Source organism: Eggerthella timonensis, from assembly GCF_900184265.1.
Lineage (GTDB): Bacteria > Actinomycetota > Coriobacteriia > Coriobacteriales > Eggerthellaceae > Eggerthella > Eggerthella timonensis.
This window is the reverse complement of sequence record NZ_FXXA01000002.1, coordinates 341,740-399,410: the sequence shown is the minus strand read 5'-3', so window position 1 is coordinate 399,410 and position 57,671 is coordinate 341,740. Positions and strand designations below refer to the sequence as shown.

General features: G+C 63.7%; 47 protein-coding genes and 1 tRNA gene (1 of these 48 running past the window's edge). 33 read left to right on the top strand and 15 right to left on the bottom strand.

Translation table 11 applies throughout. The annotated features are described in order from the left end of the window. A protein-coding gene (locus C1A15_RS01740) for a hypothetical protein (protein ID WP_146001787.1) crosses the window boundary here: on the bottom strand, window positions 1-66 show its start. It extends 189 nt beyond the left edge of the window; 66 of the gene's 255 nt are visible here — the first part of the coding sequence; the start codon lies at window positions 64-66; the stop codon falls past the left edge of the window. A 321-nt stretch (window positions 67-387) separates the two neighbouring features. On the opposite strand from C1A15_RS01740, the gene C1A15_RS01735 reads away from it, so the two are divergent. The 22 genes from C1A15_RS01735 to C1A15_RS01630 all read left to right on the top strand — a co-directional run bounded on the left by C1A15_RS01735 (window position 388) and on the right by C1A15_RS01630 (window position 20,251). Further along, window positions 388-888 carry a helix-turn-helix domain-containing protein gene (locus C1A15_RS01735; protein WP_101720981.1) on the top strand — a complete coding sequence of 167 codons (501 nt, stop codon included), beginning with the start codon at window positions 388-390 and terminating at the stop codon, window positions 886-888. A 125-nt stretch (window positions 889-1,013) separates the two neighbouring features. Then, complete coding sequence (locus C1A15_RS01730) at window positions 1,014-2,459, top strand: hypothetical protein (RefSeq protein ID WP_101720980.1); 1,446 nt, start codon at window positions 1,014-1,016, stop codon at window positions 2,457-2,459. A 142-nt stretch (window positions 2,460-2,601) separates the two neighbouring features. Continuing rightward, window positions 2,602-2,799, top strand: coding sequence for a hypothetical protein (locus C1A15_RS01725; RefSeq protein WP_101720979.1), 198 nt, complete (start codon window positions 2,602-2,604; stop codon window positions 2,797-2,799). Between the two features lie 394 nt (window positions 2,800-3,193). Next, a complete protein-coding gene (locus tag C1A15_RS01720) occupies window positions 3,194-4,027 on the top strand; it encodes a hypothetical protein (protein ID WP_146001786.1) in 834 nt (277 codons plus the stop codon). A gap of 9 nt (window positions 4,028-4,036) precedes the next feature. After that, entirely contained in the window at window positions 4,037-4,519 is a 483-nt protein-coding gene (locus C1A15_RS01715; RefSeq protein ID WP_101720977.1) for a TadE/TadG family type IV pilus assembly protein, read from the top strand. Between the two features lies 1 nt (window position 4,520). Further along, window positions 4,521-5,039, top strand: a complete 519-nt coding sequence (locus tag C1A15_RS01710) for a TadE/TadG family type IV pilus assembly protein (protein WP_101720976.1) — start codon at window positions 4,521-4,523, stop codon at window positions 5,037-5,039. A gap of 55 nt (window positions 5,040-5,094) precedes the next feature. Further along, window positions 5,095-5,685, top strand: a complete 591-nt coding sequence (locus C1A15_RS01705) for a hypothetical protein (RefSeq protein ID WP_180952960.1) — start codon at window positions 5,095-5,097, stop codon at window positions 5,683-5,685. Window positions 5,686-5,881: 196 nt separating this feature from the next. Then, window positions 5,882-6,523: a Flp pilus assembly protein CpaB gene (cpaB, locus tag C1A15_RS01700; RefSeq protein ID WP_180952959.1), complete on the top strand. Its 642-nt coding sequence runs from the start codon at window positions 5,882-5,884 to the stop codon at window positions 6,521-6,523. Beyond that, window positions 6,523-7,815 (top strand): TadA family conjugal transfer-associated ATPase, encoded by a 1,293-nt coding sequence (locus C1A15_RS01695; RefSeq protein WP_101720973.1) that lies wholly within the window; start codon window positions 6,523-6,525, stop codon window positions 7,813-7,815. Before cpaB ends, C1A15_RS01695 begins: the two co-directional genes overlap by 1 nt. Before the next feature lie 125 nt (window positions 7,816-7,940). Beyond that, on the top strand, window positions 7,941-8,687 hold the full coding sequence (locus tag C1A15_RS01690) for a type II secretion system F family protein (RefSeq protein WP_180952958.1): 747 nt from the start codon (window positions 7,941-7,943) through the stop codon (window positions 8,685-8,687). 248 nt (window positions 8,688-8,935) lie between these two features. Then, entirely contained in the window at window positions 8,936-9,661 is a 726-nt protein-coding gene (locus C1A15_RS01685; protein WP_180952957.1) for a type II secretion system F family protein, read from the top strand. Window positions 9,662-9,674: 13 nt separating this feature from the next. After that, window positions 9,675-10,052, top strand: coding sequence for a DUF192 domain-containing protein (locus C1A15_RS17400; RefSeq protein WP_425430946.1), 378 nt, complete (start codon window positions 9,675-9,677; stop codon window positions 10,050-10,052). Beyond that, the gene (locus tag C1A15_RS01675) at window positions 10,049-10,477 is read left to right on the top strand and encodes a hypothetical protein (protein ID WP_101720970.1); all 429 of its coding nucleotides are present in this window, start codon (window positions 10,049-10,051) and stop codon (window positions 10,475-10,477) included. Before C1A15_RS17400 ends, C1A15_RS01675 begins: the two co-directional genes overlap by 4 nt. Before the next feature lie 22 nt (window positions 10,478-10,499). Further along, window positions 10,500-14,045 carry a Tle-like phospholipase domain-containing protein gene (locus C1A15_RS01670; protein ID WP_101720969.1) on the top strand — a complete coding sequence of 1,182 codons (3,546 nt, stop codon included), beginning with the start codon at window positions 10,500-10,502 and terminating at the stop codon, window positions 14,043-14,045. 11 nt (window positions 14,046-14,056) lie between these two features. Then, window positions 14,057-14,560, top strand: a complete 504-nt coding sequence (locus C1A15_RS01665; RefSeq protein ID WP_101720968.1) for a hypothetical protein — start codon at window positions 14,057-14,059, stop codon at window positions 14,558-14,560. A 150-nt stretch (window positions 14,561-14,710) separates the two neighbouring features. Then, window positions 14,711-15,256 (top strand): hypothetical protein, encoded by a 546-nt coding sequence (locus C1A15_RS01660; RefSeq protein ID WP_101720967.1) that lies wholly within the window; start codon window positions 14,711-14,713, stop codon window positions 15,254-15,256. 74 nt (window positions 15,257-15,330) lie between these two features. Beyond that, on the top strand, window positions 15,331-15,819 hold the full coding sequence (locus C1A15_RS01655) for a hypothetical protein (RefSeq protein ID WP_101720966.1): 489 nt from the start codon (window positions 15,331-15,333) through the stop codon (window positions 15,817-15,819). Window positions 15,820-15,925: 106 nt separating this feature from the next. Then, complete coding sequence (locus C1A15_RS01650) at window positions 15,926-16,429, top strand: hypothetical protein (RefSeq protein ID WP_101720965.1); 504 nt, start codon at window positions 15,926-15,928, stop codon at window positions 16,427-16,429. A 60-nt stretch (window positions 16,430-16,489) separates the two neighbouring features. After that, window positions 16,490-17,017 carry a hypothetical protein gene (locus C1A15_RS01645; protein ID WP_101720964.1) on the top strand — a complete coding sequence of 176 codons (528 nt, stop codon included), beginning with the start codon at window positions 16,490-16,492 and terminating at the stop codon, window positions 17,015-17,017. Window positions 17,018-17,091: 74 nt separating this feature from the next. Further along, the gene (locus C1A15_RS01640; protein WP_101720963.1) at window positions 17,092-17,634 is read left to right on the top strand and encodes a hypothetical protein; all 543 of its coding nucleotides are present in this window, start codon (window positions 17,092-17,094) and stop codon (window positions 17,632-17,634) included. Window positions 17,635-17,943: 309 nt separating this feature from the next. Further along, on the top strand, window positions 17,944-18,795 hold the full coding sequence (locus C1A15_RS01635; RefSeq protein ID WP_101720962.1) for a hypothetical protein: 852 nt from the start codon (window positions 17,944-17,946) through the stop codon (window positions 18,793-18,795). A 22-nt stretch (window positions 18,796-18,817) separates the two neighbouring features. Continuing rightward, window positions 18,818-20,251, top strand: a complete 1,434-nt coding sequence (locus tag C1A15_RS01630; RefSeq protein WP_146001784.1) for a hypothetical protein — start codon at window positions 18,818-18,820, stop codon at window positions 20,249-20,251. Window positions 20,252-20,745: 494 nt separating this feature from the next. On the opposite strand, the gene C1A15_RS01625 is transcribed toward C1A15_RS01630, so the two are convergent. The 8 genes from C1A15_RS01625 to C1A15_RS01590 form a co-directional block, all read right to left on the bottom strand. Further along, window positions 20,746-20,821 (bottom strand) — tRNA-Arg (locus tag C1A15_RS01625). A 95-nt stretch (window positions 20,822-20,916) separates the two neighbouring features. Further along, complete coding sequence (pknB, locus tag C1A15_RS01620; protein WP_245865075.1) at window positions 20,917-22,911, bottom strand: Stk1 family PASTA domain-containing Ser/Thr kinase; 1,995 nt, start codon at window positions 22,909-22,911, stop codon at window positions 20,917-20,919. A gap of 87 nt (window positions 22,912-22,998) precedes the next feature. After that, window positions 22,999-25,773 carry an FtsW/RodA/SpoVE family cell cycle protein gene (locus tag C1A15_RS01615; RefSeq protein WP_101720959.1) on the bottom strand — a complete coding sequence of 925 codons (2,775 nt, stop codon included), beginning with the start codon at window positions 25,771-25,773 and terminating at the stop codon, window positions 22,999-23,001. Continuing rightward, window positions 25,770-26,987 (bottom strand): Stp1/IreP family PP2C-type Ser/Thr phosphatase, encoded by a 1,218-nt coding sequence (locus C1A15_RS01610; RefSeq protein ID WP_245864871.1) that lies wholly within the window; start codon window positions 26,985-26,987, stop codon window positions 25,770-25,772. Before C1A15_RS01610 ends, C1A15_RS01615 begins: the two co-directional genes overlap by 4 nt. Then, window positions 26,987-27,400: an FHA domain-containing protein gene (locus C1A15_RS01605; protein ID WP_101720958.1), complete on the bottom strand. Its 414-nt coding sequence runs from the start codon at window positions 27,398-27,400 to the stop codon at window positions 26,987-26,989. The genes C1A15_RS01610 and C1A15_RS01605 overlap by 1 nt, the downstream gene beginning before the upstream one ends. Window positions 27,401-27,421: 21 nt before the next feature. Then, entirely contained in the window at window positions 27,422-28,669 is a 1,248-nt protein-coding gene (locus tag C1A15_RS01600) for an FHA domain-containing protein (protein ID WP_101720957.1), read from the bottom strand. 751 nt (window positions 28,670-29,420) lie between these two features. Then, entirely contained in the window at window positions 29,421-31,118 is a 1,698-nt protein-coding gene (locus C1A15_RS01595; protein WP_101720956.1) for a LuxR family transcriptional regulator, read from the bottom strand. A gap of 280 nt (window positions 31,119-31,398) precedes the next feature. Then, the gene (locus tag C1A15_RS01590) at window positions 31,399-31,860 is read right to left on the bottom strand and encodes a hypothetical protein (RefSeq protein WP_101720955.1); all 462 of its coding nucleotides are present in this window, start codon (window positions 31,858-31,860) and stop codon (window positions 31,399-31,401) included. Window positions 31,861-32,061: 201 nt separating this feature from the next. Between C1A15_RS01590 and C1A15_RS01585 the strand changes: the two genes are divergently transcribed. The 3 genes from C1A15_RS01585 to C1A15_RS01575 all read left to right on the top strand — a co-directional run bounded on the left by C1A15_RS01585 (window position 32,062) and on the right by C1A15_RS01575 (window position 34,929). After that, entirely contained in the window at window positions 32,062-32,895 is an 834-nt protein-coding gene (locus C1A15_RS01585) for a hypothetical protein (RefSeq protein ID WP_101720954.1), read from the top strand. Then, window positions 32,888-33,568 carry a TorD/DmsD family molecular chaperone gene (locus C1A15_RS01580; protein WP_101720953.1) on the top strand — a complete coding sequence of 227 codons (681 nt, stop codon included), beginning with the start codon at window positions 32,888-32,890 and terminating at the stop codon, window positions 33,566-33,568. Before C1A15_RS01585 ends, C1A15_RS01580 begins: the two co-directional genes overlap by 8 nt. A 674-nt stretch (window positions 33,569-34,242) precedes the next feature. Further along, complete coding sequence (locus C1A15_RS01575; protein ID WP_245864870.1) at window positions 34,243-34,929, top strand: hypothetical protein; 687 nt, start codon at window positions 34,243-34,245, stop codon at window positions 34,927-34,929. Window positions 34,930-35,466: 537 nt separating this feature from the next. Here the strand turns inward: C1A15_RS01575 and C1A15_RS01565 are convergent. Together C1A15_RS01565 and C1A15_RS01560 are read right to left on the bottom strand one after the other, a co-directional pair. Next, complete coding sequence (locus C1A15_RS01565) at window positions 35,467-37,401, bottom strand: UvrD-helicase domain-containing protein (protein WP_146001783.1); 1,935 nt, start codon at window positions 37,399-37,401, stop codon at window positions 35,467-35,469. 18 nt (window positions 37,402-37,419) lie between these two features. Further along, window positions 37,420-38,244, bottom strand: a complete 825-nt coding sequence (locus C1A15_RS01560) for a hypothetical protein (RefSeq protein WP_101720950.1) — start codon at window positions 38,242-38,244, stop codon at window positions 37,420-37,422. A 293-nt stretch (window positions 38,245-38,537) separates the two neighbouring features. Between C1A15_RS01560 and C1A15_RS01555 the strand changes: the two genes are divergently transcribed. The 6 genes from C1A15_RS01555 to C1A15_RS01530 all read left to right on the top strand — a co-directional run bounded on the left by C1A15_RS01555 (window position 38,538) and on the right by C1A15_RS01530 (window position 46,974). Then, window positions 38,538-42,119, top strand: coding sequence for a molybdopterin dinucleotide binding domain-containing protein (locus tag C1A15_RS01555; RefSeq protein ID WP_146001782.1), 3,582 nt, complete (start codon window positions 38,538-38,540; stop codon window positions 42,117-42,119). 18 nt (window positions 42,120-42,137) lie between these two features. Then, the gene (locus tag C1A15_RS01550; protein WP_101720948.1) at window positions 42,138-42,797 is read left to right on the top strand and encodes a 4Fe-4S dicluster domain-containing protein; all 660 of its coding nucleotides are present in this window, start codon (window positions 42,138-42,140) and stop codon (window positions 42,795-42,797) included. Window positions 42,798-42,800: 3 nt separating this feature from the next. Further along, window positions 42,801-43,700 carry a dimethyl sulfoxide reductase anchor subunit family protein gene (locus C1A15_RS01545; protein WP_101720947.1) on the top strand — a complete coding sequence of 300 codons (900 nt, stop codon included), beginning with the start codon at window positions 42,801-42,803 and terminating at the stop codon, window positions 43,698-43,700. A gap of 424 nt (window positions 43,701-44,124) precedes the next feature. Further along, a complete protein-coding gene (locus tag C1A15_RS01540) occupies window positions 44,125-44,790 on the top strand; it encodes a 4Fe-4S dicluster domain-containing protein (RefSeq protein ID WP_101720946.1) in 666 nt (221 codons plus the stop codon). A 10-nt stretch (window positions 44,791-44,800) separates the two neighbouring features. Next, window positions 44,801-45,760 (top strand): 4Fe-4S binding protein, encoded by a 960-nt coding sequence (locus tag C1A15_RS01535; RefSeq protein ID WP_101720945.1) that lies wholly within the window; start codon window positions 44,801-44,803, stop codon window positions 45,758-45,760. Then, complete coding sequence (locus tag C1A15_RS01530; RefSeq protein ID WP_101720944.1) at window positions 45,757-46,974, top strand: 4Fe-4S binding protein; 1,218 nt, start codon at window positions 45,757-45,759, stop codon at window positions 46,972-46,974. The genes C1A15_RS01535 and C1A15_RS01530 overlap by 4 nt, the downstream gene beginning before the upstream one ends. A gap of 471 nt (window positions 46,975-47,445) precedes the next feature. Here C1A15_RS01530 and C1A15_RS01525 read toward each other — a convergent pair whose 3' ends face one another. The 3 genes from C1A15_RS01525 to C1A15_RS01510 form a co-directional block, all read right to left on the bottom strand. Continuing rightward, window positions 47,446-48,927: a L,D-transpeptidase family protein gene (locus C1A15_RS01525; RefSeq protein WP_101720943.1), complete on the bottom strand. Its 1,482-nt coding sequence runs from the start codon at window positions 48,925-48,927 to the stop codon at window positions 47,446-47,448. A gap of 850 nt (window positions 48,928-49,777) precedes the next feature. Next, complete coding sequence (locus C1A15_RS01515; protein WP_101720941.1) at window positions 49,778-50,734, bottom strand: DMT family transporter; 957 nt, start codon at window positions 50,732-50,734, stop codon at window positions 49,778-49,780. 51 nt (window positions 50,735-50,785) lie between these two features. Next, on the bottom strand, window positions 50,786-52,243 hold the full coding sequence (locus C1A15_RS01510; protein WP_101720940.1) for a helix-turn-helix transcriptional regulator: 1,458 nt from the start codon (window positions 52,241-52,243) through the stop codon (window positions 50,786-50,788). A gap of 188 nt (window positions 52,244-52,431) precedes the next feature. Here C1A15_RS01510 and C1A15_RS01505 point away from each other — a divergent pair, with 188 nt between their 5' ends. Together C1A15_RS01505 and C1A15_RS01500 are read left to right on the top strand one after the other, a co-directional pair. Further along, window positions 52,432-54,078 (top strand): FAD-dependent oxidoreductase, encoded by a 1,647-nt coding sequence (locus C1A15_RS01505; protein ID WP_101720939.1) that lies wholly within the window; start codon window positions 52,432-52,434, stop codon window positions 54,076-54,078. 503 nt (window positions 54,079-54,581) lie between these two features. Continuing rightward, window positions 54,582-56,306: an ABC1 kinase family protein gene (locus tag C1A15_RS01500; RefSeq protein WP_101720938.1), complete on the top strand. Its 1,725-nt coding sequence runs from the start codon at window positions 54,582-54,584 to the stop codon at window positions 56,304-56,306. 17 nt (window positions 56,307-56,323) lie between these two features. On the opposite strand, the gene C1A15_RS01495 is transcribed toward C1A15_RS01500, so the two are convergent. Next, window positions 56,324-57,535 (bottom strand): Fic family protein, encoded by a 1,212-nt coding sequence (locus tag C1A15_RS01495; RefSeq protein WP_101720937.1) that lies wholly within the window; start codon window positions 57,533-57,535, stop codon window positions 56,324-56,326. Window positions 57,536-57,671: the final 136 nt, after the last annotated feature.

The following is a 57,671-nucleotide window of genomic DNA, read 5'->3' as shown; positions in this document are numbered from 1 at the left end:
GATCATCGAGAAATCGGCTTCGCGTGGACGGCGCAATCTTCTTTTTTCGTTACGGGAACGTGCCATGAGACTGGTCCTTCGAACGAGGATGCGGTAGAGCAAAGGGCTCGGCAAAAGGCCGAAGCCTCGCTTTTTATCATGATAGTCGTTTGAAAACCTTTTTCCTTTCCTGACTCTAAAGTGCTCATATGTGGGATGCTCAAAACCAAGCCATCTGCACTATGGGGATCAAAATTTCGTTTTTGACCAGGCATTCTTTCCCTCATTACGCCATTTGTTATTATTTTTGTGACATATAGGTGGCAATGATCTATAATTGCAAATACCATACATGTATGGTATTAATTCGGAAAGCAAAGTAATTCACTTGGAGATTGAAGGGCGCATATGGTCAGACAGGTTGAAAGAGAGCTTGCTGGAATCTTGGCTCCGGCAGCGGCCCCGTTCCCTGCGATTCCGAGAAGGGCTGCGGAAGGCGGGCGTGTGGCCAATATGAATCCCTGTCTGAATAAAACCTTTCGCCATTTCTCTTCAATCGAAGAAAAGCCCGGTTCCGGGATGGTTGGAGAACCTCGGGAAGGGGCGACTCCTCCAGCTTTCGAGCAGCTCATCCCGCAGGGCTTTTCCGCGGATCAGGCGTACGGAATCGTCGGTAATTACGAGCGCTTCAATCAAGCGATAGGCCTCGTTCTCAAAAAGATGGCGCACGAGCAATCGCTATCGTGCACGAACCTTGCAAGCGCGACGGGCATACCCCGGTCTACCGTGTCTCGCTATTTGAATGCGAAAGCTCCCATTCCGCTGTATGCGTTCATCCTGCTATGCCATGCTCTGAACTGCAACATGATCCAAGTTGTCGGTCGGGCACTGATCTTGCTTTCGAACTGATTGTCCGAGACGATGATTCCGCGCATTCGCTTCGCCGGGTTTAGCATACAGTGAATAAAGCTCCTTCTCGGGTTCGGTGGCTTTCTTGCAAGAGTCTTGCCGTCCTGTTCGTTTTTTTCTTGGGGATGCAAGGTTTTTACAACAACGACCTGTGGTTTCTCATCGCAACGGGCAGGGAGATACTCGAGAACGGCATTCCGTTCGAGAACCCGTTCGCTCTCCATGACGGAATGCGCATGGTCGTTCAGCAATGGTTGCTGGCATCGGAGTTGTACGTTGTGAAGGACGCGTTCGGCATGCAAGGGCTGGCTGTGCAAACGGGCGCGCTGGGCTGTATATTCTATGCGCTGCTCTCGCATGCGGCGCGCTTGCTCGCATCGAAGGAGGGGGGTTGGGCGGTAGATGCACTCTCGTTCTCCATCGCATGTGCTGCTATCGTCGCCTGGTTCACCGTCAGGCCCAGCATGGTATCGGCTATCATCCTCCTTGTCGAATTGCTGGCGCTCGAGCAGTATAAGCGGGGCGGTCGGCCCGGAATCTTGGTCGTGTTGCCGCTTTGCTCGCTGCTGCATGTGAACGTCCATGCGTCGTTCTGGTGGCTCGGCCCTGTTTTGGCTTTGCTGTACCTCGCGTCTCCTCCTCGGTGCGCGGGAAGCGTGTTCCTTCGCTACGGGTACCCGAAGCTCCCCATTCTTGTCGCCGCGCTGTGCATGTTTCTGACATCGGTCGCGAACCCGTACGGCATGCAAGGGGCGCTGTACTTGGCCTACTCCTTCGGACCGGCGTCTGATATGCCCATCATCGAGCTTCAACCAACGGAACTGCTGTCCCTGTCGGGAACCCTCGTTCTCCTCCTTGCAGCGCTGGGCGTGGCCTTGGCGTTGCTTCGGGGCAGGGGAAGGATCGATCTTCAAGCATTGGTTCTTTTTGCGGGAACGTTGGTCCTGGCTTTTGCGAATCAGCGCAACGGGTGGCTCTTCCTCGTGGCAGCTGCTTTATTCGTCTCGCCGCTGCTCGCCGGTAGTTGCACAGACCTGCCGAAGTTCGGGAAAGGCGGAAACGTCCACGCACTTGCTCGAAGGGCGCAAGCCGCGATGCCCGCTGCCATGTTCTCGGCATGCGCGCTCTGCATGACGATGAGCGTCGCGCTCCTTTCCGATAGCAAACGGTGGGAGATCGATGACGCGCCTTCCACGCCCCTTGTCGCCGTGGATGCGCTCAATGAACGAATCGCTCCAGAGCGCAGGGAGGATGTTTCGATTTTCAACTCGTTCAATGACGGGGGTTTCCTCGAATGGTTCGGGTACCCGGTGTTCATGGATCCTCGCCCCGAGCTGTGGTCGTCGACGGTTACCGGTTGCGAAAAGGACTATGCGGCCGAATACGCCCAATACCTGCGGAGCGAGGTATCGCCTGAAAAGCTGGTGTACGAGTACAAGTTCGACTATCTGATAACAAAAGACGATACAGCGATGGATGCCTGGTGCCAAGAGGATGATGCCTGCGTCGTCCTGGCAGAGGGAGAGGGCTACCGTTTGTGGAATAGACCCTGGTCTGAACAGGCTTTCTGAAAGCCAGACGAGAGTACGCGGGCGTCTCGATCATGGGATGCTCATTATTGGGATTCATGTTGTTGCGAAATTGTTGAAGTTGGATACTGATGGCGTTGAATCCTTTGGTTTCACGAAATGCAAGCTAGAAAAGGAGATTCTCATGTTCAAGATCGTTCAAGGCGCGATGAGTCGCGAGCGTCTTTCTCAGCCGGCCCTTTCCGGCCAGGGATCCATCGAATGGATCATCATTGTCGCAGTCATCGGCATTGCGCTTATCGCGGGGCTGACGGCGCTGTCCGGCATCATGAACCAAAAGCTCAACGATGTAACCACCACCCTGAACGGCGTGAACCCGTAAGCGCTGTGCTGTTTGAGGCTCGGGGAGAGAATATGACTCGATTTCTAATGAAAACGATGGCGCGCGCTCGTATTGCCGACGCGAAGCTTCCCGGGCAAGGCTCTATCGAATGGACGCTCATCGTTGCGCTCATCGGGATATTGCTTGTTGCGGGACTTGTCTCCCTCCAGGGCGTCGTGGGAGAAAAGATAACCGATTTGGGCAATTTCTTGCAGAGCATATAGCGCTGATAAAGCGTTCGTGAAAGAGGATCGGCTTGATTCGCCTTCGAACGGATTGAGCCGATCTCTTTTCATTGCCGAGATACAACGATTCGACCGGAAGGGAGCGGGGATCTGCGCCTTGAAGCCGCTTTCGAACGGTGCGATTCGAGACTGAGGAAAAGAGGGTTCTCGTGATACCTTTGATCGTAGGAGCATGTGGCGCGGCGATCGTTGCATGGCTGGGCGCCTACGGTTACCAGAGGCTGCGTTTCGCGGTGCTCGACCGCGAAGACGCCGCGGAGATCGAAGCACTTCGGGAGGGCCAGTGCGAGAGCAACTGGCTTGCGACGGTTGCTTCTCAAGCCGCTCTCGGTCTTGTAGCGCCGAAGACGCTTAAGACGTTGAACGGCATGGGGCGAATCGATGCCGACACGGTAGAGCGCGCGTCGTACGGTCGAGGTGGTTACAACCCTCCGCTTTCATGCGCTTTGCCTTGGCTCATGTTGTTTGCATTTGTCCCTGCGGCATCGATTGCGCGAGGAGTATTCTCGTTCGATGCTCTGTCGCTTGACCCTCTCACTCTCGTCTTCGGCCTTGCTCTTGCCGCTATTGCGATGGCGGATGCCCGTTTTCGCATCGTCCCTGTGCCGCATCTCGTGCTCCTGTTTGTAAGCGGGCTGCTCGCATTCGGGATGGGCGATCCCTTGGCCTATGTCGTGGTGTCATGCGGGGCGGCGGCGTTTATGTGGGCTGCCTCGCGTATGTTCGAGCTGGTCAGCCGACAGGCGGCGGTTTGCGGGTTAGGCGATGTGCTGCTCGTAGCGGTGATTGCGGCAGCTCTCGCGAGCGCGCAGACGCTTACGTCGTTGGGTGTGTTCTTCGCCGTGCTGGTGCTCGCCAGCATCGCATCCGTCCTGTGGGGCTTACGAGGTCGCGCGAAGAACCGTGTAACTGTTACGTCGTTGCGCCTTCCGCTCGCGCCGGCGGTGGCCGTAGCCGGCGTTGCCGCAACGGCGTTCATATAGGGAGGATCCATGGGTCGCTCGCATCGTATCAAGGGGCAGGCTGCGGTCGAGTTTCTGTGCGTCGTGCCGTTTCTTTTCGTGCTGATGTTCATCGCCGTTGACGTGTCGCGCGTCGTTACCGCGTCGAGCCAGGCGCAAGCCGTCGCGTCCGACACTGCGCGCTGGTGCGCAACCCAGAGAGGCGCCTTGCAGGAAGTGGACGAGGCGAGCGCGCTTGCCCATGCACAGTTATCCGGTCAATTAGCAAACGGCTCGACCGTGAGCTTGCTTAAGGAGCGGGAGCCTGATGCGGCCTATACGATGCGCCTGCTGTCCGACGATGGGGCGGTGGACAAGGCGCAAGCGATCAAAGAGAAGCGCGAGAAGATTACCGTGGAGGTGAAGATGCCCATCGAGCCGCTGTTCCCGGTTTTTTACGGCGTCGGTTGGGGCGGAACGTACAAGGTGACAGGCAAGTATATGGCCTTTGCGACGATCGGCAGGGAGCTCTGACATGGTGTTCATGGAAAAAGTCCGGCACCTTTTCTGTCGTTCGGCGAGGGGCGTCCAAACGTTTTGCGGGCAGGCTTCGGTCGAATTCATCGTGGTCTTGCCGCTGTTCTTGCTCGTGGTGTTTTCGATATTCGCGGCTAGCTTCAGTTTTTTCGAGCGATCGTTCGCAACCCAGCGTCTCACGTCGCTGGGCAGCGAGCTGCCTTCCAACTGGGAGACGCTGTCGAACGAGGAGCTGGTCAAGAATCTGCTCTGCGACGATGGGATATTGGATCCTTCGAATGTTCGCGTAACGTCGGCTTCGGTGACGGTTCCGCCAGCTACGCGCGAGGACGTTGATCCCGATAGCGTGGCCCAGGCGTTTGGCAAGACGCGTTCGACCGTGGAGATGAGGACCCTCGAGGTGCAAGCCGATGTGTCGTACACCTATCGAGACCTGCTCTCGCTTGGTGCTTCGACCAGCATGTCGGGCCACGTGGAGAGAACCTATCTGATTGGGCAGAAATATGAGATCACGTAACAAGCGTTTATCACCCGTGCGTCCTTGCGCCCGTCGTTCCGCGCTGGGCGGGCAGGTGGCGGTGCTGTTCTTGTGCCTGCTCTTTGTTTTGGTGACGTTCGCCGGCCTTGCCGTTGATTTTGCCGGAGCGAACCGCGGGAAGACAATGCAGGAGCAGCATCTCGAAGTCGTCAAAGATGCGGTGTTCTCCGAAGGCGAGAGAATCAAGTTCGCCGACCGGCCGGATCAGGTGGTGTTCGACTCCGTCGAGCGAGCCCTTGCGGCAAACGGTTACGTCGGACAAGCCGAGTGTTTGTTTTACGAGGTTGAAAAGGGTTATCGCACTCCGGACGGAGTTCAGCTGGCCGACGGAAGGCGTGTCTTGGGGATCAGCCTAGTGCTTTCGGGTTCGTATAAGCCCTTGTTCCTCTCCATGATAGGTATACGGAGTATACCTATTGCCGGCAATTTGGCCTGGACGACGGATCTGTACTCCTCGTCTGACGTGGTGTGGCGTCCAAGCGATGTCGCTATCGGTAAAAAGGCCGTCTGGACGTTCGACGGGGGAGCTACTTCGGGTGCCGGAATATCGAATATATCGTTGAGCGATGGCGGGTTCCCGCGAGGCCTGAGGGCTGCCATCGACGGTGTCGTCAGGGACGTCTGAGGGCGTCGGTCGCACGGCTTGGTAAGTGAAGAAAGGGTTGACTATGCGCGATGATAACGATTGGCTCGAGGGCGAAGGGTTCGCCATGCCTGGAAAGGGCGACAAAGCGGAACCCGATGAGCCCGCCGTGCCCCAGGATCGTTCTAAGAAGAAGAGGAAAGGTCGCCGTCGCAACGCAGGCGAATCGTACGACAGCATGCGGCGATCGCTGGTGATCGTGGCCTGCTTCTCCATTGCCGTTGCGGTGGGCGCGATGCTGTTCTCGTCATATCGCACGATGCAGGCGCAAGAACTGATCGATTCCGAGAAAGCCAATCAACGGGCGGTCTTGGTCGCGACGCGCGAGATTGCTCCCGGCGAGGCTATCGGCGCTTCGGATCTTGCGGAGGCTGCGATTCCGATGACCCTCATCCCCGTCGACGCCGTGACGATCGATGAGGCGGGTACGCTGGTGGGGAAGCGCGTGACCGTGCGCTTGAGCCCGGGGATTCCCGTTTCCGCGTCGGCTGTGCGGGAGTCGGCGTCGCCGGCGACTCTGGCCTCCGCGATTGGTGACGGCCATGTGGCCCTGTCGCTGTCGCTTGACGAGGCGTCAGGGGTATCGCCGCTCTTGCGCGTAGGAGACATGGTGGACGTCATATCGCAGTCGAACGATGCGTGGTCGACCCTCGTCTCGAGCGTGCGGGTGCTCGCGCTCGATGAAAAGCTCGGCTCTGAAAAGACCGAGGGATACAGCCGCGTTACGTTGGAGCTCACGCTCGAAGACGCCGTATTCGTTTCCGCCGCTGAGCGCGTGCGCCTCGCGCTGCATCCCGCTGAGATTCCTGGGGAGGCGTGATGCTTCCGCGCGAGTTCGACGAGATGGTGCGTGAGGCGATGGCAACCGCGCGCATCGAGCTCAACAATCTGCGCCTAACGGGAGAATCCGACCGCGTGGACGAGGAGCGCGCAAACGTCATCGTGAGCGGCGTCGTCAACAGGCATCCTCTGTTTTCGACGCGCCCCGAGGGGGTGCGGCGCCAGGCTGCCGAGGATGTGTCGGACAACCTCTTTCGCCTGGGACCCCTTGAAGCGCTGCTCAACGACGAAGCCGTTACCGAGATCATGGTCAACGGCCCCGACGACATCTGGATCGAGCATTCTGGCAAAATCAAGCGCAGCGATCAGCATTTTTTCGATGACGAGCATATACGGAGCATCATCGTGCGCATCGCCGAAGCTGACAACCGTCGTTGCGACGAAGGGGCGCCGCTCTGCGACTGCATCTTGCATCGTCCCGGCGCGTCGTTCGACGGCTCGCGCGTCAACGCCGTCGTGCCCATCATCGCGGTTGACCATCCGTTGCTCAGCATCAGAAAGTTCCACAACGACGTGCTCAAGCCGCGCAACCTGATCGACATCGGGGCCTTCGACAATCGCATGGGACTGTTCATGAAGTGCATGGTGCGCGGGCGCATGAACATCATCATATCGGGAGGCACGGGCACGGGCAAAACGACGCTGCTCAATGCGTTGTCCCTGTTCATCCCCGACGGGCAGCGCATCGTCACCATCGAGGACACCCCGGAGCTTTATATCAACAAGCCGCAAGTCGTTCGTCTGCAATCACGCCCTCCCAACGCCGAGGGCAAAGGAACCATCACCATCATGGATCTCGTTATCAACGCATTGCGCATGCGGCCCGACCGCATCGTCGTGGGCGAGTGTCGTGGCGCGGAAGCGTTCGATATGCTGCAGGCCATGAGCACGGGCCACGATGGGTCGCTCACCACCATCCATGCGAACAACCCTCGCGAGTGCGTCGATCGTCTGCAGTCGATGATCCAGCTGGCAGGGCATGACATGCCGGTGCGCTCCATTCGCGAGTTCATCGCGAACGCTATCGACTTCATCGTTGCCGTCCGTCGCTTTCCCGACGGATCGCGACGCGTCGTGGAAATCGCAGAGGTATGCGGGATGCAAGGTGACATGGTGACGATGGCTCCGATCATGCGGTTCGAGCAGGATCCCTTTACAGGCGGGAAAGTAACGGGCCGCTTTGTCCCTACGGGCGACCGCCCCACAGACAGCCATATCGACCGCATGACGTTTCAGGGGGTCGATCTTGACGGAAGGTTGTTCGTGCGATGAGTATTTTCGAAGTGGTGCTCATATCCGCGCTCGTGGCTCTTGGCGTGGTTCTGCTCCTTATATCGCGCGGCATGCGTATCAGGTTCCGAGCGCGGGAAGAGGCGGCGCGCCATCGGGGCCTGTCTTTGGACGGCCTGGTTTCCCGCGTCAAAGAGATCACTGATCAGGCGGGCATCGATCTTCTTCCTCGGGAGGTTGTTCTGATAGGGGCCCTGACCGCAGTGATTCCATTCTTCGCATGCCAGGCGATGGGGCTGGCCCTCAGCGAGTCGCTCATGGCGGCGCTTTTCGGCGTTATGGTCGTTCCTCTATGGATCATGATGCAGCGTCGTCGCAATATCGCCCGCTTTGAGGACCACCTGGGAAACGCCATGCCCCTTATCGCTGCGAACCTCCGCGCGGGTCTGACGCTACGCCAGGCGCTCATCCCGGTGGCCGAGAACATGGGAGAGCCGCTCAAGAGCGAGTTCTTTCGGCTTGTCGAGGAGGTGTCGTCCGGCGCTTCCATGCCGAAGGCGCTTGACGATCTTGCCAAGCGCGTCAAATCGGACGACTTGCGTCTGTTCGCCACGGCGGTGTCCATCCAGTCCGTGCAAGGCGGGTCTATCGCCGACATCACCGAGCAAGTGGGCGCCACCGTTCGCACGCGCAGCGAGATGCGCCAGTTCGTGAAGTCGAAAACTTCGATGGCGAAGACGTCTACCACTATCATGACGATCATCCCCATCGTCATCTTCTTCGCGTTGATGGGCATATCCCAGGTCCATCGTGATTTCTATATGTCCGCAGACGGTTTGCCCGTCATCATCCTCTGCCTCTTCATGGATGGGGCTGGCTTGTTCGTTCTGAGCAAGATGGGCAAGATCGTCTAAGGCCTGCAAGGTCGTCGAACGAAGGACGTGCCATGATCGCACTTATCGTTATAATCGGAGTGTCCCTCTCAGCGGCGCTGGTATTCGGAGGCGTGCTCTCCAAAGCCTTTCCCTCAGCTCGATCGGAGAGGAAGGGCCCTGTTTCCCATGAGCCTGCGTCGCGCGGCGGGCTGCTCGCGCGCATGCGGGGCGAAGGCCCCTCCGCAAGCAAGAAGGGCGCGGGAGCTTCTTCGGGGCAGAATCAGTCTATGCTCTCCCATATCGCCGACGCGGTGTCGCGCTTCGTTCCCATGGCGGAAGGGGCGGGAGAGGAAGACCGAAACTGGCTCGTGTACTCCGGCGTGAAGATGACGGCGTCCTCATTCTGGGCGTTCAGGGTTATCAGTTTGACGGGTGGCGTCGTAGCGGGCCTTTTTGCCGCCGCTTCGCTCGCCGACCCCTTGCGAAGCGTGTCGGTGTTCATCCTGTGCGTCATTTTGGGAAGCCAAATACCCATGTTCTATATCGCCGCCCGCCGCGCGGAATGGCGCCGTCAACTCGACGAGGATCTTCCCGACGCGCTCGACCTGATGGCGGTTGCCGTTTCGGCGGGGTCGACGTTCGAGTCGGCTTTGCGTGTCGTGGCCGAGCGCATGGATGGGAAACTTGCCGAGTCGTTCGAGGACGTGGTGGAAGAGTCCCGGTACAGCTCTCGCAACCGCGCCCTTGCCAACTTTGCCGCCAGGTCCGGGGTGGAGTCGCTGCAGATATTCGCAGCCTCGCTCGCCCAGGCCGAGGCCTCGGGAGCTCCGCTGCTCGATATCCTGCAAGAACAGGCGAGCTCCGCGCGTACCATGCGTCGACTGCATATCGAGGAGAAGGCGAACGCGCTACAGGTGAAGATGCTCATGCCCATGCTCATGTTCGTGTTTCCCGTGCTCGTCATCATCCTATGCGCTCCGCTCATCGGTCAAGTTCTGACCATGCTGGGCTGATGGGAGGGTTCGGATGAACGATTCGTATCCTTTGACGGCGGAGGCTCTCATGCCCAGCGGAGAGCGCATCGCGCTGCGCTGCGCTTGGGCGACGAGCTTTGCTCAGCGGTTTTTCGGGCTGATGGGGAAGCGGTCGGTTCCCGCACGGTGCGGGTTGGCGTTCGATCGCTGCCGCTCCATCCATATGATGTTCATGCGGGTCCCGCTTGACGTTCTCTGGCTGGTTTCGGGCGATGGGCCTCGGTACGAGGTGGCGGGGTTGTCGAAGGGGGTCATGCCGTGGCGCGTGGCTATGGCGCCTCGCGGGGGCACCATAGCGGTTGAATTCGAAAGCGGCACGTTCAGCGAAGCGCCTTCGAGCATGTTTATCGGCGACGAGGGGATGGTATGAGGATCGAGATAACGGACGACGACCGATCCTTTCAGGTGGATCTGCTTGAGGCTCCTCGCGGGAGGCACGCGCGGAAGAAGAAGGATCGCGTACTCATTCCGCGAGGCGATTCGGAGGTGGAAGACGGGTTCCTGTACGGCGAGGGATTCGTTCCCGGTGGCTCGTTCACCGATTGGATAGAGTCAGGGATATTCGATGAGGAGACGAACGGGGGTAGCCCCCCATCCCTCGATGACGAGAAGGCTGACGAGGATGATTCTTCGGAGGAATTGGGGTTGTCCGAGGTGTTCGCAAATCGGTCTGAAAGGCGAGGGAGGGAGCGTGAGCGCATGCGCGTGCCCAAAGGCCTCATCGTTGCCGTGGCCGGTCTTGTCGTTTTGGCGATTGCAGGCGCGGCCGTCTTTCTGCTCGGGAACATGAACTGAGATGGCTGAGGAGGGCGAAGGTATGAAACGAGCTTGGATTTCGACGCTTCTCGCAACGTGCGCGCTCGCACTCGCCTTGTTCGCGGGTGCCCCGATGGCCATGGCCTCGGAAGGCACGGGCGGCGACGGCGCGCTGGGCGTGGTCGTGCGCACGGACCGCGACGCGTACGCCGAGGGCGACCGCGTAGGCTTGAGTGTTGTGCTCGAGAACTTCTCGGGCGCGGATCTGGTCGGCGTGGAAGCGTCTCTCCTTGTGCCGCAGGGCATCGTATTGGACGACCCGTCGGCTGCGAACATGGCCGTGGGGATGCTTGCGCCCGGGGAGGTGCGTGAGCTTGCGCTTGCGGGCAGCGTTCAGGCAAGCGCGCTCCCGCCCGCAGGGGGCGCTGCCGGCGGCACGGGCGACGCCGGCCGGCCTGCTCAGGGGCCCGGTGCTCCGGACGCTGGGCCGGGATCCGCGCCGCGCGGCATGGCGAGCTTGGGGGACGGCGTTCTCGTCGGCGCCACCCTGCTCGCGGCGGTCGTCGCTGCCGCGATCGTTCTGCTCGCGATACGTCGCATGCGCAATGCCTGGCGAGCGCAACACTGCCTGCTCGTCGTGCTCGTTGCGGCGTTGGCCGGCTCCCTTGGCCTGCCCGCGTTCGCCTCCGCCTCGCCGGACGAGGGCGAAGGCTCGCTGGTCGAGCGGACGGTGGAGGCGTCCTGCTCCGTCGTCGTGGGAGGGAAGGCGGCGGACGTCTCGGCGAGGGCTTCGTACGAAGGCGCGCCCGCTGTTGTCTCGATCGACCGATCAGCGCTTCTCCAGGCAGACGACGCGGACTTCTTCGAGTTGCCCTCGGAAAGCGTGCTCGAAGGCTCGCTCGATACGGGCGGGCTCGCTGTGGAGTCCCTCTCGTTCACGGTTCTCGACGATCGCGGCAACGAGATAGACTCCGGCAGCATCGAGGCTGCCGAACGGTGGAGCGCCCAGGGCATGGGCCTGCTCAAGGGCCTGCATACGGTGGAGGTCTCCTGCGTCTTCGCGAACGGCGAGACCGTTACGGATGCGTTGCAACTGCTGTACGCCGGAACCGACCGCATGGACGACCTGTCCATCGATCGCGAGGACAGCGACGGCGACGGGCTGATGAACTACCTGGAAACCTACTACGGCACCGATCCGAGCAAAGTCGACACCGACGGCGACGGACTGTCGGACTTCCTCGAGATCACGAGGCTGGGCTACGATCCTCTGTCGAACGATACCGACGGGGACGGCGTGCCCGACGGCGATGAGGATGCGGACGTCGACGGTTTGACGAACCTCGAGGAGGTGCGCCTCGGCACCGACCCGATGTCTGCCGATACCGATCTCGACGGCTTGCCCGACGGAGACGAGGTGCGTCTCGGCACCGATCCGCTTGTCCCCGACACCGACGGCGACGGGGCATTGGACGGTTGGGAGATCGAACGGGGGTACGACCCGCTTGTGATGCAGGAGACTTTCGCAGCTGGCGAGAGCCGTGCGTCGGAGCAAGCGTCCGTAACGCTTGAGGTGGAATCGCCCGGCGCTTCGGTGGAGCAGGCGTTCATCCTGCCGATCTCCGGCACGCCCACCGGGTTGAACCTCGAAGAGACGCCGGGCTTCGTGTGCGGTTGGAACTTCGAGGCCCCCGACGATCGGACGGGTGCCTCGATAACGTTCGACCTCGACGCGACCCTGTTCGAAGACCCCTCCTTCGACCCGCAGGTGTACTGGTATGACGAGGAGTCCCAGCAGCTGGTGGAGCAAGCCTCGTCGCGCGACGGCACCCGCATGGCGTTCGAACCCGAACACTTCTCCATCTATTTGGTGGTGGACTCCAAAGACTTCGAGCCTTTCTGGGAGGCGGATACTTGCTTCGAGGTGGTCGATGGGAACATTTCCTGGACCGAAGCAGAAACGGCAGCCAAGGACAAAGGCGGCCATTTGGCCATCATCGACACGCCCGAGAAGCAGGAGGAGATTTACCAGGTTGTCCAGAGGGGGCGAAGCCGTTTCTACTGGATCGGGCTTCGAGACGTGGGGCCCGCAGGGAGCGGGGTCGATTCCGCCGAAGCGGTTGCGAGTGAGGAATCGGTAGGGATCGAGCCCGTCGGCAAGACTTCCGCAAACACGGTGGAGGAAGCGACTTCGAGCGAGTTTGCAACGTCATCGAACAGGGATCGCTACTTCGAGTGGCTCGATGGGCGTCCCCTCGAATATACCCACTGGTCGGAGGGCGAGCCCAATGACAAGCCCTGGTCCTACGGTCCGGAGAACTACGTCGGCATGTGGCGCAACAGGGGCGGTGGCTGGAACGACTTCATCGACCAGGGCTATCGCACCGACGGCTCGTGCGGCTACATCGTCGAGTACGACTGGGGGACCGACTCCAACGGCGACGGCATCTCCGACTACCACTCCCGCCTCATCTTCGACGGCGCGATCGGCCTCGCGAACGGCACGACGCCCTACAAGGGAATCGACTTCAACCAGAGCCCCGATTGGGATGGCGATGGCCTTTTGAACGGCGAGGAGATCGAGGTCGTGGACTTCTTCACCCCCGAAGGGGAGCGGCGCGCCTACATTCGCATCCTGAGCGACCCGACTTCCCCCGAGGGGGACTCGGCGGTGGACTCGCGCACGCTCGGCATTCTGGCCGCGCTCTGCTACGAGGACGGCTCCGCGGCCGCGGCCGAAGGACGGTTCTACCGGATGGGGGAGATCAAGGGAAAGTCGTGGATCACCGACAAGGACAACGAGAAGTACTTTCAGGAGCACAGCGAGCAGTACTACTTCCTCAACGGCGCGAGCGTGAATCCCGAGGGAGGTCAGGACAAGCGCGTCTCCCACGAGTGGAAGGTGGCCGAGACCTACCACTCTCCCATCAACGTCATCGGCACCTCCTACGACGCCACCGTCTACGTGCGCGGCCACGAGGCGGTGCTCGCCTACCGGGGCACCGACGAGGACCCCGAATGGCTGAACGACTTCGTCGGGGGCGTCTGGAACGTCAACGGCGAGGAGGGGCCCGCCCGCGAGACCGCGCGCCGCGTGGCCGACAAGTACGCCGCCCGAGGCTACAACGTCTACATCACCGGGCACTCCCTCGGCGGCTACCTGGCGCAGGTCGGCGCGGCCGAGTTCCTCGGGACCCCCTGGGCGGACAGGCTGCGGGCGGTCGAGTACTTCAACGGCATGGGGCTCGACTACGCCTTCTGGGCCGGCTCCTCGCCCGACTACGCCTCCGAGCGCACGACGCTCAGGGGCTTTTCCGAGCGCACGGGCGCCCTCGTCGGCCATCGCATCTTCGGCGATCCCGTCTCCTTGCTCGGCATCCACTCGGGCGCCGTGAAGGCGTACTGGGCCGCGCGGGAGTGCATCGACAACCACAAGGACATCGACAAGTCCCACGACCTCAACAATGTCCCCGTGAGCGCCCTCTCCTTGGTGACCTCGTCTTTGGAGCCCGTGGACGCGATGCGCGCCTACGGGCTGCCGTCGGGGCTTTGGATGTACACGTGGTCCGTCCGCGAGACCGACGGCTTCTTCTGCGCGATGGGATAAGGGGGCGCATAATGAGCCGGCAAGAGCCTGGAACCGCAGGACCCAAGAGGATGCCCGGCCGCAAGGCGGCCGTGGCGATCGCGATCGCGCTCGTGGCCGTCCTCATCCTGGCGGCCCTCTACTTCGCCCCGCTCGTCTCCCAGCGCGCCGAGGGGCCCTCGGCAGAGACGGCCATCGCGTGGGCGGACAGGGGGGACGGATACGATTTCTCCTTCAGCCTCGAGCGCGAGTACGCAGACGGGAAGGGCCGGACGGTCTACCGGCTCGTGTCGGACTCCCAGCCTGCGGTCGTGGTCGAGCTGCGCTACGGGTTCAGATGGCTGCCTGAGCTCCGCTGGTCGCAGTCCGTCGTCCCCGGCCCCCTGGTCGACGACCCCGGCCCCTACTATGAGATCGTGAACGAGGACGAGTGGCGAAAATCCTTTATCGAGTGGGACTCGGAGCAGATGCGCCGCGAGGCCGAGAGCGGCGGGAACCTGCGCACCGGTCCCCCGCAAGGCGGCGCCGATGGGTAGGCTGCGACCCCGGGCCGCGGCCTACAGGAGGCCGCAGGCCGCGCGCAAGACGGCCGCCTCCGCCGTGCGCCGCTGCAGGGACCTCGGCCTCGCGCGGTCCGTCCGCGAGACCGACGGCTTCTTCTACTCGATACGCCGAGGAGGCAAGGCATGCTGAGGAAGTGCGACATGCGGCAAGAGGGCGCAGAGGCTGCGTCCGCGAGCTCGGTGGGCCCTGTAATCGTCGCGATCCGCATCGCGGCCGTCGCGGGCCTGGTCGGGTTCTACTTCGTCCTCCCTCTCGTCCAGTTCGCGATGGGCCCGTCTGCCGAGGCCGCCATCGCGGACGCGAACGAGACCAACAGGCGCGAGCTGAGCTACTCCCTCGTGTCCGAGCGGACGGAGCCCGACGGGTCGGTTGTCTACCGCCTCGTCTCCGACTCCGAGCCGCTCGTGTACTACGAGCAGCGCTACAGGTTCAGATGGTTCCCGGAGCTGAGCATCTCGCCAGGCATGCCGATACCCTCTCTAGACATGCCCGGCCCGTACTACGAGATGGTCAACGAGGAGGAGTTCATGGAGGCTTACGTCGAATGGGACTCGGAGCAGAGGCGCCGGGAGGGCCGGGACTGGCTGAGCCTCCACCCCCAGAAGCAACCGGAAACGGAGGCGGCCGAGGGCGAGAACGCCTCGGCGGACGAGGAGGAGCGGGGGTGAGCCCTGTGGGAAGTCCTGGCACGCCAACATGCGCGGTGCGCGGGGCATCGCAAGAAGAGAGAGGAGTCCGATCCATGGACCGTTCAGGAACGGGTTGGCAGGACCCGGAGCCCCCGAAGGGCCCCGACAGGCTCTTCGCCTTCGCGGGCAGGCACCGCGGCGCGTCGATCGCCGCGGCCGTCGCGCTCGCGGTGCTCGCGGGGACCGCGCTGCAGCTCGCCTCCCTCGCGGCCCGGTTCGCCGAGGGCCCCTCGGCCGAGGCAGCCATAGCCGACGCCGACAGAGGCGCGCATGGCGAGTACGCGCACATTCTCGAATGCGAATACGCCGACGAAGAAGGGTGCACGGTCTACCGCCTCGTCTCGGACTCTCGGCCGACCGTAGCGATAGAGCTGCGCTACAGGTTCAGGTGGTTCCCTGAGCTGAGCATCTCGCCCGGCATGCCGATACCCTCTCTAGACATGCCGGGCCCGTACTACGAGCTCGCCAACGGTCAGGAGTGGCGCACGTCCGTCGTCGAATGGGATAGGGAGCAGAGGCGGCAGGAGGCCGAGAGCGGGTGAAGCTTGCGTGCCAAGCCCTGGCAGGGAACGGGGCCGTCCGAGTGAGGTGCGGGCCCTTCCGCGAGACCGACGGCTTCTTCTACTCGATACGCCGAGGAGGCAAGGCATGCTGAGGAAGTGCGATCCGCTTCAAGAGGACGCCGAGTCTGCGAGGCGCAAGAGGATAGGGGGCCGCAAGGCCGCCGTGATCGCTTTCGGCCTCCTCGCGCTCTACTTCGTTCCCCTCTGCGTCCGCTACGTCGAGGGCCCGTTGGCCGAGGAGGCTATCGAGTGGGCGGACAAGGGGACTGGGGGCGAATACTCCTACGCCCTCGCGCGCGAGTACGTCGACGAGGAGGGCCGGACGGTGTACCGGGTCATGTCGGATTCCCAGCCCGCAGTAGTGATGGAGTTGCGCCGCGAATTCAGGTGGCTCCCGAAATTGAGCACTTCTGCGGCGGTCGTGCCTTCGGTGTACGTTTCCGATCCCGGGCCTTACTACGAGATACTCAACGAGGACGAGTGGCGCCGGTCCTGGCTAGAGTGGGACTCGGAGCAGCTGCGGCAGGAGGCCGAGAGCGGGGGGAGCTTGCGTGCCAAGCCCCGGCAGGAAACGGGCCCGTCCGAGTGAAGGCGGGCCCGTCCACGAGACCGACAGCTTCTTCTACTCGATCGGATGAAGGAGGTTTGCATGGGGCAGGTTGAGAACGAGGGCGCGAGGCGCAGGAGGGCGCGGATCCTCAAGACGGCGTTCGTGACGGCGATCGCAGCGCTTGCGATCGCCGCGGCCCTCCTCGCGCTCTACTTCGCCCCCCTCTGCGCCCGCTATGCCGAAGGCCCGTCGGCGGAGGAGGCCGTCGAGTGGGCGGATAGGGGGGCAGGGGGCGAGTACGCCTTCTCTCTCGAGCGCGAGTACGTCGACGGGGAGGGTCGGACGGTCTACCGGCTCGTGTCGGGCTCCGAGCCCGTTGTCGTAATGGAGGCGCGCTACGGGTTCAGGTGGCTTCCGGATCTCTGGTGGTCGCCGTCCGTCGTCCCCGGCTGCATCGTCCTCGACCCCGGTCCCTACTACGAGCTCGCCAACGAGGACGAGTGGCGCCGGTCCTACATCGAGTGGGACTCGGAGCAGACGCGCCGGGAGGGTCGGGACTGGCTGAGCCTCCACCCCCAGAAGCAACCGGAAACGGAGGCGGCCGAGGGTGAGGAGGAGCGGGGGTGAGCCCTGCGGGAAGTCCTGGCACGCCAACGTGCGCGGTGCGCGGAGCATCGCAAGGAGGGAGAGGAGTCCGATCCATGGACCGTTCAGGAACGGGTTGGCAGGACCCGGAGCCCCCGAAGGGCCCCGACAGGCTCTTCGCCTTCGCGGGCAGGCACCGCGGCGCGTCGATCGCCGCGGCCGTCGCGCTCGCGGTGCTCGCGGCTATCGCGCTGCAGCTCGCCTCCCTCGCGGTCCGCTACGCCGAGGGCCCCTCGGCCGAGGCCGCCATCGCGGACGCCGACAAGACCAACAGGCGCGAGCTGAGCTACTCCCTCGTGTCCGAGCGGACGGAGCCCGACGGGTCGGTTGTCTACCGGCTCGTCTCGGACTCCGAGCCGCCCGTGTACTACGAGCAGCGCTACAGGTTCAGGTGGTTCCCGGAGCTGAGCGTCTCGCCAGGCATGCCGATACCCTCTCTAGACATGTCGGGCCCGTACTACGAGATGGTCAACGAGGAAGAGTTCATGCAGGCTTACGTCGAGTGGGACTCGGAGCAGACGCGCCGGGAGGCCGAGAGCGATGAAGCCTCCACACCCGCCCCGGCAAAAACGAGGCCGGATGAAGGCGAAGAAAAGTAGCGGGCTAGTTTCAGGATTTGCCATCCTCACGCGATACCAGCGCTAACGCTCCTATCGGAAAACCGACGAAAGCTCCAAACCCTTCCGCGCGGCCGGAAGGTCGGTCGCCGCATGCCCCATATCTCCCATGATTATGGTTTTGTTTCCTCGACCGTCCCATTATTGGGAATCCGATTGCCAAGGCGTGCTCGACTGCCTTTAATAATACTTGTTTCAATAGCGTTTCCTTGCCGTTACCGAGTTGCCCCCGAAGGCGGTACTGCGGTGCGGGCGAGTCAAGCGGAAAACGGGCAAGCGAAAGGAGTGACGATGGATATGGAAAGCAGAATGGCCGACGTCGTCGCTCGTCGCTCGCAGGCCAACCGGTCCAAAACCGGTCCGCTCGCCTTTGTGCTCGTCGGTCTGGTTTGCGTCGTTGCCGGCTGCTTGTTGGGATCGGTGCTTTTCGGAGGAAGCGCCACGGCTTCCGCGCCCCGATCCGACGGAGCGGTCGCGTCTTTCTCCCGCGGGGGAGAGACGTTCGAGGTCACGCAGAAGGATGTTCAAAAGCTCGGCATCGGTCATTCGCTGCAAGAGGGCGAGAACTCCGACTACACCGACGTTCTGCATGCTGTAAGGATGGAGGTTCTTTCGCAAGAAGCTCGCAAGCAGGGAATATCGGTGACGGAAGAGGACGTATCCTCGTATGCCAAGTCGCAGTACAGAACGGATGACTACGGGACTTTGGGAGCGGGAGTGCTTGACGGCGCGGCCGTCAAGGAGGCCCTCGAACAGAAGCTTCTAGTCGAGCGTCTGCGCGGCGAGCGTGTTTCGGACGGCTCGATCCAGCAGCCTCCTGTGACGCCCGCGCCCCTCGCAGGAGGTCCCGCGGCCGAAAGCGTTCCCTCTGCCGAGTACGGGACTTACCTCGTCGACTTGTTCGGAGAGGCCTACGACTCCCAAGCTGATGCATGGGTGCAGTTGGACGGCCCGTTCTACGAAGCTTTCAAAGACGAGTCGTTTTCGGCAAGCGAGGCAACGTTCGAACAGGCGATGAAAGCCTACCACGTCGCTTATTCGCTGTACGATGACGCCGTCTCCGACTCCGAGGATTCATGGACGGGCTACGTGAACGAGGTCATGGCGGATGTTGAAGTTGTATTACATGGCATTACGATGTGAGAAAAGAAAGGAGCGTGCCGGTATGAATGATGGATTTGCGGTTCGTGGAGCGGTATGCAGCGCCTCCCCGCCACGTCAATCGATGGTGTCGAGGGCGGTACTTGCAGTGGGAATCGTCCTCGCTTTGTCGTTGGCTCTACTGTTCGGTTCTGCACCGAAGGCCTGGGCCGACCTGGGAGAGCCGAGTCCTGAGCTCGTGTACTCGAGCTCGCAGAGAGCGAATGTTTCCTGGACGCTCGATGTCTACAAAAGCCAGGATAATGGTGGCGTGTACTCCGTCGACCAAACGAAGGACGGCGTGAGCAGCAAATGGCAGTACAGGCAAGGTCAGACCGGGAACATGGATCTCCAATCGGGCTATGTAGATGCCAGCGGGAATATGGTTCCCTCTCTCTACACCTGGTCCACGTATTACAAGCCGTTCTCCCTCTATGTTGATGGGATCAAAGTTGCCTGGAGCGACTTCGGTGGCGAGATCGGAAGCATATCCGTTCGCTGGGACGGCATGATGGACTTCCTGGAAAATCCCGAGAATGCCGATTCGTCCTTTGTGTACGGCAATCTTGACCTGCGTATCTCCGGTCAGGGCAAAGGCTCGGTCAGCACTCAAGACTATTACCGCCCCATGGGGTCTTCGAAGTGGTTGGGCGATAGCTGGAACCTTCACCCTGGCGCTCTCGAACAGAACACCACGGGTGTATACGACGGAGGCAGCCACAATATCCAGCTCGTGCTATATAATCGTATCGAGACGCCCACCCTGCCCGATATAGTTGTCCCCAATGAAGACAAGATGAAACCTCCCGCGATCTCCCTCAAGCACGATGACGGCACGGAGTATGAGGAAGGCACGTGGACCAACAAGAACGTCGCTGTCGAAGCAATTACGGTTCCCGGAGATTACCTCGAAAAATTTTACGTCGTCTTGTTTCAGAATGACTCATGTATAGAGGTCGCACGCAGTGGCTGGGCGACGTTGCCGTTCAAGGGCGATTTGAGAGCGCGCTATGTCGTGAGTAGAAGCACTTCGGCGGAAGGCGATATGTACTTCGGCGGCTTGTTCGGAGGAGACTTCTGGCCTACCTCAGGCAAGGGTTTCCCGAAGAACGTGAAGGTCGATAAAGAGAATCCTGTCATTTCGGGTATCTCGATGTCGGGCAGCACGCCGGTGGTGTCGGCCTCTGACGCTCTGAGCGGGGTAGCTTCCATCGAGGGGCGTAAGTCGGCATCGGACGAATGGGTTTCCATCAACGAGATTTCCCTGTCCTCCGAGACGACGTCTCTGTACGTTAAAGTGACCGACAACGCCGGCAATTCGGAAACGCGCATGCTGGCCATTCCGAGCAACCCCGACCCGGTCGATCCTCCTACTCCGCCTGATCCGGGCACTCCGCCTGACAGCGGCGACGACACTCCGGGACGTGGCGACGGCTTTAAGACGCAGCGCGCTGCATAACTAGGTTCGCACCGAAGCTGCGATATGGTACCGCCCGAGGCTCTCGTAGGCCTCGGGCGGCGCATTTATGTACGGGATCGACAATGGCGTTCCGTGCAGTGAGCAAAGACAGAGGTAGTCTGATGTGCTGAATCCCTGATCGCGCTCTGGGGGCATAGCGTGTTTAGGGGCGCATGCGGCGGTCGGGCCGGTGCGCTCGGACGTCGTGTGAGATCCTTCCGCGCGCTTCGGCTCGGTAGAACCCCCACCTGTGAGCTCCAATGGAGGCGTTGCTTCGTCGCTCGGATACGCGCTGTAACGCCGTTTTCGCGCCCTCGGTGCACTTGCCACTAAACGTAGGCGTTGCAAGCAAGCCCGAGCGAATGCTCCGATTATCAAGGTGAAGAGACGTGGCGACGCGCCATCATGTCTTAGTTGCGTCCCAGAACTGTTCTCAGCCACGTAGCAAAACAGGCCACCGGCTGCGAAAGCAGCCGATGACCTGCAAGTTCTAATGGTGCCCCCGGCGCGATTCGAACGCGCGGCACCCGCTTTAGGAGAGCGGTGCTCTGTCCCCTGAGCTACGGAGGCGCGTTGAATATTGTAGCATTAATCGCCCGATGAGCGCGGAACTTGGCGCGCGCACAAAAAAGCGATGCGCCCGAAGGCGCATCGCGGGTGGCTTGCTAGCTCTTCTTGTTCGGGTCGCCGGTTGTCGTGCCCGGATCCGGCGTCGGCGTCGGCGTCGGGGCGACCTCTTGGAACGTGACGTTGACGTTCACGTTGCTCGTGATGTTGGACAGCGTGAACGTGCCGCCCGACTTCGGCACATCGTCCAAGCCTCTGACTGCGGCCACCTCATAACCGCTGTTCGGCGTGATGGTGATGGTGACGCTGTCGCCCTCGGTAACCGAGTTGGAGCTGGCCGTCACCGACCCGCCGCCATTGGAGTTCACGGCAACCGTGAACGTGGACTTCTCCTTGCCGGTGCTGACCACGATGTTCACCGCCTCGCCCTCCTTGAGCTTGCCGCTCGAGGGATCCTGGCTGATGACGACGCCCGATTCCACCGTGTCGCTGGGAACGTAGTCGGCGTTCACGTAGAAGCCGGCGTTGTTGAGCGCTGTGGTGGCGGCGCCCTCGCGTTGACCGACGACGTTCGGGACGGAGGTGCCCTCGGAACCGAGCGACAGGTAGTAGGTGACGACGGTGTCTTTGGGCACGTTCTGGCCCGCGGCGACGTCTTGGCGCGCCACGTGGTCTTTCTCAACCGTGTCGGAATACTCCGCAGGGCCCTTCGCGTACTTCAGGCCGCTCACGGTGAGCGCTTTCTGGGCTTCATCGGCGGTCATGTTCGAGAGGTCGGGCACGGTGATCTCCTGCGCGCCCTTCGACACGGTGAGGTTGATCTTGGTGCCCTTGGCCTGCTTGCTGTCGCCCTTCGGATCCTGGCCGATCACCTTGCCGGCTTCGACCTTGTCGTCGAACGACTCGTCCACCTTGCCCAGCTCGAAACCGGCTCCCTCGATGGCGGCCGTTGCCTCGTCCACCGTCTGGCCCACCACGCTGGGAACCGCGACCTTGTCTTTGTCGTCGCCGCCGCCCGACATGAGGGCGAACGCGATGCCGCCCACCACGGCAAGCGCCGCGATGATGCCGATGACGATGGCAATGGTCTTCTTGTTGTTCTTCTTGCCGCTCGTGTTGTTCGCGTTGTAAGAACGCTGCGCAGCGGTGGGAGCTGCCGGATTGACGCCGCCCATCGCGGGCATCACGGCCGTGCCGTCGGCCACGCCGACGGGAGGCAACACGCCGCCCATGACGACGGTCTCGGCGCTGGTGAAGCCCTCGCCCAGGTTGACGGGACGGCCCGCAAGGTAGTCGTTCAGCGCGAGGCGCATGTCCTTCGCGGTGGCGAAGCGGTCGTCCGGGTTCTTGGCAATGGCCTTCATGATGATGGCCTCGAGCGCCGGATCGATGTCGGGGTTGATCTCGCGGGGCGGCACGGGCAGGTCGTTGACCTGCTTCATGGCCACGCTCACGGCGTCGGGTCCGTCGAACGGCAGGCGTCCGGTGGCGGATTCGTACAGCACGATGCCCAGCGAGTAGATGTCGCTCGTGGCCGTGAGGTCCTTGCCCTGCGCCTGCTCGGGGGAGATGTAGTGAGCCGTGCCCAGCACCGAGGAGGTTTGGGTCATGACGGAGTTCTTCGCGCGTGCGATGCCGAAGTCCATGACCTTCACGTTGCCGTCGGGCTGCACCATGATGTTCTGCGGCTTGATGTCGCGGTGGATGATGTCGAGGCCGTGGGCCACGGAAAGCGCCTGACACACCTGCGCGCCGATTTCGGCGACCTTGCGCTGGTTGATGGCGCCGCGCTCGATGATGGCGGTTTTGAGGTCGGAGCCGCGCACGAATTCCATGACGATGTAATAGGTACCCTCGTCCTGGCCCCAGTCGTACACGTTCACGATGTAGGGGCTCTGCAGGTTGGCCGCGGCGGCGGCTTCCTGCTTGAAGCGCTGGGTGAAGTTGGGGTCGGCGGCGTATTGCGGCAGCATGACCTTCACGGCGACCAGGCGGCCGAGCACGTTGTCCTGCGCGCGGTACACCTCCGCCATACCGCCGATACCGATGCGCTCGGTGATCTGGTAGCGGTTGTTGAACACCCTGCCTATCATGTTTCCGGTCACGTTTTAGCTCCTTTAGGTTACATGCTGGGCTGCATACTGCTTCTGGACAGTATACGAGCCATCAGCATACCTTATCTATAAAAGTCCCTGCACTTCCAAGGCCGTTTTCAACACATTCTGCGCTTTTGCCGTGCCCACGCCCTCTTCGCCGTCTTCGATGACGATGGCCACCACCACGCGCGGATCGTCGGCCGGGGCCATGCCCACGAACCAGCTGTCGTTGCTGTCCTGCTTCTCGGCGGTGCCGGTTTTGCCGGCGACGTCGATGCCGTCGATCTTGGCCGCCGTGCCGGTGCCGTTCTCCACGACGCCCAGCAGCACGTCGCGCACGCGTCCGGCCGTGGTCTTGCTGATGGCCTGCATGAGCTTCGATGGGGAAGCCGAGAAGCTGCGCTCGCCGTTGGCGTTGTTGATGCTGTCGACGAGGTAGGGCTGCATGATGACGCCGTCGTTGGCGATGGCAGAACCCACCATGGCCATCTCGAGCACGGTGGCCTGGGGGCCGGCCGGGCTCTCGCGATCGGGGCGCGTGGGATCGCCCACCGGCTCTCCCGCAGCCGCCCACGCCAGCTCCCACTCGTTCTTCTGCAGGTCCTCCGCCGAGGGCATGAGCGACTCGGGCGTGTACAGCGGGAAGTCGATGTCCTTGTTGAAGCCGAAGTCCTCCGCGCCCGCCACGAGCTTCTCGGCGCCCATCTCGACGCCCAGCTGGCCGAACACGGTGTTCGACGAGAGCTCGGTAGCCTGGGCCAGGGTGAGGTTGCCGTAGTCGGCCTTGTTGAAGTTCGACACGTCGGCGTTGCCGATCTTCATGGTGCCGGGCGAGGAGAACACCGTGTCCTCGCTTGCCACGTCGTCCTCGAGCGCGGTTGCCAGCGTGACCATCTTGAACGTGGAGCCCGGCGCGTACAGCGAGCCCACCGCGCGATCTACGAGGGTGCTGTCGTCGGGGTTCGCGTTCGCCTGCTCGATGACCGCGGCGAAATCGGCCGCGTTGTACGTGGGGGCCGAGGCCATGGCCAGGATGGCACCCGTGTCGGGGTCCATGACCACGCACGCGCCCTTGCGCCCGGCCAGCGCATCCTGCGCGGCCTGCTGGATCTTCGAGTTGATGGTGAGGGTCACGTCGTTGCCCGGGGTGCCGATGCCGGCGAACGAGTTCAGCACGTCGGTCCACGAGGCGAAGTTCTCGGTGCCTTTGAGCGTGTCGTTGTACGCGCTTTCGATGCCGGCGTTGCCGAACTGCGATGACGAGTAGCCCACCACGTGGCTGGCCAAATCGCCGGCCGGGTACTCGCGCTCGTAGGTGCCGTCCTCCTGCTTGATGCTGCGCGCCAGCACGGTACCGTCGTACGTGGCGATGGTGCCGCGCTCGGTGCGCGCCTCCTTAGCCAGCGTGTGGTTGTTGCCGGGCATGCTCTGGTAGTAGTCGGCTTGCACCACCATGATGAGCGTGAGGTTGGCTACGAGCAGCGCGAACAGGGTGGAGCACAAGAGCATGCTGTGGTTGAGGCGCTTGCCCAGCGACACGCGTCCGAGCACGCTGTTCGCATGCAGCGACGTGGTGGCGCTGGCCATCTCCTGCCCGACGCCGGTTCCCTCGTCGCCGCAGCGCAGGAGGAAGCCCACGATGATGAAGCTGGCCAGAAGCGACGAGCCGCCCTGGCTGATGAAGGGCAGCGTGAGGCCGGTGAGGGGGATGAGCCTGGTCACGCCGCCGACGATGATGAACGCCTGCAGCACGATCATGGACGTGAGGCCCACGGCCACGAACGAGCTGACGTCGCTCTTCGCACGCGCCGCCGTGACGAAGCCGCGCACCGCGAAGCACAGGAACAGCAGCAGCACGCCGGCCGCGCCCAGAAGGCCGATCTCCTCGGCGATGGCCGCGAAGATGAAGTCGCTTTCCACGACGGGGATCTGGTCGGCAAGGCCGCGTCCGATGCCCACGCCGAACAGATCGCCGTCCGCGATGGAATAGATGGCCTGCGTCAGCTGGTAGCCCGTGTCCTGCGCATCGGCGAAGGGGTCGAGCCAGGTGTTCACGCGCACCTGCACGTGGCCGAACGCCATAAACGCGCCCACGCCGCCGATGGCGATGAGGCCCAGGCCGATGACGAGGTACACCTTCTTGCCCGTCGCCACGTACAGCATGACGAGGAACACGAAGAAGAACACGAGCGCGCTGCCGAGGTCCTTCTCGAACACGACGATGACGAGCGCGATGCCCCACATCAGCAGCAGGGGCAGCAGCGTGCGGATGTCGGGCAGGCGGAAGGGCCCCACGCGCCAGGTGAACACGGACAGCATCTCGCGGTTCTGCGCGAGGTAGCCCGCCAGGAACAGCACGATCGCGATTTTGGCGATCTCACCCGGTTGGAAGGAGTAGCTGCCGATGGACAGCCAAATGCGGCTGCCGTAAATCTCCTGGCCGAGGCCGGGAACGAGCGGAGAGAGCAGCAGCAGGAAGCCGACGATCATGAGCGTGTACTTGTAGTTCGCCACCTTGTCGAGGTTGCGTACGAACACGAGCACGAGCACCATGCAGGCCACGCCCACGAACAGCCACATCACCTGGCCGACGGCCAGATCGGGTGCCAGGCTGGTGACGAATGCGATGCCGATGCCCGACAGCGCGAACGAGATGGGCAGCAGGGCAGGGTCGGCGTTCGTCGCGAATTTGCGCACGGCGAGGTGCGCGATGACGAACGCCACGAAGATGGCCGCAGGAACGCCCAAGGTGGTCAGGTTCAGCGCTTGCCCTTGGTTGATGGCGATCATCGCGAACAGCAGCGCCACCACGGGCGCCGCCACCAACAGCAGGATCAGCTCTACGTTGCGACGCGTCATGCAGCACCGCCGTCAGACTGGTTCGCAGGCGCGGGCGGGTTGGCGTTGTCGGCGCCGCCGTCGGTTTGGCCGGCGGCACTGTCTTGCTCGGCATCCTCGTCCTGCTTGTCGGCTTTCGCGCGTTCCGCCAGCTCGTCCTCGTACTCTTTCACCAGCGCCTCGGCCGCTTCCACGTCGTCCACGCGGATGCCCTCGTTCAGGCGGTTCGCGACGCCCGGTTGCAGGTCGTCGACGGGCACGTCGGTGGTGCGTTCGAGTTGCGAGAACGACAGGCCCAAAAGCGTTCCGGGAAGACCCCGGTAAATGGCCACCTTGCCGTTGTCGTTGGCCAGGTAGGCGGTGGTGTTCAGGTAGGTTTGCGTGCCCCAGGCTGCCCCGGCGATGATGGCCGCGAACAGCACGAGCACGAGTGCGATAGACAGCTTCGTCTTGCGAGCGAGTTTCTTGCGGCGCACTTCGGCGTACCCGGTCACGTCGGCCACGATGACGGTGACGTTGTCGTGGCCGCCGGCGGCGATGGCCTCGTTCACCAGCTGCGAGGCGCAGCGCTGCGGGTCCTGCACGCGGCGCAGGGTGTTCTCGATCTCGTCGTCGAACACCATGCCCGACAGGCCGTCCGAGCAGATGAGCAGGCGGTCGCCGGTTTCGACGTTGATCTCGTAGATATCGGGTTGCAGGTGGGCGTCGCTGCCGAGCGCGCGGGTGATCACCGAGCGCTGCGGATGCGTGCGCGCCTCTTCGGGCGTGAGCTGGCCCGCCTCGATCATGTCGGCCATCAGGCTGTGGTCGCGCGTGAGCTGCTGGAGCTTTCCCTGATGCAGCAAGTACGCGCGCGAGTCGCCCACCTGGGCGATGACCAGGCGCTCGCCTTCCAGCATGGCGGCGGTCATGGTGGTTCCCATGCCCTGGCGTCCGCGCCCCTCGTGGGCGGCTTGGATGACGGCGCGGTTCGCTTCCTCGACGGCGCGTCCGAGTGCGGGGCCGTCGGGATGCTCGGGAGCCTGCTCCGACAGCACGCGCACGGCGATTTCCGACGCGACCTCGCCCGCGGCGTGGCCTCCCATGCCGTCGGCGACGGCGAACAGGGGCGGCGTGACCACGAGGCTGTCCTCGTTGTGATCGCGCAGGCAGCCGATGTCGGTGCGGCTGCCGAACGAGGTGAGCGCTCCCTTGCGGGTGCGCGGGGTGGATTTGTACGACCGATCCGCAGCCATTAGGCGAACCTCACGCGAATGGCCACGTCGCCGACGTTCACGACGTCGTTGTTGCGCAGGGCGGTGGGCTCGGTGATGGGCTGGCCGTTCACGCCGGTGCCGTTCGTGGACCCGAGGTCCTCAACGAACAGGTTCTGCCCCATCAGCTGGAAGCGCGCATGGCGACCCGACACGTATCCCGCGCCCACGACGATGTCGGCGCCGGGGCTGCGGCCCACGATGACGGGCCCGCGAACGACGATGGACACGCCGCGTAGCTCCTTCGGCCCCCGTTCCACCGAAAGGTTCCAGGTGCGCTCTTTCTTGCGCTGCCCGCGAACGAGTCCGATGCCCGTCTTCATGATGGCGAACAGGAACAGGTACAGCAGCGCGACGAACAGGAGGCGTACGATGAGAAGTACGACGTCGATCACGGGTTATCCTTCCGTTTCCGCTCAGGCTTGGGTGAACGTGAAGTTCGTCATGCCGATGGTGATGCGGTCGCCCTCGGAGAGCGGCTGGGTGGCTATCTCGCGGCCGTTGACCAGAGTGCCGTTCGTCGATCCGAGGTCGGTAATGGTCCAGATGCCCTGCGGTTCGAAGCGCAGTTCGGCATGCGTGCGCGAGGCGTTCACGTCGTGCACGGCGATGTCGTTCTTCGACTCGCGGCCGATGAGCAGGCGCGCCGACGCGAGGTCGTAGGCGCGGTTGTTCGTGGTGTCGATGAGGCGCGCGCGCACCGCGGCTTGCGCGGGCATGGGGGTGGCTGCCTGCGGGCCGCCGGCGAACACGACGGTTTCGGCCGCCATGCGCGGCTGTGTCTGAGGCTGAGGCTGCGCTTGAGGCTGGGGGTGGGGAGCTTGGCGGGGCTGCTGCATCGCGGCGCCCATGCCCGCACCGGCGACGGCGCCTCCGACGACGCCCGCGCCCGCCGCGGCAGCGCCGAGGGCGAACGGATCCACGGCTTCGGGACGGTCGAGCGGCTGGATGCCGTCGCGCTGCTCGTCGAAGTCGCGGCTGTCGAACGTGTACTCACCGTAGTCGATGGAGCGGTCGATCTCGTCTTCCGGCACGTAGGGGAGCTGCTGAGGCTGGTCGTATGCGTCCACGCCCATGGGCTCGTACTGATCGTACTGGTTGTACTGGTCGTAGCCGCCGTACGGGTCGGGCGCAGGGGCCATGGGAGCCGGGGCGCCGTAACCCTGGTCGTAGCCGCCGTATTGCTGCTGCGGCAGGGGGGCCTGCGGACGCGGTGCGGCGTAGGGGTGCGGTGCAGGAGCAGCGGCCAGGCCGTAGCGATGCATCTCCTCGGCGCGCAGTTGCGCGATGATGGGCGCGGCCACGGCTTCGGCGATGATGTCGAACTTGCCGTGCTTGAGATCCTCGTCCACGATGAAGCGCACGAGCGGCTGGCCGTCCATGACGAGTCCCTGCTCGGACGCTTTCGCGGCCAGGTACGTTTCCGTCTCGCCCGCCAGCGTGGGGTAGTAGCCCATGAGGCGGCGATCGTCGTCGGGGTTGACCAGCACGGTGTACAGCGTGGGGGCGTACTGCTTTCCCGCGCCAACCATCTTCTCGCGGCGCATCTGCTTCTCGGCCTTTTTCGCTATCTGAACCGGCGAGATGGGAGCGTCGAACATCTTGTCGGCAGCGCCCTCGAACGTGTCTTCCATCCTGCCTTCGAATTTCGAAAGAAAGCCCATTGCATCTCCTTTAATGGTGCGTGGCGCCATCGCCGGCCTCGGCCGATCCTCGCGCGCGGTGCAGCGGTGCCGCGCGCGGTCGCGCGCCCAAACGCAACCAGCTTAGTTCGTGTGTCCCTGCATATGACTATGCAATGTTCCATCTTGCCATAAACCCCCTGCCCGCGCCCCATCCTTTACGCAATCGTCATTATTGGCAGCAGCGCGGCTGCGGGCGCGCGCTTTCCCGGTCGACGCGCTGCGACGGGGCTTTTCCGGTCGCGATGCGCTGCCATGGGGACGCTTTCCCGATCGATGCGCTGCAATGGGGAGCGCTTTCCCGATCGATGCGCTGCAATGGGGGCGCTCGGGTTCCGATCCACGGGCGCATGCGGCCGATTGCCGCTCGAAGCTGGTTTTCGGGCCGATGCTGCAACTTTTTCGACTTTGTGGCAAAGAGCGAAGAAGTTTCCCCAGGTCAGAAAACTCGCTCGTTCGTCCTGTCGATGCACGTTCCTGCGGGTCGCGCTATCGGGCCTGGTCGGGGGCTTCCGCCGCGGCGAGGTCGTTGCCACAAGGTCGAAAAAGATGCAGAAAAGGCTTCGAAACCTGTTTTCGCAGGCACGTGACGGGGAGGGGCGGGAGGTGCGTCGCGCTGCACCCGCTGCGCCCGCGCAGGTGCCCCGCTCTGCACGCCCTGCGCCCGCTGGACGCGCGATGCGTCGCGACGCGCCCGCTCGTGCGGCCCGGCACGCACGGGCGCCTCAGCCTGTTATTCGGCGGGGTCGGCGAGTTCGACGAGGCGCATGAGCTCCTGCTGGCTGTGGACGTTCGTCTTCTTGTAGACGTGGCGGATGTGGGTTTTCGCGGTGCCTTCCGAGATGTAGAGCTTTTCCTGGAGATATGCGGCGTTGTGACCCTTCGCCAGGAAGAACATGATCTCGGTCTCTCGGCGGGACAGCAGGTAGGTGTTGGCCACCGTCTCGCATTTCGCGCGAAAGCGGCCTCCTCCCCTGCGCTCTTCGCTTTCCTCGGCTCGGGGCGCGCTGCTGAGCTCGAGCAACGAGGGGGTGCGCGTCGGCGTCGCTGGCCCCGTCGGGGTCTTGATGGAGGGGGCGGGGGCGGTTGCCGGTGCGTTTTCGGGTTCGGTAGACGAGGTGCCGTCGTCGGCGCTCGTATTCGAAGCTCCCAGCGGGCGCACACGGTCGTTCAGCTCGAGCGACACGGCTTTCACGAGCGGGCACGGGGCGACGATGGCCTCGATCTCGCGTTCGCGGGGCAGCAGCGCGTACGCCACTACCATAATAAGCAGCACGACGACGATCACGCCCTGCTCGCCGAAGGGCAGCAGATGCACCCAGTTTGCCGCCACGATGGGGAACAGCGAGCCAGCCAACCCCGCCAGTGCCAGCATGCCGCGCCCCAAGCCGAACACGTAGATGGGCGACAAGCGGAAGCGTTGCGCCAGCTCGCCGAAGAAGATCCACATGAGCGCCTCGAAGCACAGGTAGCCCATCATGAGAAACATGGTGGCGAATGTGCCATCGCTCATTTCCGAAAGCGGCAGGAAGAACAGCGTGATGGCGATGAAGGGGATGAGCGGACGGAAGTAGCGGCTCCATTTGTCGCCTCCCCCGAGCGCGACGATGGTGACGAGGATGACCACGGAGGCGAAACCGGCCGCCAGCAACATGGCGATTTGGTCGCCCACGTTCGAGGCGGGCACGATGTACTGGATGGACGTTTGCCGCAGCGTGCCGAGCGCCACGCCGAACACGAACACCGGGATGCCGAAGCGCAGGAAGAACTTGGCGTGATTGACGGGCAGCGGCTTGAAGATGGGCACCTCGTTGCGCTCGGAGTACGGTGCCGGCGTTTTGTTCCACAGGATGGCAAGCTCGAGCAACGGGATGATGCCCGTGAGAATTCCCGCAAGGGGGAACGGTCCGTAATGCAAGCCGATCGCGTACACCCCGATGCCGATGGAAATGGCTATGGACGAGTTCAGCACGATGGACGCGCTGTCGCATCGCGCGAACGCGACGCCCCAAAACAGGATCAGGATGGCGGAGCCGATGCCCGTCGAAATGCCCGATATCGCTTCCAGCACCGGCCCGTTGATCGCGGGAGGCGAGAGCAGCAGCAAGGTGCCGGCGGACATGAGCAGCGAGCCCGCCACGAGCGTTTTCTTCGAAATGTAGGTTCGCAGGAGCCGTTGGTCGGTGATTCCCGCGAACAACAGGCACAGCCCGAACACGACGATGGAGATGAGGAACGGCAACGATGCGTGGCTTCCGTACATGCCGGTGATGTAGGTTTGCGTGCCGAAGATGGAGGACGTTCCGAACATGGCGGCGTATACCCATGCCTGGTGAAGCCCGTAGCCGACCGACAGCAGGCTCAGATCGCCGAACGCGGCATCGTCGCCGAAATCGGCGTTGATGGTGATGCGAGGAACGCGAATCCCCATGAAGCCCCCTCCTTGAATCCCTGCGCATCATCATACCGTGGGAGCCGTGCTTTTTCTAGCGAGGTGAGCGATGAGATCATGGTTTCGTCGTGTGATCGCGTGCTTCTGAACTGGGATAACGAAAAAATAATCCTCTGCGGATGATGTTTGAGCGGCGTGGTCGAAGCTTCTGATGGGCCTTGGCCGACGAGTCGAGGAGCTTAGGCCTGCGGTTCGCGGAGAATCGGTCCGGACGCCTTGCAGGGGGCCCGGCTGGTCGTTCGGGTCCCCTGCGCGGCGCTTACGCCACCGTGAACACCACGCTGTCGAAGCGCTCGAGCGGCGTGTTCTCGCCCTCGGTGCCGCTTCCGTCGAACGCGGTGTGCGTGCCCGGTTTCTGGCTGCCTGCCTTGTACACCGTGCACGTGTACTGCTTGCCGGACAGCTCGTCCGCCAAGCTGGAGACGCTGTAGTCGTGAATGGCCACAAGGCCGTTCTGACTGTTGCTGGAAACCACGCTCTCATCCAGGCAAGCAGCAGCGGTACTGTCTGCGGGAACGATAATGAGCGAGGTTTTCACGCCTCCGCCCTGCGCGGTCTCGTCTACCGTGCACGTGACCTCGATGACGCCCTTGCTGGTCGCAGCCACGTTCTCTTCGCCATGGACGTAGTAGAACGCGTAGGCGGGAACCGCGATCAAAGCGCACAGGCAGCTCGAAACCGCAACGGCAAGAATCCTCTTGCCCCAAGCTACGTTGGCCATAGAGCTTCCTTTCCCAAGAAGCCCCGCTTCTCGCAACGCGCCCCGATTATAGGGAGGCGCCGAAACGAGCGTCAAGGTGATTTCTGCGGATCAGCGTATGATGCGCGCGCAAATCCACCGTGCATTTACGCCTTGCAGGATGATGGGCGGTCGCGCGCAGCGCCTATACTCGAACGCAGCGAAGAGAGAAGGAGGAACCGGATGCCCACCCTATCGTTCGACGACGTTCTGGGCTTGGACGACGAGTTCGATCCCCTGATGGCCGACGACTTGGAGATCGACCAGGAGGATATGGACGACGACAACCCGCTTGACACCGTCGATTACCCCACCATGCGCAACATGCCTCAAAGCATGCAGCGCGAAGCCGTGTACACGCCGAAGCGTCAAGGCAGCGCGAAGGCCGCCGTGCTGGAGCTGCTCGACCACAACCCGGCGCGCCGTCCCGTGCTGCTGGACATCATGGGCCTGTGCCGCGGCGGGTGCGCGGCGAGCCGTGTTGCCCAGCGCGTGGAAGAGGCGCAGGCGCATAACCGCTCGGTGTACGCGCCGATGACGCTGTGCCGCATGCTGGAGCGCGCCGGCGCGCTGACGCTCGAGTTGCCCGCTGTTGCCGATGCGCTTGAAGATGCGGAAGCGGGCGTAGCGTACCTGGAGATCAAGGATCGCGTCGATCCCGTATGGCGCACCACGGACGAGGGGAGCACGCTGTACGAGGAGCTCACCCAAGGATCCTCGTTTCGCGATATCGTGCTCGACCGCGATAGCCGCTACATCGAAGTGTACCGCGCGGTGATGCGCGCCGTCGACGAACATCCGCGCACGAAGCCCGAGATCGAGGAGTTGGTGGACACGTTCGACGAGGTGAGGAGTCCGCGGCGTTTTGGCGGCCACTTCATCGACATGCTGGAGCGAACCGATGCGCTCGAATGGGGCGAGCACGCTTGGCGCCTGACCGATCTGGGGCGCTCCATGCTTCCCGCACTTGACGCGGCCGCCAACATGAAGACGAAGAAGGGAGAGGGCCATGTCTGAGGAATCGGTCGATCTGGTAGCGCTCATGCGCATGCGCGCTCAAACGTACGGGCTGCTCGCGCGCCTGTTTCGCGAAGAGGTGGATCGGGAGGCGCTGGAGGAGCTGCAGTCGATGCGCTTTCCCACCGCCACCGGCAACGCGAAGGTGGACGAGGGGTATCACCTGCTGTACGACTATCTGAAAACCGCATGGGACGACAGCGTCACCGAGCTGGCCATCGACTTCGTGCGCACGTTCATCGGCCACGGCGTGAACGCGTACTCGGCGGCGTATCCCTATGAGAGCGTGTATACCTCCGAACGCCGTTTGATGATGCAGGAGGCGCGCGCCGAGGTGCTGCAAACGCTGCGCGAGAACAACCTCAAGCGAGGCGCGTGGAACGAGGGCGAAGACCATGTGGCGCTGGAGTTCGAGTTCATGCAGCGTATGAGCCTGCGCGTCGCCGCTTCGTTGGTCGCGGGAAGCGAGGACGAGGCCGTCGAGCAGCTGAGGACGCAGCGCGCCTTCCTTCACGATCATCTGCTGAACTGGCTGCCGTTGCTGACCAACGACATGCGTCTGTTCTCGCGGACGCTGTTCTACCAAGGCTTGGCCCAGCTTGCCATGGGCTTCGTCGAAGAGGACGCCTCGCTCCTCGCGGAGCTCTTGGACAGCGTTGAGGCAGCCGCCTGACGTTTTCGGTTTGCGTACCTCCCCCTGCCGGACCCGTGGATCATCCGCGGGTCCGATTGCTTTCCGGGCGGTCGGGCCTGCGAATTCCTCGCGGCCCCGGTGCTTTCTGTGCCACCGAACCTGCGAAATCGCGTTTTTCGCCGGGTTGTGCAACTTTTTCGACTTTGTGGCAAGTTCGGATCGAGCGCGAGTCGTTGCCCATCAGGGGTTTCGCGATTTCCGTCGGTGCTCGGATGGAGTCGCGGTGAGCTTCTTCGTGAAAAACGCCTGGTCGGCGATCGTTCGAGCTGCCATAAAGTCGAAAAACGTGCACATGCGGCTTCAAATTCTGCATTCGGCTTTTTCGAAAACGGTGCGTCTCCGGCAAACGCGCCCTAGCCAAGAGGGCTTGCGCTCGGTATGCTGCAAGTATGAGCACCTTCATCGGATATTCCTCTGCCTACGAGTATTGGCGCGTCGGCGACGCGCCGTCAGGTTCTGCGCCCTCGCGGGCCCATCCGGCATGCGGCGTTCGCGCGACCGGCATGTGCGACGGCTTGGAGATGTTCGGAACGCCGCTGCATGTCGTGGTCGCCCAGGCGAACGACCGCGTGCGGTCGGGGAACCCCGTATGCCACGTGTGGAGCACAGGATTTCCCGTCGGCTCCTTCGTCAAGGTGCGCGAAGGCGTGTTCATGAGCTCGCCCGAGCGATCCTTTGTCGAGATGGCGACGGAGCTGTCGCTGGTCGAGCTTGTCCGGTACGGTTATCTGCTTTGCTCGAGGTATGCGTACGACGATAGCGACCAGGGCTTTCGAAAACGCTCTCCCTTGACGAGCGCCCGTGCGTTGAAACGGTTCGTCGAAAAGTCGCGCGGCAGCGCCGGGGCGAGTGCGGCGCTGCGCGCATTGCGGTTCGTTGCGGACTCGTCGGCTTCCCCCATGGAGACGAATCTGGCTATGGCGTTGTGCCTGTCTCGGATGATCGGCGGGTACGGCTTGGGCCTCCCGGAGCTCAATCCTCGTATCGAGGTGAGAGTGAAGGGTTTGGTCCAGCGCGATCACTTCGAATGCGATCTATATTGGAGGAGGCACCGCGTGGCCGTCGAGTACGACAGCGAAGCGCATCACAGCGGGAGCGCCGCCGAAGCGCGCGATTCGGCCCGGCGCAGTGCCTTGCTTTCGCAGGGGATCACGGTGGTGTCGATCACGCCCGACCAGTTCTTCGACGCGAGGCAGTTCGATGAAGCGGCTCGCGCGGTGGCCAAGCTGATTGGGAAGCGCCTTCCTGCGAACGAGGCCGCTTGGATGATGAGGCGCTACCGGTTGCGCAAGGAGCTGCTGCGGGATGTGCGGCGCGTCGGTGCGGAAGCGGAGCGGTAGGCGACGCGCCTCGACCCCCCCCAAATCGGCGCGGGCCCGTGCAGGTTTTGAGCGTGCTTCTGCAAATTTTTCGACTTTGTGGCAAGGCGCGAAGGCGGTTTCCTGGGGTTTTGCTTCGAGCTGAAGAGCGCTGCGGCCTGACCGATGGCGTGGGGTTTGGAAAAGGCCAGGTGGGCGAAGGCGCGTGCTTGCTCGTGGTTGCCACAAAGTCGAAAAATTTGCAGAACGAGGTCGAAATCGCGCTTCGGCCTGTTGTGCAGCCGGCGACTGCGGCCGTGGCGCGGCAGGCGACTGCGGCCGTTGTGCAGTCGGCGGGTGCGGCCATGATGCCGGGGGCGGCTTCTGCAGCGCGCTGCGACGGCGGCTGCTGCGGCTGTGCGCGCTGCGACGGCGGGTGACGCGGTGGCGTGCGCTGCGACGGCTGCTGCTGCGGCGTGCGCTGCGGCGCGTGCGCCGCGACGGTGGGTGACGCAGCCGAGGGCGGAACGCTCGTTGACGTGCGGGCGGGGCCCCTCGTGAAGCCCCGCCCGCCGCTTGCTAGTTCAGGCCATGCTGTGCGAGCAGGGTTTGGCCGCCGGTGGTGGAGGGGGCGTCGTTTCCGGCCTCGGCGAGAAACGAAGTGGGGCGCACGGCGGCGACGCGATCGCTGCCTTCGGCCCGCACGCGCACCACCTGCATCTTGGAGCGCTCGGCCAGCTCGAGCGGCGCTTTGCTGAAATAGGAGACGACGAGGCGCTTGTTCGCCTTCGAGACGCTGTTGCAAAACGAACGGCGCTCCTCGTTCATGATGCGCTCACGCTCCTCTTCGGTGCTGATCAGCTCGAACGCGTCGCGTTGCGGCATGAGCCCGTCGACCGCGGCGATGGCGAACACGTTGTCGTACTCGAGGCCGGTCAGCGAGCCGTAGGGGGACACGTGCAGAACGTGCGGATCGTCGGGCAATGCGGGATCGGCGACGTTGCGGCGTTGCAGGGCGAAGACCGCGGCCGCGTCCTCGTCTCCGACGAGGGTGCGCGCCGTCTGCTCGAACTCCGGCAGCCCGTCTGCCTCGATGGCGCGCAGCAAGTCGAAGCCCTTGCGGGCGCCGTGCGCCGCGATGAGCGCCTGACCTTCCCGCCAGCGCTCGGCCAGTGCGCCCGCTCGTGCGAACGGCTCCTCGTCGAGTTCCGCCGTCAGGGCAAGCGCATCGTGCAGGGTGAGGCCGCGCTTGTCGGCGAACGTCAGCAAGCCGTTCCATGCGTCGCTGTTCGTTAGGTAGTTGCCGAAGCCGCACCAGCTGCGCCAGGCGGTCATGTCGAAGGGATCGGCCAGCAGGTTGAGCTTCGTGTACGCTACGAGCGCGCGGGACCGTGCGATTTCGCGCGGGTCGCCGCCCAGGTTGCAGAACGCGCCCGTCAACGCCACGTCGAAACCGCGCTGCTTGAGCACGCGCTGTGCCATAAGCGCCCAGCACTTGGTGGGGGCGAGCACGCAGGTGCGGCCCTCGTGGAGGTCTTCTTCGCCGTCGAGCATGACGCGCAGAAACTTCGTGATGCCGTCGAGCTCGTCTTCCGGCGTGGACCACTTGACGGCCATGACGTCGCTCATCGCTCCCTCGCCGGAAGCGCTTCCAGCTTTGAAGGAGGGGTCCATGTCGCCGTGGTCGCACAGGCTGTCGACGAGCGCGGTGATGGAGGGGTTGCCGAACGCGCCTGTCAGCGCGAACGCCTCCACGCCACGCCGCCGCTCGTCGAACTGCACGAAGCCTTCGACGCAGGGGAACGCGTCGTTTGTCGCGTGCTGCTGGTTGGGGTTGCCGCATACGACCAGCTGCCGGTCGGCCAGCAGGCAGAGGCAGGTCTGTTCGGCGCGGCTCATGTTCTGGAAGTCGTCGCACAGCACGAAGGCGTAGCCGCCGCGCGCACCCTCGCCGGCGTCGCTTTGCAAAAACGACGCGCACCGATAGGGCGCCTCCTGCGCCAGCATGGCCCCGCGCGAGGCCAGCACGCGCTCAAGGTGGGCCAACACCGCTTCTTCCTCGCCGCCCATCAGCCAGGAATCGCGCGGCGCGAGGTCGCTCATCTGGCGATAGAAGAACTCGAGCATCTTGCGCAGCCGGCGGATGGGCTGGCCGAGCGTTTTCATATCTTCCAGGAAGAAGTTGTACTCCGCGCCGTTCAGCAGGCGCGGCACGCGGCCGGTGGCGGCACGGCCGGCGGGCGCGTCGAGCACCGCGACGCACGTCTCCAGCGGCGTGCGCACGTGCATCTCGTCGGCGGCGTGCCGCTCGTCGGGGCCGAGCGCCCCGCGCAGACGGGCACGTAAGGCCTGGGTGGCCGCCGCGCTCGAAACCTCCACGAGGATGGATGCGGGAGCGACCCCGCTGCCGACGAGGCGCGCGCATCGCCTGACGAGCGCTTCGGTCTTGCCGCTGCGCGCAGGGCCCTGCACCTTGGCGATGCGGCCCTCGAAGGACGCGATGGTGTCGATCATGATGAGGCTCCTTCCCGGTTACGCGAGGGTTCCGGCGTGCGAATCGAACGCGCGCGTGCTGCCGTCGGCGTATTCCACCAGCCACATGCGGTAGTCGGGCGTGAAGTCGGGCTCGTCGAGCGCAAACGGCTCGACGTCGCCAGGGGCCTCGGCGGGCGTTTCCGCTGCCGCCTCGCCGGCGAGCTGCGGCGACTCCAAAAACGCCTCCTCCGCCGCAGCTTCGGCCGCCGCTGCCGCCGCGCGCGCCGCTTCCTCGGCCGCTTCCTGCGCGGCCGCTCGCTCGGCATCGCGCGCTGCGCGGGCGGCAAGCCCGACGGCCTTCTGCTGTTCGTACGATTCGGGGGCGGGCAGGTACGCGCGCACCACGCCTTCGCCCAGCGCTCCGTCGTTGTAAAGCGCGCGCAGCTGCGTCAGCAGCGCGCTCGTTTCGGCTTGGATGCCGCTCGCGTTGTCGCAGTGCAGCAGCGCGTGCAGCTCGCCGTTCTGTAGCTCCACGTCGATCCAATCGAACACGAGCTCGGGGTTGCCCTCTTCGCGCTGGCGGCGGTTGTAGATGAGCATGTTGTTGCTCACCTTGTACAGCTCGTTGTAGAACCAGCGCTCCATCACGTCGGTCCACAGCTCGTCGGCTCCTTCGTCGTCGGAGCGCAGGTAGCGCCGCGCTCCCAGCTTCACGAGGAAGCGCATGATGTTCTCGGGCGCTTCCTCGCGGGCGGGATGGGTGCGCACGAGGGTCGGCCCGACATGAGCGTAGCAGCGGCTGATTTCCAGGCGCACGTCCTCGCTGTCGAGGCGCTCGTCGAGGTCTAGGATCAACGTCAATGACGGACGCGGTTGTGCCATGGTTCTCTCCTTCGATCACAGGTCTCTTCGCTGCCATTCAGTATAGGTTGCGCCCGAAAAGCAAAATAATCCTTTGGGGATGATATCGACGCGTTTCATCCATCCACCCCTTATGATTTGGGCTTTTGTCCCTTTCCTACAATCTTTTGCAGCGGATGAGCGGTGCGGTGCAGCGCGTTTTCGCAGCGGGAAAAGCGGCGGGGAGCCGCGCATCCTGCGGCGGGCGGAACGCTTCCGCGCCGCATGTTCCGCGCAAGACGAACGAAGCGAGAAAAGGAAGAGAGGAGGGGCACATGGCGAACCTATCACTGACTCGTCGGAGCTTTTTGAAGGCCTCTGCCATGGCTGCCGCGGCAACCACGGTGGGCTTTGCGGCAACGCCTTCGACGGCGTTGGCCGAAGGCGAAGACGCCTCAGCGGGCGAGATCAAGCGCATCCGCTCCTGCTGCCGCGCGTGCGGCAAGGTGGAGTGCGGCGTGTGGGTCACGGTTCAGGACAACAAGGTCATCAAGGTCGAGGGCGACGAATCCAACGCTCACAGCCGCGGTCACTGCTGCGCGAAGTCGCAGTCGTCCATGCTGGCTCTGTACCACCCCGACCGGCTGCGCTACTGCATGAAGCGCACGAACCCCAAGGGAGAGGACGATCCCGGCTGGGTGCGCATCACGCTTGCCGAGGCCTTCGACGAGGCAGGTGCCAAGTTCAAGGAGATCGTCGAGAAGTACGGCGGGGAGGCGAACTTCGCCATGGGCGGCACCTCGCGCGTGTGGGCGCAGCCGCCGTACGGCACGCTGAAGTCCATCTTCCCCACGCCCAACGCGCATCTGGCCTACGAGATCTGCAAGGGCCCGCGTCACTTCGGCGGCATCCTGACCGACGAGATCGGTTCGCCGTGGATGGAAGTCGAGCAAGGCCCGCTCGTGTACGTGCAGTGGGGCACGGCGTCGGAGTACTCCAACTACGACTCCACGAACCGCACGGTGGTCGATTGCAGCCAGCGCGCCTACAAGCATATCCTCGTGGACCCGCGCATGACGCCGCTGGGGAAGGAAGCCGACGTATGGCTCCCGTTGCGCGTGGGCACCGACCTGTGCCTGTCGCTGGGCTGGCTCAAGTGGATCCTCGACAACGAGGCCTATGACGACGCGTTCGTGCGCCGCTGGACGAACGCCCCGTTCCTGTGGAACGCCGAGGAGGGCGGCCGCACCGAAAAAGGTTGGTTCATGGAGATGAACGGCGGCGTCGACATGGAGAGCCGCATCCTGACCGAGGCCGATTGCGACCCGGAGTGGATCAACCAGTATTGGGATTACGAAGGCCGCTACCAGCGCTTCATCTGCTGGGACGAGAACAACGGCAAGCCCACGTACTGGGATTCCGAGGCATGCCAGTGGGAAGGCGAGAAGCATAAGATCCCGACGACGGGCACGTGGATCGAGCATCCGTACAAGCCCATCATCGCCGACGCGTGGCTGCCCGACCCGTCCAAGTTCGCCGATCCGGCCGATGCGCAGTACGACGCGTACTGGGACGAGGGAAACGAGGGCGGGAAGCGCTCGAACCCGGCCGGCCTGCCCAAGAACCCGGCGCTGTTCCCCGGCGGCGTCGAGGTCAAGCTGAAGGACGGCTCCACCATTTCGGCCGGAACGGTGTGGGAGGCGTTCTCCGACAGCCTCGAGCAGTACACGCTGGAGTACGTGTCCGAGGTCACCGAGGTGCCCGTCGACAAGATCGAGGAGGGCGTGCGCATCTACACGACGCGCCTGAACCCCCTGCACGGCAACGGCGGCATCCACTACCAGCTGGCTCCCGACCAGACGGGCCACGCGGTGCAGAACACCCGCGCCTTGCAGCTGATCGCGTGCATCACCGGCAACTCGGACGAGCCCGCCGGCAACCGCGGCTCGTCGAAGGCCCAGGTGGACGGTTGCTGCGGTCGCGCCAACATGCTGGTCACCGACCATGAGCCGAAGGACTGGGGCCTGGACGTGGGCACCATGGAGCTGGGCAACACGCCGCGCGACCTGTCGATCGAGGACCAGATACCGCTGATCCAGAACTTCGTGCAGTACCTCATCGACGAGAAATCTCCCCTGGCCGAGCGCTACGGCAACAAGGTGCCCACCGCCGAGGAGGCCCGTTGGATCGCCGAGCGCAAGGGCGGCGCCTACAAGCCGAGCCGCTCGTGGCCTGCGCTCAAGACGTCGTTCGACAGCAACGAGAAGCAGATCTCGGCCGAGCGCTTCCCGCTTTTGCGCTACTGGAACCGCTGGGCCGACTCCGCAGCCATCTGGGACTCCATCAACGGCATCGACACGCCGTACCAGATCCACGGCGGGGTGTGCATGTCGGGCGACTTCATGAACGAATCCAACCTGCTGGAGGCGTGGGAGGCGCTTACCCGTTTGGACTTCTGGCTGGACTTCAACTTGTGGTCGTGCCCGAACAACGGGTGCGCCGACATCGTCATTCCCGTGCTGCATTGGCTCGAGGTGAACACGGGCCGCGTGTCGCAGGGAGCAGGAGGCATCTTCGGCGCCGGACAGCGTTGCGTCGAGCCGATGGGCGATTGCATCTACGATCCGGTTGCCGTGATCTGCCTGTACAAGGCCATGGGCGTGGTGTGGAACAACCGCGACCCGGAATACGACGAGTGGAACAACCTGGACTACCGCGACTTCGTGCAGATGGGCGGCAACGTGACGTACGAGGAGCAGGAGTACCGCGTGCTCAAAGACGCTACCGACTGGTGGAAGACCGAGGAATTCCCCGACGGCCCCGACTTCCCGCAGTACGCGGCGAAATTCCAGGAAGAAGGCTGGTTCGACTGCCGCAAGTGGCACCCCGAGCGCTGGGGCACGTACCGTCGCTGGGAGATGGGCTACCGTCGCCAGCAGGGCGGCTACAACCTGTACGCGGCCATCGACGAGAAGTGCGGCTTCATGACTCCCACCGCCAAGGTGGAGGTGTGGTCCACCATCGCCGAAACGTACATTCCCGATGGTGCCGCAACCTTCGCCAGCACAAACGTGGTGGATCCGAACATCCCCGACATCGACAAGTTCCCCCACTGGGTGGAGCCGAAGAACTCGCGCGTGTCGAACCCCGAGTACTTCGACGCTGCGCTGGTCGACCAGATCAAGACGACGGACGCCTACATCAACGACAACTACCAGGGCGATCATCTCGTCGAGGAGTACAAGGAAGCCCTCACGGCGCATCCCGACAGCGCGTTCATCATGACGACGGGCTCACGCCAGCCGGTGTACTTCCACTCCGAGCATCGCCAGCTGCCGTGGTGCCGCGAGCTGTGGCCCAGCCCTCGTTTGGAGATGAATCCCAACGATGCGGCGCGCCTCGGCTTGGAGCAGGGGCAGTGGATTTGGATTCGCAGCCCGTGGGGCGCCATCCGCGAGGTCGTGGACTTGTACTACGGCATCAAGGAGGGCACGGTCAACGCGAACCATGCTTGGTGGTATCCCGAGATCGACACCGCTTCGCACGGCTTCGAGCTGGTGAACATCAACTGCACGATGGACAAGTACGCGCAGTGCTGGATTTGCGGCGCGTCCCAGCTGCGCGGCGTGCCGGTGCTCGTGTACCCCGCGACGGCCGAGAACTCGCCGCACGGCAACCCGGTTCCGTGCGACCCGCAGGGCAATCCGGTCATCACGAACGCCAACGACCCGCGCCTCAAGGAATGGCTGTCGAACGACCCGCGCCTCGAGGATTCCAAGGTGGAGCTCACGTTCGCCAACATGGCGGCGGTCGGCTGCCAGCCGAGCGTCCAAAGCCCCGACCTGCTCTCCGGCGGCAAGCTTGCCGTGGGCAGCGTGGGCGGCGACGCGCTGGGCGCTTATTCGAAATCGAAGTAAAGGAAGGAGGTTCACCACATGGCAAACTACGCGATCATTACCGACTTGAACCGTTGCACCGGCTGCCTTGCGTGCACGGTTGCGTGCAAGGCCATCAACGGCGTCGACGTGGGATCGTTCTGGATCAAGACGCTGCGCGTCGGCCCGCATCCCATCGAGGGCGGCTCGGGCACGTTCCCGGACGTCGAGATGTACTTCCTTCCCGTCCAGTGCCAGCACTGCGAGAACCCCGAATGCGTGAAGGTGTGCCCCACGGAAGCGTCCCACATCCGCGACGACGGCACGGTGCAAATCGACAAGTCGAAGTGCATCGGCTGCCAGTTCTGCGCGATGGCGTGCCCGTACGGCGTGCGCTACCTCAACCAGGAGGAGCGCGTCGTGGAGAAGTGCACGCTGTGCGAGCAGCGCATCTCGCAGGGCGAGCTTCCCCAGTGCGTGGCCCAGTGCGGCGCCCGCGCGCGGTTCTTCGGCGACCTCGATCAGGGCGTCGACAACTTCGAGGGACCGGCGCACCCCGACAGCCCCGGCTGCCAGTACGAGGAGATGACCCAGACGCGCGTGAAGCTGAAGGATTACGTCGAGCCGTACACCGAAAACGATATCCATCATCTTGCGGATGCGGGCAACGAGCCGAAGCTCATGTACCTCATGCGCGAGGGCCGAAAGTGGAGGGAGTAGACTATGCATCCTGAATGGCCCCTCATTCTCTTCACCTTCTTCCTGTGCGTCGCCGGCGGAGCGCTGGGCGCGCAAGGCCTGCTGAACGTCATGGGCAAGGGCAAGAAGATGCAGTTGGCATCGCTGATCACCGCGCTTGTGGCGCTTGTGGTGGGCGGACTGTCGGTGTTCATGCACCTCCAGCATTGGGAGCGCATCTTCAACGGCTTCGGTCACATCACGTCGGGCATCACGTTGGAGTTCATCGGTTGCATCGTGTTCGCGGTGGTGCTGGTGCTGTACTTCCTCATGATGCGCCGCGCCGAGGACGGCATGGCGCCGAAGTGGTGCGGCGTCCTGGCCATCGTCGTGGGCCTGGCGTTGCCGGTGGTGACGGGCATGAGCTACCTCATGGCGTCGCTGCCGTCGTGGAACACGCCGTTGCTTCCCCTGTACTACCTGGCGAATACCGTGTTCATGGGCGGCTTGACGGCGCTCGTGATCGCCGGCCTGACGAACGACGACAGCGCGAAGGACCTCGGCGTGAAGATGGCGCTGGTGGGCGGTGCGCTGCAGCTGATCGCCGTGTTCGCGTACGCGTTCGTCATCAACGGCTCGGCCGGGCTGTACTCGGCCGACATCCAGTACTACTTCGATCCGACGTTGCCCGACGTGGCCATGGTGGACCGTGCGTCCATCGTGGGCGGCATCTTCGCCGGCAGCCAGGCGCTGACGTTCTGGCTGGGCGTGGTGGCGGTCGGCCTTGTGGTGCCGCTCGTGCTGACGTGGCTGGCGAAGAAGGTCGAAACCGGCAAGAAGCTGGCCGCGTACGCGGGCGCCGCCTTGGCGTGCGTCGTGGTGGGCGGATTGTGCTGGCGCGTGATCCTGTACGTGGTGGCCATCAGCATCTTCGCTCTGTATTAGGAACGGCGGAAGGGCGCGCTCGGGCCGAGGTTCTGGTCGACTTTGGTCCGAGCGTTCCGCTCGGTTGCGTCTTCCAACGCGGCCGATGCTTTTGAACGGGCGTGATGGACGGGGCTTCTCGAATGGCACAGCCCCGCTTCTCGCAAGGCAGGGAAGCCCCGTCTCGGCGATCCGCCGTTCTGACGAACGGCGGGCGCCGCCGACGCTGCGGTTTGTTGTGGCGCCCCATCTCGGCGCTTCGCTCTGCGCGATGAATGCGCAGAACGTGCCCGCTCGGGCGCATGGTCGGACACTGAATAAGCAACAGGCTTGTTCGCCACGTGCGAAGCGCGCCCGGCCGTGCGACGCCTCGATATGAGGCGCCACAGCAAACCTCGCTGACTGATAAGGACCGGTTCCAGGACTGGTGGTTCGAGGAGGAGACATGAGCGAAGAGGACGAGGGTTCGAGGAAACGGGCAAAGGGCCCGATGAGCGTCTCGCGGCGCACGTTGTTCATCGGCGCGGGCAGCACGGCGGCGTTGTTGGGTTTGGGCGCGCTGCGCTATGCGGGGCACAACCCGCTGTGTCGTCCGCCGGGAGGGCAGGACGAGGCGCGCCTCGTATCGGCGTGCATCCGCTGCGAGAAATGCTATGAAGCGTGCCCGCGCGGCGTGATCGTGCCCGCGCACATCGAGGACGGGCTCTTGGGCATGCGCTCGCCCGCCTTGGACTTCGATGCGAGCTTCTGCGATTACTGCGCCGACGAAAACGGCGGCGAGCCTTTGTGCGTGAAGGTGTGCCCCACCGAGGCCTTGCGGTTGCCGGCGGGGGCGACGGCGGAGAACACGCTGCTGGGCTTGGCCGTGATCGACGAGTCGCAGTGCCTTGCGTTTCGCGATACGGGTTGCCGCTACTGCTACGATGCGTGCCCGTACGAGGCCATCGAGCTGACGGGGGCCGGTGCCAATCCGCACGTGTCCGTACTGGCCGACAAGTGCAACGGGTGCGGCGCGTGCGAGAGCGTGTGCGTGTCGCTGAAAGCCGGATCGATCGTGTCGGGTGCGCAAGAGCGCGCCATCGTCGTCAAGCCGATCGAGTCGGCGGAATAGGGGGCGTGCCATGAACTCGAAGAAGCTTCGCACCATCGTGGCGGCTGCGGTATTCGCCGTGCTGTCGATAGGCCTGATCGCCGGCGTGAGCATGGGTACGCTTTCGGGCTTCGGCTGGGAGACGTTCTCGGCGCTGTGCCCACTGGGGGCGCTGGCCACCATGATCGCCACGAAGACGGTCGTGCCGCGCGCGGTGGTGTCGATCGTCATCATGGCCGCGCTCGTGTTGGTGGCGGGACGTGCATTCTGCGGGTGGATATGTCCCGTGCCGCTGCTCGACCGGGTGCGCGGGTTCTTCCGCTCGCCGAAGAAGCGCAAGGCGATCGAGCAGGAGAAACGCTCGGAGATGCTGGGCATCGCGAAGAGCGAGCTGGGTTGTTCGAGCGGGCACGACTGTGCCAGTTGCCCGTCGTGCAAGGAGAAGCGCACGAAGCTGGACTCGCGCCACTGCGTGCTGGGCGGCGCGCTGCTGTCCACCGCCGTCTTCGGCTTCCCGGTGTTCTGCCTCGTGTGTCCCATCGGGTTGACGTTCGCCACCGTGCTGGTGGTGTGGCGCCTGTTCGCTGCGGGCGACATGACGTGGTCGGTGGTGCTCATCCCGCTGCTGCTGGTGGTGGAGATCGTGTTTTTGCGCAAGTGGTGCACGCGGTTCTGCCCTATGGCGGGCCTCATGAACCTCGCGTCGCGTTTCAGCAAGACGTGGCGACCGGTGATCGACGAGTCGAAATGCCTGGAGACGGCGAGCGGCGTCGCGTGCAGCGCGTGCGCCATGGCGTGCGAGGCCGACATCAACCTGCGGCATCCCGATTTCGGCGAGCGCACGTTGGCTGACTGCACCCGATGCCGCGCCTGCGTGGACGCATGTCCGGCGAAGGCGGTCAGCATGCCGTTCGTGGTGAAGCGAAGCGAGGGGGCGGCGGTTGGCACGGTGACGTTGGCGGAAGTCGATGAGGAACGGGTGGAGCCGTGAGCGAGAGCGGGCGCTCCCGGGGAGCGCGGAGCGTCGTCGGCGTGTTCGACGGCGTTGCGAGCGAGGCGATCATCGTGCATCAGGAGCGGTGCGCGAAGGTGCGCAATCGCAACGTCGCGTGTTTGAAGTGCGCCGACGCCTGCACGTCGGGCTGCTTCGCGCTGGTTGACGGGGAGTTGGCGGTCGACGCGTCGAAGTGCGTGGGCTGCGGCACGTGCGCGACCGTGTGTCCCACGTGCGCACTGGAGGCGCGCAATCCCAGCGACGCGCAGCTGATGCAGGCGTGCCTGAGCGCTCGGGTTGGCGATGAGGCGGTGGTGGCGTGCGTGCAGCTGTGCCGGGCGGCCGGCGCCTTGCTCGACGAAGGACGCGCTGCGCAGGTGGTGTGCTTGGGGCGTGTGGAGGAGTCGCTGGTCACCGGGCTGGCGGCTGCCGGCGTGCAGCGCGTGCGGTTGGCGTGCGGCGACTGCTCGCGCTGCGAGCAGCGGCATGGCGCGGCGACGGCGCGCCTGGTGGCGGATACGTCGAACTCCCTGCTTGAAGCTTGGGGCAGCGACGCGCAGGTCGAGGTGGTGGAGGGCGTGCCCGCAAGCGCGTGCGCCGAGGGGGTCGCAGCCGACGAGGCGGCGGCCGCGGTCGCAGCGTACTTCGCCGAACGTCGGGGCAGCGAGCGCGTGGGGGCGGTGCCGGTCGATCCTGCGGCTGCGGCTGCGCCCGGTCCTGCGGCTGCGGTCGATCCTGCGGCTGCGGGCTCCGTTGCGCTTCCGCGCGTCATGAAGGACGGCACGCTGCCCCATTTCGTTCCCGACCGCCGCGAGGCGCTGCTTGGGAATCTGGCGCAGCTTGGAGCCCCCGTGCGGCCGAGCGTCGCGACCCGGTTGTGGGGCTGCGTGGTGATCGACGGGCGCGCGTGCTCGTCGTGCCGCATGTGCGCGACGTTCTGTCCGACGGGGGCCATCCGCAAGTTCGACTGCGATGACGGCACTATGGGCGTCGACCACGTACCGAGCGACTGCGTGAAGTGCGGAAGCTGTCGCGACGTGTGTCCCGAAGATGCCATTCAGCTGCTCGACGACGTTCGCGCGGAGTACCTGCTGGACGGGCGCGTGCACCACTACGTCATGACGCCGCGGCCGGTGGAGTTGGGCACCGCCCAGCAGATGGTGGACACCATGCGCCTTCGCATGCAAGGATCAGACATTTTCGAAAGGTAAGCGCTCCGTCATCCTCTTCGCTCAGGAGCGCTGTGCCCCGGCCCCAGCCTACCGGAACCCCCTCCTCCGGTAGGCTGGGGCTGTGTTTTTGTTCCGGGGCGATCGGCCGCGCCGGTTTTCGGGCCGGTTCTGCAAGTTTTTCGACTTTGTGGCAAGCCGGTTCATCGGGTCGATGGTTCTCATCAGGTGTTTTGGGGGTACGGCAACAGGGGGTAACGAAATATGTCGAAGCGGCAAAAGGAAAACCCCTGGTCAAGCTTCGCCGGGCGTGCCACAAAGTCGAAAAACTTGCAGAAGTGCCGTCGTTTCCGACATTCAGCGCGCGAGAGAGCTTTCCGGATCGCGGGCGGCGACGGCCGTGGTAGTACTGTGGCGCTTTCGATCGCCACCGAGTTGGGCCCTTTGATTCCGACTTCCATCCAGTCAGAACGACGAGGGAGCATCCCTCCCTCGTCGGCTGGCCGGGGCTTTCTACCAGTGGCAGACTACGACGTCGCCGGACTGGATGATGTTGAAGAGGTCGGCCGCCGAGCCGACGGGGAGGTTCACGCAGCCGTGGCTGCCGCGACCCTGCTGGTACAGCGTGCCGCCGAACGCGGCCTGCCAGTCGGCATCGTGCAGGCCGATGACGTTGCCGACGAAAGGCATCCAGTAGCGTACCGTGGACTCGTACTTCGAGCCGTCGAGGTTCGTGCCCTTGAGCACCGAGGGGCTGGCCTTCTGATTGAGCCAGAAGACGCCCGTCGGGGTGTTGTGCGCACCGTTCGGCGTGCCGCTGACGCACGGTGCTTCCCAGATGAGCGCGCCGGTTTCGTCGTAGAAGCGCACGTACTGCTCCGACAGGTCGATGTCGCAGTAGCGCGCCGACCAATCCTGCGCGCCTGCGCCGTTGTAAGCCGTGCCGGTAGTTTGGCAGGGGATGTCGACGGCGCCCACGGTGCCGTTCGCCACGCCTTCCTTCACAAGGCTGACGAGCGCGTCGCCGTCGGTCAGCCAGCCGTACGGGCCGCCGGCGACCGTGATCACTTTGCCGTCGGGGCGCGTGTAGGTGCGCTCGGTTCCCACGGTGTCGCAGGCTGCTTCCAGCTCCTTCGCCCAAGCGACGAGCGCTTCCTCGTCGAGCGAGGGCGCGAGGTTCTCGTCGAAGCTGATCCACGTAGAGACGAGGGCGGGGTTGACCTCGGCGGCCACGTCGCCTCCCATCATGAGCTGCATGTTGGCTTTGATCAGCTGGTTCGCCGCTTCGGCAGCCGCTTGCAACTTGGGATCCGTGGCGGGCACGGCCGGCTGCTGGAGTTCGTCCGCCGTCAGCTTCACGGTGGGCTGCACCGAGGCGATGGCCCCGCCGATGGCTTTGGTCACCGCGTCCGCGTCGAGCGCGGTGCCGGTCGACTCGGGTTGCACGGCGAAGGCGTCCTTCTGCTCGTCGAAGGCGACGACGGCGTCGGTCGGCGGCGTGGCCGTGGCGTTGAACTCGTCGACGGCAGCGCGTACGACAGCTCCGAGACTGCCGCCTTTGGAAGATGCCGTGAGGCTGTCGGTCTCGTCGTGCGAGCGCGCGACCTCGAGCGGCCACAGCCAGGGGTTCGTGTTGCCGAGCGCGGCTGCCGTGATGGCTTCGCTGTCGAACGAGACGCCGGCGTCTTGCGCGGAGAGCTTCAGCGAGAAGCCCTGCCCCGTCACCGTCACGGCGTAGTCGCTCAGGGCGTCGTCGAGCGTAGCTTGCACCTCGGCGGCCGTTTGCAGCGACACGTCGTGCTTGCCCAGCGTGGTGTTGGGCATGAAGCGCCCGGAGAAGTAGATGCCGCCGGCAACGTAGGCGATCAGCAGCAAGCCGACGAGGGAGCCGATCGCGATGCCGATGATTTTCGGTGCGGAAAGGCGTCGACGGGCGGGTTGGTCGGGAAGGTTGGCGTGCCCGGGCGTCGGGTCAGTGGGTGCAGCGTGTTTCATGTGGCGTCCTGGCTGGATGTGGTGAGCTTGCATCGTTCCTGTTGAGCGCATTGCCCATTCTAAAGGAAACCAGCGTGAGACGATAGGGTGAGTTGTTTCATCACGGTAATCGGTTGAAGCCGGTTGGTGCAGCGTATATAATACAGGCGAGCCGCAGGGAGGTGGTGCTCCCCACGGCTCTCGGACTCGCTTCGGCGGTTCGGATGTTATTGTGGTCCCGGTTCGTCCTCTTGGGACGACCGGGGCGTATCTTTCGACAGCGCTTGAAGCGCGAGCGCAGCCGCCCCGACCATCAGGCTGCCGAAAGCCACCATCAAGCCGAGAACCTGCAAGACTACCCCGATAAGATCCAGCAATATACCATTCATAGAGGACACCCCCTTCCGTTGTCTAGAATCGGAAATGGATGTAAAGAGGGTGCGATCCTCCCCGCCTGGCGGGTTCGTGCTTCCCAGTATAACGACCCCGTCTTATGCGCAGATGGCGCACATCCAGCGCAGAGCTTTCTCGATCTTACGCGCATCCAACGGGTTTCCCACGCGGATTCCACGCGGGTTGCCTCCGGATCCAGCGCGGTTTATACGTGCTTTGCCGCGAAATCCAGCGGGTTTTCACCGTCGTTTGACGGCGGCATCGCGCAACGTCGGATGTTTCACGTGAAACATCCGAGGGAGGAGGGTTGGCGGGGAGGGCTACGTGAAACATCCGAGGGAGGAGGGTTGGCGGGGAGGGCTCGGCGAAGGGGGCACTGCGAAGGGGGCTCTACGAGAAGGGCTCGGCGAAGGGGGGTACCGCGAAGGGGGCGCCGTGGCGCGCCCGGCAGCCGGATCGGCCGCAGCGACGGGGAGGGCTACGTTTCTCGTTCGGGATCGTCTTCGATCAGGAGGCCTTCCGCTCCCTGGCGCTTCTTCTCGGCGCGCAAGGGAAGGTATTCGCTGATCACGATACCGACGAAGATGAGGGCGAAGCCGGCGAACAGCGGGCCGGTGAGGATCTCGCCTAAAAACAGCACCGAGAACGTCACGCCGAACACCGACTCGGTGGCCAGGAACAGGGACGCAGGCGCGGGGTCGACGTGGGCGACCGCGAAGTTCTGCAAAAGCAGCGCGATGCATGAGGCGAACACGGCCAGGTACCCCAGGCTCATCCAGGTATCGAGTCCCAGGCTGGCGAACGCGGGCATCGGCTCGAACGCGAGCCCGGCTGCGAATCCCAGCACGCCGGCCACGAGGAACTGCACGACGGTGAGCAGCGTCATGTCGCGCCCGCGCGCGTACTTCGCGGTGTACAGCACGTGCAGGCTGAGGAAGAGCGCCGACAGCAGCGTGATGAAGTCGCCGAAGCGCAGCGAGAATCCCGACATCCCCGCGAACGACACGCAGCCCACGCCGGCCACGCATACAAGCGCGGCGGCGATGTTGAAGCGCGTCGGGCGCGGCCCGCGCAGCGCCCACCCCAAGAACGGGATGATCACGCAGTACAGTGACGTGAGGAACGAGCTGTTCGAGGCGGTGGTGTCGGTGAGGCCCGTCGAGTTCGCCCAGTACGACAGGAACAGGAACACGCCCAGGACGGCGCCCTTCTTCAGGTGATCGAGGTCGAGAACGCGACGAAACCGTGGGAGCATGATGATGCCCAAGAGGATGCCGGCCGCGGTGAAGCGCACGCCTACGAGCCATGCAGGTGGGAACTCGTCGACGGTCGACTTGATGACGACGGTTCCCAGACCCCAGATGGCGGCTGCCACCAGGAGGAACGCTTTGTACATCCAGAGCGGGTGCGAGGTATGTTTCACGATGTGAGCCATAGCGCAGCATCATAGCATGCGCGCGTCCGCTCCGCCTCTGCGAAAGCCCGCTTACTCCTCGAACAGCGCGATGACGTCGGCTTTGGAGTGCGCGCCCAGCTTCGCGTACAGGTGTCGCACGTGCGTCTTCACCGTGTTCTGCGACAAAAACAGTTCCTGCTCGATCTCGGCCCGGCTCTTCCGCTGCGCTATCAGGCCCATGATTTCGGCCTCGCGCGCGGTCAGCTCGTAGCGCACGGCCAGGTCGTCGCAGCGCGTCATGAACCGCTCGCGCGGCCCCGGCACGTGCAGCCGGTCGGCCAGCGACAGCCCCGACGCTCCCCAGTCGCCGTTCACGGACTTCTCGCTCATCCAGATGACCACGCATACCAGCACCAACACGATGCCGGCGAGCGCAAACCCCACGAGCGTCATCGGATCGGTCAGCAGATCAGTCTGCCACAGAGCGCGGCGCACCATGATGCCCGCGAATAACGCGGTCTCGCTCGACGCGCGTGCGATGGCGAACAGCCGTAGGCTGGGAACCTCGAAGCGATAGCAGATGTTCGCCAGCATAAGCAGCACAAAGAACGTGAACCACACGTAGGCGAATCGCATGAGCACGGACACGACGTATCCTTGCATGGGTGCGACGAAGGGGACGATGGCGAACGCGACGATGGAAACCGGCAGCCCTACCTTCGCCAGAAAACGCGCGTCGAAACGATCGCGCTTGGCGATGGCCATTACGAGGATGACGATGCCGACAATGCCGGTAGCCGCAACGCGGTGGATGGCTCCGACGTACTCCGTTGCCGAGAGGAAAGCTCCCGAGAAGCTGGACAGCAGGCCGGCAATGGCCATGATGACGATGAGCTTCCAGGGGATAGGGTATCGCACGCCTTTCGGTACGGAGCGCTCGGCGGGCAGCAGGCGGAAGCTCAGCTGCGCGCACGCGAGCGACGCGAGGGGTAGGGCCGCGGTTGCGATGACGCCGAACGGCGCCTCCATCGTGCCGATCACAAACGACGCTGCGGCGGCTGCAATACAGGACAGCGCGCCGTACATGAGCGTACGCGTGGCTCCCATCTGGCTGTACGCTTCGGCCCACAGGCAGAATAACACTGCTCCGCCTACGGCGGTGACGATGCTCACGGGGATGATGAACGCTTCGCCGGCCTGACCGGGGATGAGCACGAGGCCCACGGCAGCGGTGCCGATCGCCGTGAGCGCGACTGCCGTCCACGAGAATGCTTTGCGTCGGCTCAGCCGGCCGATACGAGGCGCGAGTAAGGCGAACACGAGGAATGTGCCGATGTCGCCGATGCGCATACCGGTATCGAACGCCGTACGCAGCGCAGGGTCGAACACGCCACCCGGAAAGATGGTCGCAACGTGCGTGCAGCACAGCCAGGCGATGAGCAAACCCATCCCCAAGAACCGCAGCGGATACATCAGCGCGGACAACGGTTCGTCGTCACCGGCTTGGTCTGCGGGTGCCAACGCGCGCACCACATCGCTTGACTTCATCGAAACCTCCTGTTCGTCGTGCCATTGTACCAGGGGTGAACGCAGGGGTGAACGCGGATTCACCCCTGCGCTGCGCAGTTCACCCGCGACAAACCGCCTGATGCAGGGCATGCTTGCTCCAGCGCCTCGGGAGGGCGCGGCACCGGGCCTCCGGGCAGGTGCATCGTAGATCTCTAGGAGGGATTCACATGAACGCAATGAAGAGCGGCCTTTCTCGTCGAAGCTTCCTGACGCTGGGCGGCGTAGCGGCCCTTGGCGGCGCGGCTGCGCTTGCCGGGTGCGCCCCGCAAGCGGCGAGCAGCGCGAACGCCGATGCGAAGAACGCCGACGACGCGGCTTCCACGATGCAGACGGCCGACCAGACGAAGGAGTGCGACATCGCCATCGTGGGCGCGGGCGGCGCGGGCCTGTGGGCTGCGGTCGAGGCCGTGCGCGCCGGCAAGAGCGTCGTCGTCATCGAGAAGGGCGGCAACGTGGGCGTGGCGAACGGCTCGCTGGCGGGCGGCCCTTTTATGGTGGGCTCGAAGCTGCAGCAGGAAGCCGGCGTCGAGTTCACGGTGGAAGAGGCGTTCAACCATATCATGGAGTACGCCCACTGGTCCACGAACGCTGCGGCAATCAAGGCGGCCGTCGCCATCTCGGGCGAGACGGTGGACCAGTTCACCGACGACTTCGGCGTGCCAACGGGCATGCGTCCCGACAACTACGGCGCGGGCCACGCCTCCGTGCGCGCGAACTTCCAGGGCGACACCGACGCGCAGGTGCGCGGCGAGGAGCGCATGAAACCGCTGCAGGAGTTCGTTGAAAGCAAAGGCGGCGAGTTCCTGTTCAACACGGCGGGCAAGCGTCTCATCATGGAGGATGGCACCTGCACGGGCGTGCAGTGCGAGGGCGACGGCGTGATCGACGTGAAGGCGAAGGCGGTCATCGTGGCCACCGGCGGCTTCCTGGGCAACGTCGACATGATGCGCGAGAAGTTTGGCACCTTCGTGAACCCGCTGGGCAACGTGCTGTCCGTGGGCGAGGGCATCGACATGGTGCAGGCTGCGGGCGGCCAGCTGTCCACGCAGTGGGGCATCGCGGGCAACGAGTTCACCGGCTCGAACCAGAAAGCCGACGGCCTGTACGACCGCAAGAGCGCCGCGTTCACCATCGGCATCTACGGCACGCTGCTCGTGAACAACCAGGGACGCCGCTTCTCGAACGAGGGCAAGTTCGCGAACTTGCCGCTGGCGCTGGGCGGGGCCATCTCGCTCGTGGGCGGCAAGTACTACGCGGTGGTCGACCAGGCGTACGTCGACGGCCTGAACGCGGGCACCGACGCGTGGACGCTGTGCGGCGCCGACGAGGAGAACTGGCGCACCGGCATGATGACGCTGAAGGGCAAGCCGCTGGAGAACGTCCAGGGCAGCATCGACGAGGCCGTGAACGCCGGCTGGGCCTTCAAGGCCGACAGCATCGAGGCGCTCGCCGAGGCCATCGAGGCGCCTGAGCTGGTAGAGACGCTCGACGAGTACAACGGCTACTGCGCCGATGGCAAGGACGAGCAGTTCTACAAGCCGGCCTGCTTCCTGCAGCCGGTGACCACGGGACCGTTCTACGCCTTCCAGTACGAGCCCAGCGCGTGGGTGACCATCGGCGGCATCCGCACGAACGACCGCCTGCAGGCCATCGACGGCGAGGGCGTGGCCATTCCTGGCCTGTACGTGGCCGGCGCCGACAACGGCACGCTGATGAGCGCGCCGTACTGCGACTACGAGGGCTACTCGCTCATGTGCGCGTACTGCGGCGGCCGTCTGGCCGGTCAGTACGCGGTCGAGACAATCGACGCATAAAACGCTTGCGGCGCCGCGTCCTGTGAGGGCGCGGCGCCGACCGCTCAACCAACTCGTTGAGACGCGAGCGCTTCCCCTCCCTCCGCGCCGCGTCCCCTTCATGGTGCCGCCCCGGCTTGCGCAAGCCGGGCGGTCTCGCTATGTGCTGCATCTGGTCGCCGGCAGTGCGAAATTTGGCAGGAATTTGGGGGTGGGTAAATCAGATGCTCCGGAAAGCGAACACACGGTCCGCGTATCTTCGCATAATGCCTGGTCGGCTTTTACGCAGGGCCTCCCTTTTCGAAGTGAGTCTCGTCTAATATTTACTTAACTCGATATTTTTGCCACATTCGGCACCTCGGAGCGATCGGTTGCCGTGCGGTCGATTCGGCTCGCAATGCCCCGCCGTGCCGGTTCGCCATCCGCTCGGTGACCGTTGGGCGACGGGGGCGTTCCCGCAGATGCGCCATGCTACGCTGGGCTGTCGAAGACGGCGGTTGAGCAGGCGATCGAGGAGGTGCGGGATGCCCACGCTGAAAGAGGTGGCGCAGGTGGCCGTGGAAGCGCGGCGCGACAAGGGCTCCGGCTCGGGAAAGCGTCTGCGCGAGATCGAGCGCATCCTGCGGCATCATCGCGTGCTGTCGGGGCTCACGCCGCAGGAGGCGACCAGCTTGCTGGAGGACCTCGGCCCCACGTTCGTGAAGATGGGGCAGATCGCAGCGAATCGCAGCGACGTGATTCCCCCCGCGTACGCCGACGCGTTCAAGCGCCTGCGCGCCGACGTGCCGCCCATGCCGTTCTCAACCGTGATCAGCACCATCGAAGCGTCGCTTGGCCATCCGTGGCAAGAGACGTTCTCGTGCATCGAAGAGCGGCCGTTGGGATCGGCCTCCATCGCGCAGGTGCACAAGGCGCGCCTCGCGCCGCACGCGGTGGGCGATGCGGGAGCGGGCGGCGGCACCCCTGCCGCGCCGCTGCCGCCCGACGCCCCGTCCCCGGGGTCGTACGTGGCCATCAAGGTGCGCCGACCGAACGTGGTCGAGCAGATGACGCAGGACCTGGCGCTCATCCGCCAAGCCGTCGCGCTCGTGGGCCTGACGCGCGCGACCGACGGCATCAAGCTGTCCCTCGACGACCTGGTCGCCGAGCTCGAGCGCACCACGCATCAGGAACTCGATTTCTGCATCGAGCAACACAACCTCGTGCGGTTTCGCCAGTTCCTCAGCGACCAGCCCGGTGTGGAAAGCCCGCGACCGTATCCGCACATGAGCTCGGACGACGTGCTGGTCATGGACTTCGTCGAGGGCCCCATGATCAACGACGTTCGCGCCCTGCGGCAGCGGGGGATCGACCCGGCGAAGCTGGGCCAACGCCTCGCCGAAAGCTACGTGACGCAGATCGTGGACAACGGCTTCTTCCACGCCGACCCGCACCCCGGCAACATCCTCGTGCGCGGCGACGACATCGTGTGGATCGACCTCGGCATGGTGGGCGAACTGTCGGCGCTCGAGCGCGCGCTCATCGGGCGCATGTTCCGCGCGGTGGCCGAGAACGACGCCTACGCGCTCATGGAGGCGCTGCTGGGCGCCGCACGCGCAGAAGGGTCGGTCGATCATGGTCGGCTGCTCAGCCAGCTGGGCAACCTGCTGGTGTCGTACACCACGGTGAACCTGGCCGACATCAACGTGGGATCGGCGCTCATGGACGTGTTCGGCGTGCTGCGGTCGCAGAACCTGGCCCTACCGCCGTCGTTCACGCTGCTGGCGCGCGGCATGGTCACCATCGAAGGCGTGCTCGTGGACATCGCGCCCGACACGAGCGTTATCGGCATCATCAGCGAGCACGTGAAAAAACGTGCGCGCACGTGGGCGTCGGTCGAGACGAAAGCGCGCGAACTTGCCTCGAGCGCCCTATCGTCGGCCGAAGCCGCGGTGCACCTGCCCACCCAAACGTCCCATACCCTCGACATGGTGAATCGCGGTCAGATCCGCGTCGGGGCCGACCTCGGCATCCCCAACGACGCCATCGCCGCGCTCTACTCCGTCAGCGGCACCGTGGCCATGGCGCTCATCTCCGCCGGCCTGTTCATCGGCTCCAGCCTGCTGGCCACCACGAACATGCATCCCCAACTGCTGGGCGTCCCCCTGCTCGGCGTGCTGGGCTACCTGGGCGCCTTCGCGCTGGGAGCCTACGTGGTCTGGCGCAACCTCCTCATCCGCCATCGGCAAAAGAATGAGGAGAAGGTGTAGGAAAAGCTGCCGACCTGTTACTGCTGATCGGCGAGCTGCTTGAGAGCATCCATGTCCATTCGGTAGTACGTTTTTCGCCCTTCCTTTTGCGCGATGAGCACGCCGCGTTCCTTGAAGGGTGCGAGTCTCTTGTACATTGTCTGCCTTGACGCGTCGAACGTGAAGGTGAGCTCTGCCATGGTGATGCCGTTGAATGCGAACAGCGCGGCGGTCACAAGAACGCTGGCGATTTCGATGGCCTTCTCATCACTCGCAAACACGATCTCAGCCATCTTCTCGCCCTGCTCGAGCATGTTTCGAAGCTCCCTGAGAGAGTTGCGCATGCTTTCCATGGCAGAAACGATTATTTCCGAAAACGCTATTACGAACGGAGTCAGATCGCCCTTGTTCAAAGGGTGCTCGCAGACAGTGTAGCCCTTATAGTATTTCTCGATATCCTGTTTTACGGCATAGGAAAGTCGGAATCCGATTAACGGCTCGTACTCTTTCGACAAGACGTAGCTGCTGATAAATCTGTTTGTCCTGCCGTTTCCGTCGTAAAAGGGGTGGATATAGCCGAAAAGGAAGTGGAACAGCGATACGCGAGCGATGGGCTCGATATCCGTATTGTTTAGGATGTTCAGCGCTTTTTCGAGGCAAAGCGTGATTTTCGATTCGGGCTCCATTCCCTTGTGGATGGGGATTCCGGTGGCATCGCATACCGATACAGGGCCTCTTCTAAAGAGGTTTCCGTCGGGAACGTGATCTGGATTGTCGCGCGTGACTTCGTCCAAGACCAAGTCATCGTATATGCTCCTGACGTCTTCGCAGATGCGTATGGGTATGTCTTCCTCGCGACTGAGCATTTGGTACTTTTGAACAAGACCGTGGAATCGTCCGCGCTTGTCGTTTTCTTCCAATCGTTCGAGGACATCTCCGATTTCGCGCCGTGTGGATCGTACGCCTTCGATTTCGTTGGTGATAACGATCTCGTCAATAAGGTTCGATTCTCGGTAGCTTTGTATCGCTTTTCCAGGCAAAGAGAGAATGAGCCGGTAGATGTCTTTATCGATTTTTGCAGCAGTGATTGCTGCCTGGTAGATTTCCGGAGTCATGACGAAGAACGCAGGGCTTCCGGATACGTCGAAGCCGATTTTATGCGACTGATCGGAATTGAATCTGGCTTCGTATTCGGTGGCGTACGATTCGGGATAGCCGTGGAAGATTTTCCTTAAATCGCGATACGTCATGTGTTTCCTTCTTTAACTCATATCGATCAATATGCTCTAATAGAGTTAAAATTGTACTATATTATTAACTCTATTAGATGCAGAACGATGAATTGAGTTAACGTTACAACAAAAACGGACGGTTCGCGCTCGGTGC

Bases quoted from the DNA above. Each gene is read 5' to 3' on its own strand.
- C1A15_RS01585 (WP_101720954.1), top strand. From the start codon at position 32,062: ATGCCCACCCTATCGTTCGACGACGTTCTGGGCTTGGACGACGAGTTC.
- cpaB (WP_180952959.1), top strand. From the start codon at position 5,882: ATGCGGCGATCGCTGGTGATCGTGGCCTGCTTCTCCATTGCCGTTGCG.
- C1A15_RS01650 (WP_101720965.1), top strand. From the start codon at position 15,926: ATGCTGAGGAAGTGCGATCCGCTTCAAGAGGACGCCGAGTCTGCGAGG.
- C1A15_RS01635 (WP_101720962.1), top strand. From the start codon at position 17,944: ATGGATATGGAAAGCAGAATGGCCGACGTCGTCGCTCGTCGCTCGCAG.
- C1A15_RS01510 (WP_101720940.1), bottom strand. From the start codon at position 52,243: ATGAAGTCAAGCGATGTGGTGCGCGCGTTGGCACCCGCAGACCAAGCC.
- pknB (WP_245865075.1), bottom strand. From the start codon at position 22,911: ATGATAGGCAGGGTGTTCAACAACCGCTACCAGATCACCGAGCGCATC.
- C1A15_RS01550 (WP_101720948.1), top strand. From the start codon at position 42,138: ATGGCAAACTACGCGATCATTACCGACTTGAACCGTTGCACCGGCTGC.
- C1A15_RS01725 (WP_101720979.1), top strand. From the start codon at position 2,602: ATGTTCAAGATCGTTCAAGGCGCGATGAGTCGCGAGCGTCTTTCTCAG.
- C1A15_RS01580 (WP_101720953.1), top strand. From the start codon at position 32,888: ATGTCTGAGGAATCGGTCGATCTGGTAGCGCTCATGCGCATGCGCGCT.
- C1A15_RS01660 (WP_101720967.1), top strand. From the start codon at position 14,711: ATGCTGAGGAAGTGCGACATGCGGCAAGAGGGCGCAGAGGCTGCGTCC.
- C1A15_RS01545 (WP_101720947.1), top strand. From the start codon at position 42,801: ATGCATCCTGAATGGCCCCTCATTCTCTTCACCTTCTTCCTGTGCGTC.
- C1A15_RS01500 (WP_101720938.1), top strand. From the start codon at position 54,582: ATGCCCACGCTGAAAGAGGTGGCGCAGGTGGCCGTGGAAGCGCGGCGC.
- C1A15_RS01640 (WP_101720963.1), top strand. From the start codon at position 17,092: ATGGACCGTTCAGGAACGGGTTGGCAGGACCCGGAGCCCCCGAAGGGC.
- C1A15_RS01495 (WP_101720937.1), bottom strand. From the start codon at position 57,535: ATGACGTATCGCGATTTAAGGAAAATCTTCCACGGCTATCCCGAATCG.
- C1A15_RS01710 (WP_101720976.1), top strand. From the start codon at position 4,521: ATGGTGTTCATGGAAAAAGTCCGGCACCTTTTCTGTCGTTCGGCGAGG.
- C1A15_RS01525 (WP_101720943.1), bottom strand. From the start codon at position 48,927: ATGAAACACGCTGCACCCACTGACCCGACGCCCGGGCACGCCAACCTT.
- C1A15_RS01535 (WP_101720945.1), top strand. From the start codon at position 44,801: ATGAACTCGAAGAAGCTTCGCACCATCGTGGCGGCTGCGGTATTCGCC.
- C1A15_RS01675 (WP_101720970.1), top strand. From the start codon at position 10,049: ATGAGGATCGAGATAACGGACGACGACCGATCCTTTCAGGTGGATCTG.
- C1A15_RS17400 (WP_425430946.1), top strand. From the start codon at position 9,675: ATGAACGATTCGTATCCTTTGACGGCGGAGGCTCTCATGCCCAGCGGA.
- C1A15_RS01505 (WP_101720939.1), top strand. From the start codon at position 52,432: ATGAACGCAATGAAGAGCGGCCTTTCTCGTCGAAGCTTCCTGACGCTG.
- C1A15_RS01685 (WP_180952957.1), top strand. From the start codon at position 8,936: ATGCTCTCCCATATCGCCGACGCGGTGTCGCGCTTCGTTCCCATGGCG.
- C1A15_RS01560 (WP_101720950.1), bottom strand. From the start codon at position 38,244: ATGGCACAACCGCGTCCGTCATTGACGTTGATCCTAGACCTCGACGAG.
- C1A15_RS01540 (WP_101720946.1), top strand. From the start codon at position 44,125: ATGAGCGAAGAGGACGAGGGTTCGAGGAAACGGGCAAAGGGCCCGATG.
- C1A15_RS01590 (WP_101720955.1), bottom strand. From the start codon at position 31,860: ATGGCCAACGTAGCTTGGGGCAAGAGGATTCTTGCCGTTGCGGTTTCG.
- C1A15_RS01645 (WP_101720964.1), top strand. From the start codon at position 16,490: ATGGGGCAGGTTGAGAACGAGGGCGCGAGGCGCAGGAGGGCGCGGATC.
- C1A15_RS01595 (WP_101720956.1), bottom strand. From the start codon at position 31,118: ATGGGGATTCGCGTTCCTCGCATCACCATCAACGCCGATTTCGGCGAC.
- C1A15_RS01575 (WP_245864870.1), top strand. From the start codon at position 34,243: ATGAGCTCGCCCGAGCGATCCTTTGTCGAGATGGCGACGGAGCTGTCG.
- C1A15_RS01730 (WP_101720980.1), top strand. From the start codon at position 1,014: ATGCAAGGTTTTTACAACAACGACCTGTGGTTTCTCATCGCAACGGGC.
- C1A15_RS01565 (WP_146001783.1), bottom strand. From the start codon at position 37,401: ATGATCGACACCATCGCGTCCTTCGAGGGCCGCATCGCCAAGGTGCAG.
- C1A15_RS01670 (WP_101720969.1), top strand. From the start codon at position 10,500: ATGAAACGAGCTTGGATTTCGACGCTTCTCGCAACGTGCGCGCTCGCA.
- C1A15_RS01615 (WP_101720959.1), bottom strand. From the start codon at position 25,773: ATGACGCGTCGCAACGTAGAGCTGATCCTGCTGTTGGTGGCGGCGCCC.
- C1A15_RS01695 (WP_101720973.1), top strand. From the start codon at position 6,523: ATGCTTCCGCGCGAGTTCGACGAGATGGTGCGTGAGGCGATGGCAACC.
- C1A15_RS01515 (WP_101720941.1), bottom strand. From the start codon at position 50,734: ATGGCTCACATCGTGAAACATACCTCGCACCCGCTCTGGATGTACAAA.
- C1A15_RS01600 (WP_101720957.1), bottom strand. From the start codon at position 28,669: ATGGGCTTTCTTTCGAAATTCGAAGGCAGGATGGAAGACACGTTCGAG.
- C1A15_RS01555 (WP_146001782.1), top strand. From the start codon at position 38,538: ATGGCGAACCTATCACTGACTCGTCGGAGCTTTTTGAAGGCCTCTGCC.
- C1A15_RS01735 (WP_101720981.1), top strand. From the start codon at position 388: ATGGTCAGACAGGTTGAAAGAGAGCTTGCTGGAATCTTGGCTCCGGCA.
- C1A15_RS01665 (WP_101720968.1), top strand. From the start codon at position 14,057: ATGAGCCGGCAAGAGCCTGGAACCGCAGGACCCAAGAGGATGCCCGGC.
- C1A15_RS01630 (WP_146001784.1), top strand. From the start codon at position 18,818: ATGAATGATGGATTTGCGGTTCGTGGAGCGGTATGCAGCGCCTCCCCG.
- C1A15_RS01610 (WP_245864871.1), bottom strand. From the start codon at position 26,987: ATGGCTGCGGATCGGTCGTACAAATCCACCCCGCGCACCCGCAAGGGA.
- C1A15_RS01715 (WP_101720977.1), top strand. From the start codon at position 4,037: ATGGGTCGCTCGCATCGTATCAAGGGGCAGGCTGCGGTCGAGTTTCTG.
- C1A15_RS01655 (WP_101720966.1), top strand. From the start codon at position 15,331: ATGGACCGTTCAGGAACGGGTTGGCAGGACCCGGAGCCCCCGAAGGGC.